This is a genomic window from Streptomyces sp. NPDC058464 (assembly GCF_042721035.1).
Taxonomy (GTDB): domain Bacteria; phylum Actinomycetota; class Actinomycetes; order Streptomycetales; family Streptomycetaceae; genus Streptomyces.
Genome location: NZ_JBHXMA010000035.1, coordinates 1 through 57,156 on the forward strand (window position 1 = coordinate 1; position 57,156 = coordinate 57,156).

At 71.3% G+C, this 57,156-nt stretch carries 46 protein-coding genes and 2 tRNA genes (1 of these 48 only partly in view); 22 read left to right on the forward strand and 26 right to left on the reverse strand.

All coding sequences use genetic code 11. The features are described 5' to 3' along the window. Positions 1–65 precede the first annotated feature (65 nt). Complete coding sequence (locus ACFWPQ_RS36790; RefSeq protein ID WP_384044776.1) at positions 66–2,723, reverse strand: valine--tRNA ligase; 2,658 nt, start codon at positions 2,721–2,723, stop codon at positions 66–68. A gap of 137 nt (positions 2,724–2,860) precedes the next feature. Here ACFWPQ_RS36790 and ACFWPQ_RS36795 point away from each other — a divergent pair, with 137 nt between their 5' ends. Continuing rightward, positions 2,861–3,835: a hypothetical protein gene (locus ACFWPQ_RS36795; protein WP_384044779.1), complete on the forward strand. Its 975-nt coding sequence runs from the start codon at positions 2,861–2,863 to the stop codon at positions 3,833–3,835. Between the two features lie 78 nt (positions 3,836–3,913). On the opposite strand, the gene clpX is transcribed toward ACFWPQ_RS36795, so the two are convergent. The 5 genes from clpX to ACFWPQ_RS36820 form a co-directional block, all read right to left on the reverse strand. Next, positions 3,914–5,200 carry an ATP-dependent Clp protease ATP-binding subunit ClpX gene (clpX, locus tag ACFWPQ_RS36800; RefSeq protein WP_093503035.1) on the reverse strand — a complete coding sequence of 429 codons (1,287 nt, stop codon included), beginning with the start codon at positions 5,198–5,200 and terminating at the stop codon, positions 3,914–3,916. Positions 5,201–5,402: 202 nt separating this feature from the next. Further along, complete coding sequence (locus ACFWPQ_RS36805; protein ID WP_351691078.1) at positions 5,403–6,068, reverse strand: ATP-dependent Clp protease proteolytic subunit; 666 nt, start codon at positions 6,066–6,068, stop codon at positions 5,403–5,405. 67 nt (positions 6,069–6,135) lie between these two features. Then, complete coding sequence (locus ACFWPQ_RS36810) at positions 6,136–6,744, reverse strand: ATP-dependent Clp protease proteolytic subunit (RefSeq protein ID WP_351701107.1); 609 nt, start codon at positions 6,742–6,744, stop codon at positions 6,136–6,138. A gap of 400 nt (positions 6,745–7,144) precedes the next feature. Next, positions 7,145–8,548: a trigger factor gene (gene tig, locus ACFWPQ_RS36815; RefSeq protein ID WP_384044782.1), complete on the reverse strand. Its 1,404-nt coding sequence runs from the start codon at positions 8,546–8,548 to the stop codon at positions 7,145–7,147. 188 nt (positions 8,549–8,736) lie between these two features. Next, positions 8,737–8,813, reverse strand: a tRNA-Pro gene (locus ACFWPQ_RS36820). Positions 8,814–8,987: 174 nt separating this feature from the next. On the opposite strand from ACFWPQ_RS36820, the gene ACFWPQ_RS36825 reads away from it, so the two are divergent. Beyond that, positions 8,988–9,058 (forward strand) — tRNA-Gly (locus tag ACFWPQ_RS36825). Between the two features lie 90 nt (positions 9,059–9,148). Here ACFWPQ_RS36825 and ACFWPQ_RS36830 read toward each other — a convergent pair. Next, the gene (locus ACFWPQ_RS36830) at positions 9,149–9,343 is read right to left on the reverse strand and encodes a hypothetical protein (protein ID WP_089107496.1); all 195 of its coding nucleotides are present in this window, start codon (positions 9,341–9,343) and stop codon (positions 9,149–9,151) included. A 460-nt stretch (positions 9,344–9,803) separates the two neighbouring features. Between ACFWPQ_RS36830 and ACFWPQ_RS36835 the strand changes: the two genes are divergently transcribed. After that, positions 9,804–10,946 carry an acyltransferase family protein gene (locus ACFWPQ_RS36835; protein ID WP_384044785.1) on the forward strand — a complete coding sequence of 381 codons (1,143 nt, stop codon included), beginning with the start codon at positions 9,804–9,806 and terminating at the stop codon, positions 10,944–10,946. Between the two features lie 15 nt (positions 10,947–10,961). Here the strand turns inward: ACFWPQ_RS36835 and ACFWPQ_RS36840 are convergent, their stop codons facing one another. Together ACFWPQ_RS36840 and ACFWPQ_RS36845 are read right to left on the reverse strand one after the other, a co-directional pair. Next, positions 10,962–11,411, reverse strand: coding sequence for an HD domain-containing protein (locus ACFWPQ_RS36840; protein ID WP_384044786.1), 450 nt, complete (start codon positions 11,409–11,411; stop codon positions 10,962–10,964). A gap of 250 nt (positions 11,412–11,661) precedes the next feature. After that, on the reverse strand, positions 11,662–12,825 hold the full coding sequence (locus ACFWPQ_RS36845) for a PP2C family protein-serine/threonine phosphatase (protein ID WP_384044788.1): 1,164 nt from the start codon (positions 12,823–12,825) through the stop codon (positions 11,662–11,664). Positions 12,826–12,999: 174 nt separating this feature from the next. Between ACFWPQ_RS36845 and ACFWPQ_RS36850 the strand changes: the two genes are divergently transcribed. Further along, entirely contained in the window at positions 13,000–14,241 is a 1,242-nt protein-coding gene (locus ACFWPQ_RS36850) for a GNAT family N-acetyltransferase (protein WP_384044791.1), read from the forward strand. A 22-nt stretch (positions 14,242–14,263) separates the two neighbouring features. Here ACFWPQ_RS36850 and ACFWPQ_RS36855 read toward each other — a convergent pair whose 3' ends face one another. Further along, complete coding sequence (locus ACFWPQ_RS36855) at positions 14,264–15,070, reverse strand: Fpg/Nei family DNA glycosylase (RefSeq protein ID WP_384044793.1); 807 nt, start codon at positions 15,068–15,070, stop codon at positions 14,264–14,266. 422 nt (positions 15,071–15,492) lie between these two features. After that, the gene (locus ACFWPQ_RS36860) at positions 15,493–15,978 is read right to left on the reverse strand and encodes a ribose-5-phosphate isomerase (protein ID WP_361294379.1); all 486 of its coding nucleotides are present in this window, start codon (positions 15,976–15,978) and stop codon (positions 15,493–15,495) included. A 205-nt stretch (positions 15,979–16,183) separates the two neighbouring features. Here ACFWPQ_RS36860 and ACFWPQ_RS36865 point away from each other — a divergent pair, with 205 nt between their 5' ends. After that, entirely contained in the window at positions 16,184–17,629 is a 1,446-nt protein-coding gene (locus tag ACFWPQ_RS36865; RefSeq protein WP_384044796.1) for an amino acid permease, read from the forward strand. 3 nt (positions 17,630–17,632) lie between these two features. Here ACFWPQ_RS36865 and ACFWPQ_RS36870 read toward each other — a convergent pair whose 3' ends face one another. Next, the gene (locus ACFWPQ_RS36870; RefSeq protein WP_384044799.1) at positions 17,633–19,378 is read right to left on the reverse strand and encodes a protein kinase; all 1,746 of its coding nucleotides are present in this window, start codon (positions 19,376–19,378) and stop codon (positions 17,633–17,635) included. A gap of 270 nt (positions 19,379–19,648) precedes the next feature. On the opposite strand from ACFWPQ_RS36870, the gene ACFWPQ_RS36875 reads away from it, so the two are divergent. Further along, the gene (locus ACFWPQ_RS36875; RefSeq protein ID WP_384044802.1) at positions 19,649–20,380 is read left to right on the forward strand and encodes an LPXTG cell wall anchor domain-containing protein; all 732 of its coding nucleotides are present in this window, start codon (positions 19,649–19,651) and stop codon (positions 20,378–20,380) included. Between the two features lie 65 nt (positions 20,381–20,445). On the opposite strand, the gene ACFWPQ_RS36880 is transcribed toward ACFWPQ_RS36875, so the two are convergent. After that, positions 20,446–21,030: a biotin transporter BioY gene (locus ACFWPQ_RS36880; RefSeq protein ID WP_384044805.1), complete on the reverse strand. Its 585-nt coding sequence runs from the start codon at positions 21,028–21,030 to the stop codon at positions 20,446–20,448. Between the two features lie 441 nt (positions 21,031–21,471). On the opposite strand from ACFWPQ_RS36880, the gene ACFWPQ_RS36885 reads away from it, so the two are divergent. The 7 genes from ACFWPQ_RS36885 to ACFWPQ_RS36915 all read left to right on the forward strand — a co-directional run bounded on the left by ACFWPQ_RS36885 (position 21,472) and on the right by ACFWPQ_RS36915 (position 29,407). Further along, a complete protein-coding gene (locus tag ACFWPQ_RS36885) occupies positions 21,472–22,692 on the forward strand; it encodes an ROK family protein (RefSeq protein WP_384044808.1) in 1,221 nt (406 codons plus the stop codon). Between the two features lie 195 nt (positions 22,693–22,887). Then, positions 22,888–23,955: an ABC transporter substrate-binding protein gene (locus ACFWPQ_RS36890; RefSeq protein WP_384044811.1), complete on the forward strand. Its 1,068-nt coding sequence runs from the start codon at positions 22,888–22,890 to the stop codon at positions 23,953–23,955. Further along, on the forward strand, positions 23,952–24,788 hold the full coding sequence (locus tag ACFWPQ_RS36895) for an ABC transporter permease (RefSeq protein ID WP_384044814.1): 837 nt from the start codon (positions 23,952–23,954) through the stop codon (positions 24,786–24,788). Before ACFWPQ_RS36890 ends, ACFWPQ_RS36895 begins: the two co-directional genes overlap by 4 nt. Next, positions 24,764–25,477, forward strand: a complete 714-nt coding sequence (locus tag ACFWPQ_RS36900) for an ABC transporter ATP-binding protein (protein ID WP_384044817.1) — start codon at positions 24,764–24,766, stop codon at positions 25,475–25,477. The genes ACFWPQ_RS36895 and ACFWPQ_RS36900 overlap by 25 nt, the downstream gene beginning before the upstream one ends. A gap of 84 nt (positions 25,478–25,561) precedes the next feature. After that, complete coding sequence (locus tag ACFWPQ_RS36905) at positions 25,562–26,902, forward strand: LLM class flavin-dependent oxidoreductase (RefSeq protein WP_384044820.1); 1,341 nt, start codon at positions 25,562–25,564, stop codon at positions 26,900–26,902. A 94-nt stretch (positions 26,903–26,996) separates the two neighbouring features. Next, entirely contained in the window at positions 26,997–27,887 is an 891-nt protein-coding gene (locus ACFWPQ_RS36910; RefSeq protein WP_384044823.1) for a TauD/TfdA dioxygenase family protein, read from the forward strand. 113 nt (positions 27,888–28,000) lie between these two features. Beyond that, positions 28,001–29,407, forward strand: a complete 1,407-nt coding sequence (locus ACFWPQ_RS36915; protein ID WP_384044826.1) for an amino acid permease — start codon at positions 28,001–28,003, stop codon at positions 29,405–29,407. Between the two features lie 4 nt (positions 29,408–29,411). On the opposite strand, the gene ACFWPQ_RS36920 is transcribed toward ACFWPQ_RS36915, so the two are convergent. Both ACFWPQ_RS36920 and ACFWPQ_RS36925 read right to left on the reverse strand, forming a co-directional pair. Then, entirely contained in the window at positions 29,412–30,188 is a 777-nt protein-coding gene (locus ACFWPQ_RS36920) for an SAM-dependent methyltransferase (protein ID WP_384044828.1), read from the reverse strand. Positions 30,189–30,277: 89 nt separating this feature from the next. Further along, positions 30,278–30,940, reverse strand: coding sequence for a DsbA family protein (locus ACFWPQ_RS36925; RefSeq protein WP_384044831.1), 663 nt, complete (start codon positions 30,938–30,940; stop codon positions 30,278–30,280). A gap of 136 nt (positions 30,941–31,076) precedes the next feature. Between ACFWPQ_RS36925 and pepN (ACFWPQ_RS36930) the strand changes: the two genes are divergently transcribed. The 3 genes from pepN (ACFWPQ_RS36930) to ACFWPQ_RS36940 all read left to right on the forward strand — a co-directional run bounded on the left by pepN (ACFWPQ_RS36930) (position 31,077) and on the right by ACFWPQ_RS36940 (position 35,555). After that, the gene (gene pepN / locus ACFWPQ_RS36930) at positions 31,077–33,662 is read left to right on the forward strand and encodes an aminopeptidase N (RefSeq protein ID WP_384044833.1); all 2,586 of its coding nucleotides are present in this window, start codon (positions 31,077–31,079) and stop codon (positions 33,660–33,662) included. 207 nt (positions 33,663–33,869) lie between these two features. Beyond that, on the forward strand, positions 33,870–34,907 hold the full coding sequence (locus ACFWPQ_RS36935; RefSeq protein WP_384044836.1) for a hypothetical protein: 1,038 nt from the start codon (positions 33,870–33,872) through the stop codon (positions 34,905–34,907). Between the two features lie 105 nt (positions 34,908–35,012). Then, positions 35,013–35,555, forward strand: coding sequence for a GNAT family N-acetyltransferase (locus ACFWPQ_RS36940; protein WP_384044839.1), 543 nt, complete (start codon positions 35,013–35,015; stop codon positions 35,553–35,555). Positions 35,556–35,618: 63 nt separating this feature from the next. Here ACFWPQ_RS36940 and ACFWPQ_RS36945 read toward each other — a convergent pair whose 3' ends face one another. The 6 genes from ACFWPQ_RS36945 to ACFWPQ_RS36970 form a co-directional block, all read right to left on the reverse strand. Further along, entirely contained in the window at positions 35,619–36,833 is a 1,215-nt protein-coding gene (locus ACFWPQ_RS36945) for a glycosyltransferase (RefSeq protein ID WP_384045031.1), read from the reverse strand. A 310-nt stretch (positions 36,834–37,143) separates the two neighbouring features. Beyond that, positions 37,144–38,301: an RNA polymerase sigma factor gene (locus ACFWPQ_RS36950; protein ID WP_384044842.1), complete on the reverse strand. Its 1,158-nt coding sequence runs from the start codon at positions 38,299–38,301 to the stop codon at positions 37,144–37,146. Continuing rightward, positions 38,301–38,717 carry a YciI family protein gene (locus ACFWPQ_RS36955; protein ID WP_384044845.1) on the reverse strand — a complete coding sequence of 139 codons (417 nt, stop codon included), beginning with the start codon at positions 38,715–38,717 and terminating at the stop codon, positions 38,301–38,303. Before ACFWPQ_RS36955 ends, ACFWPQ_RS36950 begins: the two co-directional genes overlap by 1 nt. Before the next feature lie 114 nt (positions 38,718–38,831). Beyond that, complete coding sequence (locus tag ACFWPQ_RS36960) at positions 38,832–40,004, reverse strand: serine hydrolase domain-containing protein (protein WP_384044848.1); 1,173 nt, start codon at positions 40,002–40,004, stop codon at positions 38,832–38,834. Positions 40,005–40,097: 93 nt separating this feature from the next. Beyond that, entirely contained in the window at positions 40,098–41,894 is a 1,797-nt protein-coding gene (locus ACFWPQ_RS36965; protein WP_384044851.1) for a TIGR03767 family metallophosphoesterase, read from the reverse strand. Positions 41,895–42,138: 244 nt separating this feature from the next. Continuing rightward, positions 42,139–42,603, reverse strand: a complete 465-nt coding sequence (locus tag ACFWPQ_RS36970; protein WP_384044854.1) for an NUDIX hydrolase — start codon at positions 42,601–42,603, stop codon at positions 42,139–42,141. Positions 42,604–42,811: 208 nt separating this feature from the next. Between ACFWPQ_RS36970 and ACFWPQ_RS36975 the strand changes: the two genes are divergently transcribed. Next, on the forward strand, positions 42,812–46,129 hold the full coding sequence (locus tag ACFWPQ_RS36975) for a S8 family serine peptidase (RefSeq protein WP_384044857.1): 3,318 nt from the start codon (positions 42,812–42,814) through the stop codon (positions 46,127–46,129). A gap of 99 nt (positions 46,130–46,228) precedes the next feature. Here the strand turns inward: ACFWPQ_RS36975 and ACFWPQ_RS36980 are convergent, their stop codons facing one another. Together ACFWPQ_RS36980 and ACFWPQ_RS36985 are read right to left on the reverse strand one after the other, a co-directional pair. Next, positions 46,229–47,020, reverse strand: coding sequence for a hypothetical protein (locus ACFWPQ_RS36980; RefSeq protein ID WP_384044860.1), 792 nt, complete (start codon positions 47,018–47,020; stop codon positions 46,229–46,231). Positions 47,021–47,022: 2 nt separating this feature from the next. After that, positions 47,023–47,550: a sigma-70 family RNA polymerase sigma factor gene (locus tag ACFWPQ_RS36985; protein WP_384045034.1), complete on the reverse strand. Its 528-nt coding sequence runs from the start codon at positions 47,548–47,550 to the stop codon at positions 47,023–47,025. Positions 47,551–47,848: 298 nt separating this feature from the next. Between ACFWPQ_RS36985 and ACFWPQ_RS36990 the strand changes: the two genes are divergently transcribed. From ACFWPQ_RS36990 to ACFWPQ_RS37005, 4 genes are all read left to right on the forward strand, one after another. Continuing rightward, the gene (locus ACFWPQ_RS36990) at positions 47,849–48,868 is read left to right on the forward strand and encodes an aspartate-semialdehyde dehydrogenase (RefSeq protein ID WP_384044862.1); all 1,020 of its coding nucleotides are present in this window, start codon (positions 47,849–47,851) and stop codon (positions 48,866–48,868) included. Between the two features lie 135 nt (positions 48,869–49,003). Next, positions 49,004–49,792 (forward strand): SDR family NAD(P)-dependent oxidoreductase, encoded by a 789-nt coding sequence (locus tag ACFWPQ_RS36995; protein ID WP_384044864.1) that lies wholly within the window; start codon positions 49,004–49,006, stop codon positions 49,790–49,792. Positions 49,793–49,901: 109 nt separating this feature from the next. Then, positions 49,902–52,475: an aminopeptidase N gene (pepN, locus tag ACFWPQ_RS37000; RefSeq protein WP_384044867.1), complete on the forward strand. Its 2,574-nt coding sequence runs from the start codon at positions 49,902–49,904 to the stop codon at positions 52,473–52,475. 220 nt (positions 52,476–52,695) lie between these two features. Next, the gene (locus tag ACFWPQ_RS37005) at positions 52,696–53,154 is read left to right on the forward strand and encodes a DUF5707 domain-containing protein (RefSeq protein WP_384044870.1); all 459 of its coding nucleotides are present in this window, start codon (positions 52,696–52,698) and stop codon (positions 53,152–53,154) included. A 5-nt stretch (positions 53,155–53,159) separates the two neighbouring features. Here the strand turns inward: ACFWPQ_RS37005 and ACFWPQ_RS37010 are convergent, their stop codons facing one another. Further along, positions 53,160–54,647, reverse strand: a complete 1,488-nt coding sequence (locus ACFWPQ_RS37010) for an FAD-dependent monooxygenase (protein ID WP_384044873.1) — start codon at positions 54,645–54,647, stop codon at positions 53,160–53,162. A gap of 142 nt (positions 54,648–54,789) precedes the next feature. Between ACFWPQ_RS37010 and ACFWPQ_RS37015 the strand changes: the two genes are divergently transcribed. Beyond that, positions 54,790–55,389 (forward strand): TetR family transcriptional regulator, encoded by a 600-nt coding sequence (locus ACFWPQ_RS37015; protein ID WP_384044876.1) that lies wholly within the window; start codon positions 54,790–54,792, stop codon positions 55,387–55,389. Between the two features lie 106 nt (positions 55,390–55,495). On the opposite strand, the gene ACFWPQ_RS37020 is transcribed toward ACFWPQ_RS37015, so the two are convergent. Then, positions 55,496–55,759 carry a hypothetical protein gene (locus tag ACFWPQ_RS37020; protein WP_361294291.1) on the reverse strand — a complete coding sequence of 88 codons (264 nt, stop codon included), beginning with the start codon at positions 55,757–55,759 and terminating at the stop codon, positions 55,496–55,498. A 93-nt stretch (positions 55,760–55,852) separates the two neighbouring features. Beyond that, a protein-coding gene (gene malQ / locus ACFWPQ_RS37025) for a 4-alpha-glucanotransferase (protein ID WP_384044880.1) crosses the window boundary here: on the reverse strand, positions 55,853–57,156 show its 3' portion. The gene runs 832 nt beyond the window's last position; only the last 1,304 of its 2,136 coding nucleotides appear in the window; its start codon lies off the right edge, out of view; it ends in the stop codon at positions 55,853–55,855.

A 57,156-nucleotide genomic window follows, 5' to 3' on the forward strand; every position in this document is an offset into this window, starting at 1 on the left:
CCCCTGGGAAGGGGCTGCCGGACGCCTGCGGGGACGCTTCGGCTACGCCTGCAGAGACCGCTCGGCTACGCCTGCGGAAGGCGGTCCAGCTGGGCCTGGATACGGGCGATGTCCTCGTCGGCCTTGGCGAGCCGGGTCCGGATCTTCTCCACCACGTTGTCCGGGGCCTTCGCCAAAAACGCCTCGTTGCCCAGCTTGCCCGTCGCCTGGGCCTTCTCCTTCTCCGCGGCGGCGAGGTCCTTCGCGAGGCGCTTGCGCTCGGCCGCCACGTCGATGGTGCCGGAGAGGTCGAGCGCGACCGCGGCGCCGGCGACCGGAAGGGTGGCCGTCGCCGCGAAGGCGTCGCCCTCCGGCTGGAGGCGCAGCAGCTGGCGGATGGCCGCCTCGTGCGGGGCGAGGGCCGTGCCGTCCAGGGTGAGGCGGGCCGGGACCCGCTGGCCGGGCTGCAGGCCCTGGTCGGCGCGGAAGCGGCGGACCTCGGTGATGACGGACTGAAGGCTCTCGATCTCCCGCTCGGCCGCGTCGTCCCGGAAGCCGCCCGGTGCGTCAGCACCAGGAACCTGCACAGTGGACGGCCAGTCGGCGATCACGACCGACTCGCCGCCGGTCAGCGTCGTCCACAGGGTGTCCGTGACGAACGGGACGACCGGGTGGAGCAGCTTCAGGGTGACGTCGAGGACCTCGCCGAGGACGCGCCGGGAGACCTCGGCGCCCCGGCCGCCCGCCTGGAAGGTGGTCTTGGACAGCTCGACGTACCAGTCGAAGACCTCGTCCCACGCGAAGTGGTAGAGGGAGTCCGACAGCTTGGCGAACTGGAAGTCGTCGTAGAACGCGTCGACTTCGGCGACCGTCTTGTTGAGGCGGGAGAGGATCCAGCGGTCCGTCGCCGACATCTCGGCAGGGTCCGGGAGCGGGCCCTCGACGGTCGCGCCGTTCATCAGGGCGAAGCGGGTCGCGTTCCAGATCTTGTTGGCGAAGTTCCGGGACGCCTGGACCCAGTCCTCGCCGATCGGCACGTCGGTGCCGGGGTTGGCGCCGCGGGCCAGGGTGAAGCGGACGGCGTCGGAGCCGTACTGGTTCATCCAGTCGAGCGGGTCGACGGCCGTGCCCGAGGACTTCGACATCTTCTTGCCGAACTGGTCGCGGACCAGGCCGGTCAGGGCGATGGTCCTGAAGGGGACCTCGCCGTCCATCGCGTAGAGGCCGAACATCATCATCCGGGCGACCCAGAAGAAGATGATGTCGTGGCCCGTGAGCAGGACGTCGGTCGGGTAGAACTTCTCGAGATCCGGGGTGCGTTCGGGCCAGCCGAGGGTCGAGAAGGGCCACAGGCCGGAGGAGAACCAGGTGTCCAGGACGTCGGGGTCCTGGGTCCAGCCCTCCGCCTCGGTGCCGGGCGGCTCCTCGTCGGGGCCGACGCAGACGACCTCGCCCTCGGGGCCGTACCAGACCGGGATCCGGTGGCCCCACCACAACTGGCGCGAGATGCACCAGTCGTGCATGTTGTCGACCCAGTCGAAGTAGCGCTTCGACATGTCGGCGGGGTGGATCTCGACCCGGCCGTCGCGGACCGCGTCGCCCGCCGCCTGCGCCAGCGGGCCGACCTTGACCCACCACTGCATGGACAGGCGCGGCTCGATGGTGGTCTGGCAGCGCGAGCAGTGGCCGACGCTGTGGACGTACGGGCGCTTCTCGGCGACGATCCGGCCCTGCGAGCGCAGCGCCGCGACGATCGCGGAACGCGCCTCGAAGCGGTCGAGTCCCTCGAAGGGGCCGTGGACCGTGATGATCGCGCGCTCGTCCATCACCGTGATGGACTCCAGGCCGTGGCGCTGGCCGATCGCGAAGTCGTTCGGGTCGTGGGCCGGGGTGACCTTGACGGCACCCGTGCCGAACTCCGGGTCGACGTGCGTGTCCGCGACGACGGGGATCGAGCGGTCGGTCAGCGGGAGCTTGATGCGCTTGCCGATGAGGTGCCGGTACCGCTCGTCGTCCGGGTGGACGGCGACCGCGGTGTCACCGAGCATCGTCTCCGCACGCGTGGTGGCGACGACCAGTGTGTCGTCCCCCTCGCCGTACTTGATGGAGACCAGCTCGCCGTCGTCCTCCTGGTACTCCACCTCGATGTCCGAGATGGCCGTCAGACAGCGCGGGCACCAGTTGATGATGCGCTCGGCGCGGTAGATCAGCTCGTCGTCGAAGAGCTTCTTGAAGATGGTCTGGACGGCCTTGGAGAGGCCCTCGTCCATGGTGAAGCGCTCGCGGTCCCAGTCGACGCCGTCGCCGAGCCGGCGCATCTGGCCGAGGATCCTGCCGCCGTACTCTTCCTTCCACTGCCAGACGCGCTCGACGAACGCCTCCCGGCCGAGGTCGTGACGGGACTTGCCCTCCTCGGCGAGCTGCTGCTCGACCTTGTTCTGGGTGGCGATGCCGGCGTGGTCCATGCCGGGCAGCCACAGCGACTCGAAGCCCTGCATGCGCTTGCGGCGGGTCAGCGCGTCCATCAGCGTGTGCTGGAAGGCGTGGCCCAGGTGCAGGGAACCGGTGACGTTGGGCGGGGGGATGACGATGGTGTACGCGGGCTTGTCGCTCTTGGCGTCGGCCGCGAAGTAACCGCGCTCTACCCAGCTCTCGTACAGCGGCCCCTCTACGTCGGCCGGCGCGTACTGGGTCGGCAGTTCGGTGCTGGGCGCTGTGGGCTGCTGCTGAGCGTTCTCGGTCACGGGCCCCAGTTTAGGGGTGTCCCGGCACTGTCCCGAAACGCGTTTGTTCTGTAACGGTGGGCACCCCCGTGCCGTGAGTTCCCTGTGACTGAGCCAGGATGTCGGGAACACATAAGCATCTGGAGGGGAACCCAGAGATGAGCTACAACCAGCCGGGCCCGTACGGAGGGCCGCCGCCTCAGCAGCCGGGACCGTACGGGCAGCAGCCGGGTCCGTACGGCCAGCCGCCGCAGGCGCCCCAGCCCGGCTACGGCTACCCGCAGCAGACTCCGCCGGCGGCCCCGCCGCAGCCGGGGCCCTACGGGCAGCAGCCGCCGCAGCCGGGTTACGGCTACCCGCAGCAGGGCGTTCCCCCGCAGCCGAACCCGTACGGCCAGCAGCCGCCCTACGGCCAGCCTCCCTACGGCGTTCCGCAGCCGCCGGCTCCCGGGGGCGGGAAGAAGAAGACGGGGCTGGTCATCGGCGCGGTCGCCGTGGTGGCGGCGATCGGCGTCGGGGCGTACTTCGTGCTCGGCGGCAGCGGATCCGGCTCGATCGAGGACGACGGACCGCACAAGCTCACCGCGCCGGCCTCCGTGCTGTCCGGCAAGTACAAGCGGTACGGCGACTCCTCGGAGGAGAAGGCGAGTTCGAGCGACGCGAAGGACCTCGCCAAGGCCGGTGTCACCGACGCCACCTCGGTCGGCGCGTTCTACTCGACCATCGACCTGAGCTCGCTCGACACCACCGACCCGACCAGCGTGGCCAAGGCGCAGACCGCCGAGAACTTCACCTTCTTCGGCGTGTACGGCTCGGTGAAGGACCCGCAGGCGGCGCTGGACACCACCTTCGCCCAGATGAAGGCGAACAGCGGCTCCGACGACGACGTGAAGCTGGTCGGCGACGCGCAGTCCGTCTCGCCCGCCGGTCTGGACGGCGCGGTGATGAAGTGCCAGCAGGCGACGGGCAAGAGCCAGCTCACCGGCAAGGACCAGACGGCGTACATGTGCATCTGGTCGGACTACAGCACGATCGGCATCGTGGAGCCGACGGCGGGTGTGAAGACGTACACCCTGGACGAGTCGGCGAAGATCGCGGCCGATGTGCGGAGTGCGGTCCGCGTCGCCAAGTAGCCGTCGGCACACGCGAGAACGGCACACGTGAAAGCGCCGGGTCCTCCGAGGAGGGCCCGGCGCTTCGGTGTCGAGGGGTTACGCCGACTTCTGCTCCCCCGCGCCCCGGCCTCGCGCGTCGCGCGGGATCAGGGTCGGGTTGACGTTGGAGTGGACGACGTCGGCCGTGATGACGACGCGGGCCACGTCCTTGCGGGACGGGACCTCGTACATCACCGACATGAGGACCTCTTCCATGATGGCGCGCAGGCCTCGCGCGCCGGTCTGGCGGAGGATGGCCTGGTCGGCGATGGCCTCCAGGGCCTCGCGCTCGAAGTCCAGCTCCACGCCGTCGAGTTCGAAGAGGCGCTGGTACTGCTTGACGAGCGCGTTGCGCGGCTCGATGAGGATCTGCAGCAGGGCCTCGCGGTCCAGGTTGTGGACCGAGGTGATGACCGGGAGGCGGCCGATGAACTCCGGGATCATGCCGAACTTGACCAGGTCCTCGGGCATGACGTCCTCGAACTGGTCCTTGGACTGCAGCTCCCGCTTGGAGCGGATCGTCGCGCCGAAGCCGATGCCCTTGGCGCCCGCCCGGGACTCGATGATCTTCTCCAGGCCGGCGAACGCACCGCCCACGATGAACAGCACGTTCGTCGTGTCGATCTGGATGAACTCCTGGTGCGGGTGCTTGCGGCCGCCCTGCGGCGGGACGGAGGCCGTGGTGCCCTCGAGGATCTTGAGAAGGGCCTGCTGCACACCCTCGCCGGAGACGTCTCGCGTGATCGAAGGATTTTCGCTCTTACGGGCTACCTTGTCGATCTCGTCGATGTAGATGATCCCGGTCTCGGCCTTCTTGACGTCGTAGTCCGCGGCCTGGATCAGCTTGAGGAGGATGTTCTCCACGTCCTCGCCCACGTAGCCGGCCTCCGTCAGCGCGGTGGCGTCGGCGATCGCGAACGGGACGTTCAGCATGCGGGCCAGGGTCTGTGCGAGGAGCGTCTTGCCGGAGCCCGTGGGGCCCAGCAGCAGGATGTTGGACTTCGCCAACTCGATGGCGTCGTCGCGGCCCTGGGCGCCGCCGTTCTCGCCGGCCTGGACCCGCTTGTAGTGGTTGTACACCGCGACCGAGAGGGCCTTCTTGGCGGGCTCCTGGCCCACCACGTAGCCCTCCAGGAACTCGTAGATCTCGCGGGGCTTCGGGAGTTCCTCCCAGCGCACCTCGCTCGTCTCGGCGAGCTCCTCCTCGATGATCTCGTTGCAGAGATCGATGCACTCGTCGCAGATGTACACACCGGGCCCTGCGATGAGCTTCTTGACCTGCTTCTGGCTCTTGCCGCAGAACGAGCACTTGAGCAGATCGCCGCCGTCACCGATGCGTGCCACGGTGTGCTTCCCCTTCGCCTGGGAGACGCCTGGACTCTCTCGAATCCAGCGGCTCCTGGTGCTGCCTTATGTCGACGGTACCTTGCCGGGCCCTCCGTACGGGCCCCCCTTGGCACGGTTCACTTTGACGTGCACCCTGTGGTGCGCGCAGTCAAACCGGGCCAAGGGCGGCAGAGAATACATTCTCTGTCAGCGGCCTCTGTCAGCGGACGTCCGCGTTGTTCATCTTCCGGGTGGAGATGATCTGGTCCACGATGCCGTACTCGAGCGCTTCCTCGGCCGTGAGGATCTTGTCGCGCTCGATGTCCTCGCGGACCTGCTCGATCGGCCGGTTGGAGTGCTTGGCCAGCATGTCCTCCAGCTGCTCACGCATCCGCGTGAACTCGTTGGCGATGATCTCCAGGTCGGAGAGCTGGCCGCGGCCGGTGGAACCGGCCGGCTGGTGGATCAGCACACGCGAGTTCGGCAGCGCCATGCGCTTGCCGGGGGTGCCGGCGGCCAGCAGGATGGCCGCGGCGGAGGCCGCCTGGCCCATGCAGACCGTCTGGATGTCGGGCTTCACGAACTGCATCGTGTCGTAGATCGCCGTGAGGGCGGTCATGTCGCCGCCCGGGCTGTTGATGTAGATCGAGATGTCCCGGTCCGGGTCCATCGACTCCAGGCACAGCAGCTGCGCCATGACGTCGTTGGCGGAGGCGTCGTCGATCTGGACGCCGAGGAAGATCACGCGCTCCTCGAAGAGCTTCGCGTACGGGTCGTACTCGCGGATGCCCTGGGAGGTGCGCTCGACGAAGCGCGGGATGACGTAGCGGGCGTCGGGCCGGGGCCCGTCGTAGCGGGCGTCAGCGGCGCCGGGAATGTTGCTCATGAGGGTGTTCACCGTCCTGGTGGCGTTCGGGGGGCTGGAGTCTCGGCGGAGCGTGGCGTGGCCGGGCTCAGGAGGCGCCGGTGCCGCCGCCTCCCGGAACACCGGAGGCATGCGTGATGATCCCGTCGATGAGACCGTACTCCTTGGCCTCTTCCGGGGTGAACCAGCGGTCGCGGTCGCCGTCGCGGACGATCGTCTCGACGGTCTGGCCGGAGTGCAGGGCGGTCAGCTCGGACATGGTCTTCTTGGTGCGCAGCAGGTACTGGGCCTGGATCTTGATGTCCGAGACCGTACCGCCCAGGCCCGCGGAGCCCTGGTGCATCATGATGTCCGTGTGCGGCAGGGCGAAGCGCTTGCCCGCGGTGCCGCCGGTGAGCAGGAACTGGCCCATCGAGGCCGCCATGCCCATGGCGATGGTGACCACGTCGTTCGGGATGAACTGCATGGTGTCGTAGATCGCCATGCCGGCCGTCACCGAGCCGCCGGGGCTGTTGATGTAGAGGAAGATGTCCTTGTTGGGCTCGGCCGCGAGCAGCAGCAGCTGCGCGGTGATCTTGTTGGCGATGTCGTCGTCCACCTGCTGGCCCAGGAAGATGATCCGCTCGCCGAGCAGCCGGTTGTAGACCTGGTCGCCGAGGCCACCGCCGAAGGAAGGCTCGCCGGCGGCTGAGGGCATCAGATTCGTCACGTATCCACCTGCTCGTCTTACGACGGCGCCGGGCCGTCTCACGTTTCCGTAGCCGGGGGCTTGGCTGCCCTCGTACTCATGGACCCTAACGCGATGGTCCCTTCGGGGAATCCCGGTAACAGGGCTGTTCGCCGGGGGCGTAGTGCGGGTGCCTCCGGTGGCAGGGCCGCTGTCGGCCCGCCGTGACCGTGACGGTGGGTGGGCGAGTGCGGGCGCGTGGGGGCTGGTCGCGCCCACGCGGCGGTAGCCGCATGTCAAACACAGCCCCGCGCCCCCAGCGGCGGCTGCGCCGCCTTCGGGGCGCGCTGCTGCAGCCCAGGGGATGACGAAGGGGCCCCCGGGACAGTGCCCAGGAGCCCCCTGTACGCCGTTACGGGCGCAATAGGGCTCAGCCCTCGGTCTTCTCCTCGGCGGAGGCGTCCGAGGCGTCCGTGGCCTCGGCGGCGGCCTCGGGGGCCTCCGCCTGGGTCTCGTCCTCGTCCTCGTCGTCCAGGTCGACGATCTCGCCGTTGGTGTCCTTCACCGTGGCGGCCTCGACCACGACGGCCAGGGCCTTGCCGCGGGCGACCTCGCCGACCAGGAGCGGGACCTGGCCGCCCTCGACGACGGCCTGGGCGAACTGGTCGGGGGACATGCCGGAGGAGGCCGCGCGCCGCATGAGGTGCTCGGTGAGCTCCTCCTGGTTGACGTTCAGCTTCTCGACCTTGACCAGCTCGTCGAGGACGAACTGGGTCTTGATGCCCTTGACCGCGGCCTCGCGGGTCTCGGTCTCGAACTCCTCCTCGGTCTTGCCCTGGATCTCCAGGTACTTCGCGAGGTCGAGGCCCATCTGGCCGAGCTGGTGGTGCTCCAGGTTGTGCTTGCGGGTGTTGATCTCGTCCTCGAGCAGCTTCTCGGGGACGGGCACCTCGACGAGCTCCAGGAGCTTCTCCAGGACGCGCTCCTGGGCCTGCGTGGCCTGGTCGTACGTCTTCATGTTGGCGAGACGCTTGCGGCTGTCTTCCTTGAGCTCGTCCAGGGTGTCGAACTCAGAAGCGAGCTGCGCGAACTCGTCGTCCAGCTCGGGAAGTTCGCGGGCGGCGACCTGGGTGACCTTGACGGTGACCTCGGCCTCGCGGCCGGCCGCGGAGCCGCCCTTGAGCTCGGAGGTGAAGGTGGCCTCGCCACCGGCCTCCAGGCCCTTCACGGCGTCGTCGATGCCGTCGAGGAGCTCGCCGGAGCCGATGGTGTAGGAGACACCGCTGGCGATGCCGTCCTCCAGGACCTCGCCGTCGACCTTGGCCTCCAGGTCGATGGTGACGACGTCGCCGTCCTCGGCGGCGCGCTCCACCGGGGAGGTGGAGGCGAAGCGCTCACGGAGCTGCTCGACCGACTTCTCGACGTCCTCGTCGCTGACCTCGACGGCGTCGACCTCGACCTCGATGCCCGAGTAGTCCGGGATCTCGAGGGCCGGGCGGACGTCGACCTCGGCGGTGAAGTTCAGCGTCTCGCCGTCCTTCAGCTCGGTGATGTCGACGTCGGGCTGGCCCAGCGGGTTCAGCTCGGCCTCGTTGACCGCTTCGGTGTAGAACTTCGGAAGCGCGTCGTTGACCGCCTCCTCCAGGACCGCACCGCGGCCGAACCGCTGGTCGATGACCCGGGCCGGGATCTTGCCCTTGCGGAAGCCCTTCACCGTGACCTGCTGGTTGATCTTCTTGTACGCCGCGTCGAGGCTGTCCTTGAGCTCCTCGAAGGGCACCTCGACAGTGAGCCGAACCCGGGTCGGGTTCAGGGTCTCCACGGCGCTCTTCACGGTTCGGTCTCCTTGTGGCTGACTTCTTGGGTTCTGCCGGCGCCAGAGGGGCCCGGCGGAGTTTCGCCGCCCGGAGGAGTTCGTAGGCCGCCGTACTGGGGAGCCGGGACACACGGGCGCGCAGCTTGCATAGTAACCGCAGCGGCTCAGGGCCCCAAAAGGCGATCAAGACGGACGCCGTCAGGTGGTGGTCGGGGTGGCGGGATTTGAACCCACGGCCTTCCGCTCCCAAAGCGGACGCGCTACCAAGCTGCGCCACACCCCGTATCGGTGCGACACGTAGGGTACATGCCCGGGCCGCCTGCGTCGGCCGCTTTGTTCACCCGCATCGGCGTGACGTCCACGCGACATCCGCGCAGACCAACACGTTGGCCTACCCGGCGGACGACCCGCTACGATGCCTCCAGTGCCGCGGTCACCGACCTGCGGCGCGTGTTGTGCGGGCGTAGCTCAATGGTAGAGCCCTAGTCTTCCAAACTAGCTACGCGGGTTCGATTCCCGTCGCCCGCTCTCGACGGTTCAGGGCCAGGTCGGAGGATGTTTCCTCCCCCTGGCCCTGTTCGTTTTCGCAGGGTGCGCGGCGGGCGTACGCGGCGGTGCTCAGAAGTTGATCGAATTTATGGTCTGGGCCAGTGAGTCGAGGAAGCGCTGGATGGAGGGGGCCATCCCGGTCGACGCGAGGAAGAAGCCGAAGAGGACCGCGACGATGGCGGGTCCGGCCTTGATGTTCCCCCCTCTCATCATCACCACAAGGATGATCGCCAACAGCAACACCACAGACAGTGAAATGGCCACAACTGATCACACCCTCGGTCGGTCCGCTCTCCGGCCCTGGGGTACGGCCCCGCACCCCCGCCAGATCCATCGTGCCACCAACCCGGCCGCACTATGCGGTTCGTGACACAACGTCGACAATGCACCGCGCACCGACAACCGTCCGCACCGCATTTCGAGGGCCCACCCGCCCCTGGATCCAAGGCAATTGACGGACATGGTTTCGGTGTCCACACAACACGCGCGCAGCCAATTCGAATTATTGACACAGACACGGCAAGGGAAGGCCATCAGCGGGCGTTATGCACTAATTAGCAGGGATTAATGCGGACATCACGGGTGTAAGTGCCGCATGGAACTGCATACGGTCAGGCATCGACCTCGGTAAATCACCCACCCGTTCACAGGCCTTCTTCGGTGATTACCGGGATTCACATCGACGGTTTTACGAAATCACACAGGCGACGCTAAGGTGCCTCAGATGTCCGACGCCGCCACGTCCCCCGGCCAGAACCGAACACCCCGTCCCCCGGCCCGGCCGCCGACGGGCGGGGAGCGCGACGCGTTCTTCGACAACGCCAAGTACCTGGCCATCGCGCTCGTCGCGATGGGTCACTCATGGGAGCCGCTGAAGGGCGACAGCCGCGTCCTGGAGGCGGTGTACTGCGTCGTGTACGCCTTCCACATGCCGGCGTTCATCATCGTCTCCGGCTACTTCTCCCGGAACTTCGACATGCGCCCGGACCGGCTGAAGCGGCTGGTCACCGGGGTCGTCGGGCCTTATGTCCTGTTCGAGACGGCCTACTCGCTCTTCCAGCGCTTCGTGGTCGGCGACCCCGGCCAGGACATCAGCCTGCTCGACCCCTGGTACCTGACCTGGTTCCTGTGCGCGCTGTTCGTCTGGCGCCTGACCACGCCCCTGTGGAAGGCGGTCCGCCATCCCCTTGCGGTCGCCTTCGGCATCGCGATGCTGGCGTCCGTGTCCCCGTCCATCGGTGACGACCTCGACCTGCAGCGGGTCCTGCAGTTCCTGCCGTACTTCGTGCTCGGCCTGTGCCTGCGGCCCGAGCACTTCCGGCTGGTGCGCCGGTGGCCGGTGCGGATCGCCGCGGTGCCGGTGTTCGCCCTCGCGCTGGCGTTCTCCTGGTGGTCCGTGCCCCGGATGAACACCGCGTGGTTCTACCACCGGGACGCCGCGCAGGAGCTGGGTGCGCCGTGGTGGTGCGGGCCGGTGATGGTGCTCGCCGTGTTCGGCTGCTCTCTGCTGCTGACGGCCGGGTTCTTCTCCTGGGTACCGGGCCGCCGGACGTGGTTCACGTCACTGGGCGCGGGCACGCTGTACGGCTACCTCCTGCACGGCTTCGTCGTGAAGTACGGCGTCCACGCGGGCTGGTTCGACCCGAGGTGGCTGCACCGGCCGCTCGGCGAGCTCCTCGTCACCGCGCTCGCGGGCGCCTGCGTGACGCTGCTGTGCACCCGGCCCGTGCGGCGGGTGTTCCGGTTCGCCATGGAGCCGAGGCTGGAGTGGGCGTTCCGGCGGGACGCGGCGGAACTGGCCCGGGAACGGGAACGGGAGCGCGAGCGCGAGCGGGGGGCGCGGAGCCGGGAGATGGCCGGCGCGTGACGGCGCGGGTTCCGCCTACGCGGGGAGGCCGAGGAGGGCGCGCATCCGGGCGTACTTCTCGGTCAGCCGTTTCCGGGTGCGCTCGTCCAGTACGGCGAGACGGCCGGGGTCGGCGTTGTGCGCGAGGTCGGCTTCCTTGACGAGCAGGGCGCCGGGCGTGGCGAGGACGCGGTGGGCGTACGACTCCGGGGGCTCGCCGGGGTGCTTGGTGAGGGCGAGCACGATGGCCCGCGTGCGGGGGCTCACGGCGGCGGTCGCCAGCCACTCCTCGGTGAGGGCGTGGTCCTCGACGGAGTCGTGCAGCCAGGCGGCGGCGATCTGGTCCGGGTCGCCACCGCGGGCGGCTACGCCGTGGGCGACGGCGGCGAGGTGCTCGGCGTAGGGGCGGCCGGCCTTGTCGGTCTGCGCGGCGTGGGCGGCTCGGGCGAGCGCCTCCACTTCGGGGAGGGTGAGGGTGGTGGTCACGGTGCGAGTATCTCGTGGCCGGGGGGGGCGGGGGGGTGTCACTTACCGGCGTTGGCAGGGTGCCGCTGTGCCCACCCGTGCCGCCCTGCGGCACGCCTGCCCGCAGCTGAGTAGCTGCTGCGACGCGCCCGCAGCTGGGTGGCTCGATGGGGCGCGGCTGGGCAGCGCCCCGTCAGGGGCGCGGGGAACTGCGCGAGCAACCCCCACCGGCCCGCGGGGGAATCACAGCCCGCAGCCCCCGTCGGCTGCCTCACCTCGCCGCTTCCCGGCAGATCAGCAGCAGCGCCCTGTCGTCGTTGACGTCCTTCGCCACCGCCTCGATCAGGTGCCAGGCCGCGCCGTGGAAGCCGCCGGCCACATAGCGGTCGGCCTCTCCCGTGAGGCGGTCCATGCCTTCCATGATGTCGCGGTCGGACGTCTCCACCAGGCCGTCCGTGAAGATCATCAGGACGTCGCCGGGGCGCAGGGAACCCTTCACCGGGTCGAACTGGGCGCCGTCGTACACGCCGAGGAGGGGGCCTTCGGCGGCCTTCTCCTCCCAGCGGCCGCTGCCCGCGCTGAGCTGGAGGCCGGGCGGGTGGCCCGCGGAGTACAGCTCGTAGTCGCCGGAGTCGAGGTCCAGGACCAGGTGTATCGAGGTCGCGAAGCCCTCGTCCCAGTCCTGGCGGAGCAGGTAGCCGTTGGCGGCGGGGAGGAAGGCGTGCGGCGGGAGGGAGCCGAGGAGGCCGCCGAAGGCTCCGGAGAGGAGCAGGGCGCGGGACGCGGCGTCCATGCCCTTGCCGGAGACGTCGGTGAGGACGACCTCCATCGTGCGGCCGTTGTTCGTGCGGGCCGCGACCACGAAGTCGCCGGAGAAGGACTGCCCGCCGGCCGGCCGCAGGGCCATCTCGCGGTGCCAGCCCGGCGGCAGCTTCGGCAGCTTGCTCTGCACCCGGATGCGTTCGCGCAGGTCGAAGAGCATGGTGCCGCCGCGCCGCCAGGGCACGCCGACCCGGCTGCGGAACTGGGCGGTGAGCAGCCCGAAGAAACCGCAGGCGGCCACGACCAGGACCACGCCCGGGGTGACCCGGGAGGGGCCCTCGGTGTAGGGGCCGAGCCGTACCGACTCCACGATCAGGGCGGTGGCCGCCGCCGCGTACAGGCCGAGCAGGCTCGCCGGGCGCAGCAGCAGGCCGCCCGCGATGATCGGCAGGACCAGCGCGGCCGGGGAGAACCAGACCGAGTTGGCGAGGGTCATGGCGGCGAGGACCGGGACGGTCAGGAGCAGTCCGATCAGCGCGATCCAGTCGGAGCCGTCGCCGCGGAAGTAGTCCACGGCGCTTCTGCGCACGCCGACGCGGGCCCGGTGCCACTGCACTTTCCACCGGGCCGGGAGGGTCTCGGCCTTCGCGCGCCGCTCTCGGTCTACTGCCATTAGTTCGGGACCCTATCCATCGGACCAGCTGCTTGGCACGGGAGGTCCCACTTGTCCCCCGTCCGAGGCTCACCTTCGGGTGCGACTTCACAGTGAACTTCACCGGAAGCCCCCGCGTCGCCGTCCGGGAGAAATTCGCTGGCTCGTCCCGCAATGCGCTGGTAGGCATGGCGTATGGCGAGCGAGCGTGCGACCGAGTTGAAGGTGCTGCGGCCCGAGGAGTTCGACGGGTGGTGGGAGCACCTGGTGCGAGCCTTCGGCGCCGGTCCGACACCTGCCGAGGAGCGCGATCTGGACCGGTCCCTCATCGAGTGCGAGCGGTCGCTGGCCGTCTGGGACGGGTCCGAACCGGTCGGGACGGCGGGGGCGTTCCGGTTCCGGATGACGGTGCCGGGCGGTGCCGTGCTGCCCACCGCGGGGATCACCATGGTGAGCGTGGCCGCGACGCACCGGCGGCGCGGGGTGCTGACGTCGATGATGCGCCGCCAGCTGGACGACATCCGGGAGTGGGGCGAGCCGCTGGCCGCGCTGACCGCCTCCGAGCCGGCGATCTACGGCCGCTTCGGGTACGGCGCCGCGACCTTCCAGCTGCACGCGGAGATCGACACGAGCCGGGTGACGCTGGACGTGCCGGTCGGCACCGGTGACGTACGGCTGCGGTACGCCGACCCGGCCGCGGTGCTCGACGCGTGCGAGGCGGTCTACGCGGAGCTGGTGCCGCTGCGGCCCGGGATGCTGGCCAGGCAGCCGGGCTGGGAGCGGGCGGGGCTGCTGGACCCGGAGAGCGGGCGGGACGGTGCGTCGGCGCTGCAGTGCGTGGTCGCCGAGCGGGACGGGCGGGTCACCGGGTACGCCCGGTTCCGTACGAAGCTGGGCTGGTCGCCGAGCGGGCACGACGGCACGGTGTCGCTGGACGACCTCGCCGCGCTCGACCCGGCGAGCGACGCGGCGCTGTGGCGGTTCCTGTTCGGCATCGACCTGATGTCGAAGCTGACGGTACGGGGGCGGCCGGTCGACGACGCCTGGCAGTACCAGGTCTCCGACATCCGGCGCTGCCTGACGCGGCTGCGGGACATGGGGTACGTGCGGCTCGTGGACGTCGGTGCGGCGCTCGCGGCGCGCACCTATCAGACGCCGGTGGACGTGGTGTTGGAGGTCGACGACGCCTTCTGTCCCTGGAACACGGGCCGTTGGCGGCTCACCGGGGACACCAAGGGGGCGTCCTGCGAGCGTACGACGGACACGGCCGAGCTGGCGCTGTCGGTACGGGAGTTGGGGGCGGCGTACCTCGGTGGCGTGTCCCTGCTGTCGCTGGCGCGGGCCGGGCGGGTGGGCGAACTGCGGCCGGGGGCGCTGGCGGAGGCGTCGGTGGCGTTCGGCTCACCGGTGCCGCCGTGGCTGCCGCACGGCTTCTAGCGCGCGCTCGGCGTTTCCGCTCTCAGCGTTTCTGGCAGGTGGGGCACCAGAAGAGGTTGCGGGCGGCGAGGTCGGCGGTGCGGATGCCGGTGCCGCAGAGGTGGCAGGGCAGGGTGGCCCGGCGGTAGACGTACACCTCGCCGCCGTGGTCGTCCACGCGCGGCGGCCGGCCCATCGCCTCCGGGGTGTGCTCGGGCCGGACGGTGTCGATGCGGTTGTTCCGGACGCCCTCGTGCATGAGTCCGACGAGGTCGGCCCAGACGCCGTCCCACTCGGCGGGGGTGATGTCCCTGCCCGCGCGGTACGGGTCGATCCCGTGCCGGAAGAGGACCTCGGCGCGGTAGACGTTCCCGACACCGGCGATGACCTTCTGGTCCATCAGCAGGGCGGCGATCGTCGTACGGCTGCGGGAGATCCTGCGGTACGCCGCGTCCGGGTCGGCGTCGGCGCGGAGCGGGTCCGGGCCGAGGCGGGCGTGTACGGCGTTCTTCTCGGCGTCGGTGATCAGGGCGCAGGTGGTGGGGCCGCGCAGGTCGACGTAGGCCGCGGGGTTCGCCAGGCGGAGGCGGACGGTGTCGGTGGCCGGGGGCGCGGGGGCGTCTCCGAAGGCGACCTTGCCGAAGAGGCCGAGGTGGATGTGCACCCAGTCGCTGTCGCGGAAGCCGAGGAAGAGGTGCTTGCCGTGGGCCTCGGTACGGGTGAGGGGGGCGCCGTCGATCAGCTCCGCGGCGTCGGAGAACTTGCCCTGCGGGCTGGTGACGCGTACGGGTCCGCCGCAGAACCGACGGTAGTCCAGCGCGAGCCGGTGGATCGTGTGCCCCTCTGGCACTGAGGTGATTCCTTTCCCACCCACCCACCCGACTCGGTCAGTGGAGGAGTGAACGTCGAAGGGCCGGAAAACCCCGACCCGGACCGCAGCACCCCGCAAGCGGCACAGGACTGCGTCGCCCCGGCCGCCGTCAGCGCCCCCGAAGCGGCACAGGGCCGCGTCGCCATCGTCAGCGGCAGCGCCCCCGAAGCAGCACAGGACTGCGTCGCCATCGTCAGCGGCAGCGCCCCCGAAGCGGCACAGGGCTGCGCCGCCATCGTCAGCGGCAGCGCCCCCGAAGCAGCACAGGACTGCGTCGCCATCGGCAGCGCCCCGAAGGGGCGCGGGGAACTGCGCGGTCAGGTGCCACCGGCCCGGGGGCGAAGGTCTGCCGGCTGCCTCGCCTCTCAGGCAACCGAGTCGGGTGGGTGGGTGGGCAAACGCTACGGCTGGGGGTGGTGCGCCGGGATCGGCGGGAGGTCGCCCGTCGTCTCGTACGCCGTGAGCATGTCGATGCGGCGGATGTGCCGCTCGCCCTCGGAGAACGGCGTGTTCAGGAAGGTCTCGACGAACTTCGTCGCCTCGTCCTCCGTGTGCATGCGCGAGCCCACCGCGACGACGTTCGCGTTGTTGTGCTGTCGGCCGAGCGACGCGGTCTCCTCGCTCCAGGCGAGCGCCGCCCGCACGCCCTTCACCTTGTTCGCGGCGATCTGCTCACCGTTGCCGGAGCCGCCGATCACGATGCCGAGGGCCTCGGGGTCGGCCGCCGTCCGCTCGGCCGCGCGGAGGCAGAAGGGCGGGTAGTCGTCGTCGGCGTCGTAGATGTGGGGGCCGCAGTCCACGGGGTCGTGGCCCGCCGCCTTCAGCCACTCGACGAGGTGGTTCTTGAGTTCGAAGCCCGCATGGTCGGAGCCGAGATACACGCGCATGGGATGAGTGTGACATGGCGGCGGGCGCAGGGCAGGGGCGGGGCCGCGCCCCGGAAATTGTGAGTAACACTACAGAACCTCAGGAAAACCTCAAGTAACGATCTGGATTCAAAGGTTCAGGAATCAGTCCACCTCCGTTTCACTGGACCGACTCGTACGCCGCTCGTGCGAGAGCCCGCTCACCCGGCACAAAGGAATTCCCCCCATGACTGCCAACGGTCCCCACGACGGTCCCCGGGACGGTCTCCACGCAGGACTCAAGAACCGGCATCTGTCGATGATCGCCATCGGCGGTGTCATCGGCGCCGGCCTCTTCGTCGGCTCCAGTACCGGCATCGCCACCGCAGGCCCCGGCATCCTGCTGTCGTACGCACTCGTCGGCACGCTCGTGGTGCTGGTGATGCGGATGCTCGGCGAGATGTCCGCCGCGAACCCCACCTCCGGATCGTTCTCCGCGCACGCGGACCGCGCGCTCGGCCGCTGGGCCGGGTTCTCCATCGGCTGGCTGTACTGGTTCTTCTGGGTGGTGGTGCTGGCGGTCGAGGCGACCGCCGGTGCCACGATCCTCGAAGGCTGGATCCCGGCCGTACCGCAGTGGGGCTGGGCGCTCATCGTGATGACGGTGCTCACCGCCACCAACCTGGTCTCCGTCGGCTCCTACGGCGAGTTCGAGTTCTGGTTCGCCGGCATCAAGGTCGTCGCGATCGGCGCGTTCATCGTCGTCGGCCTGCTGGCGGTGCTGGGCGTGCTGCCCGGCGCGGACACCGACCAGGCGAGCTTCTCCAACCTCACCGGCCACGGCGGTTTCCTGCCGCACGGCCCCGGCACCATCCTCACCGGCGTGCTGCTCGTCGTCTTCTCCTTCATGGGCAGCGAGATCGCCACCCTGGCCGCGGGCGAGTCGGAGGATCCGCAGCGCGCGGTCACCAAGTCCACCAACAGCATCATCTGGCGGATCGGCGTCTTCTACCTCGGCTCGATCCTGATCGTGGTCTCGCTGGTGCCGTGGAACGACCCGTCCATCAAGGAGAAGGGCTCGTACGTCGCCGCCCTCGACTCCCTCGGCATCGCGCACGCCGGTCAGATCATGAACGTCATCGTGCTGACGTCCGTGCTGTCCTGCCTCAACTCCGGCCTGTACACGGCCTCCCGGATGGCCTTCTCGCTCGGGCAGCGGGGCGACGCGCCGAAGGCGTTCGCGCGGACCACCGCCCGCGGTGTGCCGCTGGCCGCGATCGTCGCGTCCGTCGTCTTCGGGTTCGTCGCCGTGTTCTTCAACTACCGGTTCCCGGACTCCGTCTTCCTCTTCCTCGTCAACTCCAGCGGTGCGGTGGCCCTGTTCGTCTGGCTCGTCATCTGCTTCTCGCAGCTGCGGATGCGGAAGATCATCCAGGCCGAGGCGCCGGAGAAGCTCGTCGTGAAGATGTGGCTGTACCCGTACCTGACCTGGGCGACGGCCGGTCTCATCGTGTTCGTGCTGGGCTACATGCTGACCGACACGGAGGGCGAGAGCAGCGGTCGTACGACCGTGCTGCTCTCGCTGCTGGTCGCGGCGGCGGTGGTCGCGGTCGCCGTGGTGAAGCAGAAGGTGACGGACGGCCGTACCGCCCCGGTGGCCGCCGAGCCCGCCGACAAGGTGTCCGTCGGCTGACCCTCACAGCAGGGTGAAGCTCTCCTTCACCTGCTCGTAGGTCCGCACGGCCTGGGCTTCGACCGCCGGCTGGTACCAGGTGTTGATCTGGTACGACTTGCCGTCGGCGTCGAAGCCCAGCAGCCGTGCGTGCCACGGGGTGCCCCTGAGGGTGAAGGTGTACTCCCAGACCACCGCCGGGTGGCCGCGGAAGGTCGTCTCGACCAGCCGGATCTTGGTGTAGTCCTGGCCCTGGTGGGCGCTGCGTTCGGAGGCGCTCCAGGTGTCCATGAGGTTGCCGCGGGCGAGTGAGGACTTGGCGACGAGTTCCTGGCTGCCGTCGGGGGAGGTGTAGTGGACCTCCGCGCCCGTCTTCACGTCCCTGCGCCAGCCGGTGGGCGGCGCCCAGGCGAAGCCGCCGGCCTCCTCGTGGGCGCCGGGCGGGAGGGAGCGGGGGCGGGCGGTGCCCTCGACTGTGGGCGCCGATGAAGTGGGCGTCGAGGTCGAGGGGGTTGAGGAGTTGCCGGTCGCTTTGTTGCTTTCGCCGCCGCCTGTTGTGGTGGTGAGGAGGATGGCGAGGGCGGTGGCTACCGCTGCGGTTCCCAGTACGGCGAGGAGAGTTGTGCGTTTGGGGGCCTTGCGGTGGTGGGGCGGTGCGGGTGCGTTGTGGCTGGTCGCGCCGTTCCCCGCGCCCCTTTCGGGGCGTTGACTGTCGGGGCGCTGTAAGGCAGGGCTCGCCTGAGGGCGGGTCGGGAGTGTCGGGGCCGTCGGACGGCTCGACGGGGTTTCCGAGCGGACCTCCGCGCGGGGTTCCGAGGGGGCCTCTGTGGATGCGCTGACCGGCGGGGACGGCTGTATCTCCGTCGGCGGTGGCTGGGGGCGTTCGTCCTCGGGGGCCGGGAGGTGCACCACGTACGCCGGGGTCGGGCGTTCCGCCGGGCGTGGGGCCGGATGGCGCTCCGTCGGGGTCCGGGTCGGGTACGCGACCGGGCGCAGTTCCTGTTCCACCTCCTCCAGGCCTGGTCGCGTCGTCGGTTCCTTCTCCAGGAGTGCTGCCAGCAGGTCGTGCAACGGGCCTGCCGTGGGCGGGAGTTCGGGCTCCTCGTAGAGGACCGCGTGCAGGGTCGCCAGGGTGGTGTCGCGGGAGAAGGGGGAGCGGCCGCCGAGGGCCGCGCACAGGGTCGCGCCGAGCGACCAGAGGTCGGACGGCGGGCCCTGCGGGCGGCCGGAGATCCGCTCGGGTGCCATGTAGTCGGGGGAGCCGACGAGCATGCCGACCATGGTGAGCGCCTTGGCGTCCTGGATCGCGGCGATGCCGAAGTCGGTGAGGACGACCCTGCCTGCGGTGTTCTCGACGAGGACGTTCCCGGGTTTGATGTCGCGGTGCAACACTCCCCCGGCGTGCACCTGGCGCAGCGCCGCCACCAGGCCGAGGCCGATGCGGGCCGCCGCGCGCGGGCTCAGCGCCCCCTCCTCGGCCATGATCCACTCCAGTGAGCGGCCGTTGACCAGCTCCATGACGATCCACAGGCGGTCGCCCTCGTCGACGACGTCGTAGACCCGCACGACGTTGGGGTGGTCGATCCGGGCGGTGGCCCTGGCCTCGCGCAGGGTGCGTTCGCGGCGGGTGCGGGTGTCCTCGGCGTCGAGGCCGTCGATCCGCATCTCCTTGACGGCGACCTGCCGGTCGAGCGTCTCGTCGGCGGCCCGCCACACCCGCCCCATCCCGCCCTGCCCGATACTCTCGGCCAGCCGGTAGCGGCCGGTCACCAGCAGCCCGGGAACCCCACCCTGCCCCGCGCTCTCCGGACTCCCCGCACCAACTGAATTCCCTGAATTCCCTGGCCCCTCCGAACTCCCTGAGTTCCCCGAATTCCCTGAATTACCCGGCAATTCGCTGCACCCCCTCAACGACCGCCCCTGCTGACACACAATGGTCACACTTACGGCCGTACCAGCATAGTGCGGAGAAATCTTGTGGTACCTCTTCAAGTGGCCGCGAATTCAGGCGCGGTCCAGGGGGTTGCAAGGGGGACGAACATGAGTTCTCGTCGTACGGCCCGGCGGCTGGCTGTGGTCACGGGATCACTGGTGACGGCATCTTTTTCGGCCGTGATGATCCTGCCGTCCACGGCCGTCGCCGACGACCAGGGGCCCGGAAGCAGCAAGGGGGGAAAGGCGGTTGACCAGGCAGCCGACGGTGTGAGGCTGACGACCACGCTGCCCGAGAAGATCTCGGTCGACAACAGTTCGCAGAAGACGGCGATCACCGCCACCGTGAAGAACGAAGGGACCAAGGAGAGCGGCGACATCAGGCTTTTGGTGGTCGGTTTCGACGGCCTGAAGGTCACCGGCGTGCAGGGCTGCGACGCTCTCGCGGCAAAGGATTTGCCGGCCGGTTCGAACAGTGCGTTCAGCTGTTCCGTCGGGGCGCTCGGCGCGGGCAAGTCGAAGTCGTACGCCGTGGACGCCACGTTCGATCTCGGGAAGACCGGGAAGATCTGCCTGCCCGTGCAGAGCACGGACGGGAAGAAGACGTTCTGGCAGCAGGGCCCGGTGCCGTTCGGTACGACGAACCCGTCGCCGAACGCCCCGGCCACCCCGCTGCTGCTCGGCACCGACAACAAGCCGGTGGGACCGAGCGGCGACCAGCTGCCGAAGACCGGCGCGGGACGGGACGTGCTGCCGCTCGGCGCGGCCGGCGCGGCGCTGATCGCGGCCGGGGCGGCGGGGGTGTGGTGGTCGCAGCGGCGGCCGCGGCAACGGTCGTAACACCCGGTACGACAGCGGGGCCCGGGGTGCCGAAGCATCCCGGGCCCCGCTGCGGTGGTGCGGGGTCAGCGCTTGTCGACGAGCTTCCACGCCGTGGGGACCGCGCCCATCGCGAGGGCCGCCTTCACCGCGTCGCCGATCAGGAACGGGGTGAGGCCGGCGGCGATCGCCGCGGACGCGGACATGTCGGCGGCGTACGCCAGGTAGGGCACGCCGATCGCGTAGATGATCGCCTCGCCGAGCAGCATCGTGCCCGCCATCCGCAGCACACCGCGGTCGGCGCCGCGCCGGGCCAGGGCGCCGACGACGGCGGAGGCGAGCATCATGCCGAGGATGTAGCCGAAGGAGACGGAGACTCCGGAGGTGCCGCTCGCGAACCAGGGCACGCCCGCGAGGCCCGCCAGCGCGTACAGGGCGAGGGAGAGCAGGCCGCGGCGGGCGCCGAGGGCGGTGCCGACGAGCAGGGCCGCGAAGGTCTGGCCGGTCACCGGGACCGGGGAGCCGGGCACCGGGACGGCGATCTGGGCGGCGAGGCCGGTGAGCGCGGCGCCGCCGGCCACGAGGGCCACGTCGCGCACCCGGGACGCGGGCAGGAGGTCGGCGAGGACGGTGCCGGTGCGGGTCGACGCGGCGGCGGTGGCGGTGCTCATGGGGTCTCCGCGAGGTGGGGTGGGCGGACGGACAGGGACACCGTGACGCTATCCCGGCAGGTCTGAGCCGGACACGTCAGCGGTCGACAAAGGCCGGAAGCGGCACTTGGTGGGCTCCCCACAAAGGATGTGGGTTACACGCGGTACGGGGTGACGCCGATCACTGAGGCAGGGATGTTTCAGTCACGTCAACGGCGTTGAACAGGCCTGTGGAGTTCCACCAATCGAATCCCAGTGGTCTGGTGGGATTCAAGGTTTCTGGCCTACGCTTTCGGACATGGTCGCCCAGTCCCGGAACTTCACGTCGCGTCGCTATGTCGACCTGCGACGTCAGGGGGCTGCCACCTGTCGCCGTACGCCCTGAGGCCGCGCGGCGGGAGACCGGTCCGGCGCGCCTCGACGTCCGAGACGTGTCGGCCCCGTTCCCGAGGACGGTTTCCCATGCCCCGTACCGCGGCACCCCCGCCCACCTTCGCGCCCCGTGACCGGCGGCGGACCAGCGCCAGTGTGGTCCTGCGCTCGGTCCTCGAGCACGGGCCGGTCGCCCGCTCCACCATCGCCCGGCTGACCGGGCTGTCCCCGGCCTCCGTCACCGACTACTGCGCCCGGTTCACCGAACTCGGTCTGATCCGGGAGACCGAGGCGCCGCAGCGCGTCAAGGGTGTGGGCCGCCCGCATGTCCCGGTCGACCTGGACGACTCGCGGTTCGTGGTCGGCGGGGTGCACGTGGCCGTGCCGTACACCACGGTCGCCCTGCTCGACCTGCGCGGGCGGGTCCTCGTACGGCGGGAGTTGAAGCACCGCTCCACCGACCCGCGCGGGGTGCTGGCGCGCGCCGCCGCCGGGCTCGCCGCGCTGCTCGACGAGGTGCCCGGCAGCCGGCCGCTGGGCGTCGGGGTCGCCGTCGGCGGCTGGGTCGACCGGGACTCCGGGACCGTCGTGGAGCACCCCCTGCTGGGCTGGCGCGAGGTGCCGGTGCGCGAGCTGCTCGGCGCGCACACCGGGCTGCCGGTCCATGTGGACGGCCACGCGCGGGCGTTGGTCAACGGGGAGCGGCTCTTCGGGCGGGCCCGGGGCAGCCGGAGCGTGCTGCACCTGTTCGTCGGGAACGTGGTCGACGCGGCCTTCGCCACCGGCGACGAGGTGCACCACGGCCCGCGCTCCCAGGCCGGCATGATCGGCCATCTCCCGGTGCCGGGCGGCACGGAGCCCTGCGACTGCGGACGCACCGGCTGCCTCCAGGTGGAGCTCAGCGAGCGCACGCTGGTGCGGCGGGCCCGGGCGGCCGGGGTGACGGACAGCGGCAACCCGATGGACGTCCTCGCGGCGGCCGGGGCCGGCGATCCGGCGGCCGCGGGGCTGCTGGTGGAGCGGGCGCGGCTGACCGGGCGGGCGGCGGCGCTGCTGCTCGACGTCCTCAACCCGGAGAGCGTGGTCGTCACCGAGGTCGGCGTGCTGTACCGCGAGGACTGTCTGCGCGCGCTGCGCGAGGCGGTCGGGACGGAGCGGGCGGCCGTGGTCGCGCCGACCAGTTTCGGGGCCTCGGTGCTGGCGGTGGCGGGCGGTTCGGTGGTCCTGGACGTGCTGTACCGGGACCCGCTGAGCGCCTCCTGCACGGCGGCCCGGACGGCGGCTCCGGCCCTGTCACCAGAGCTTATTTAATTCAGAAACTCGGAATATTGACAGCCGTCGCACACGGCAAGGAACATCCATCTCATGACCTGTCGCACCCTCTGTTGCTGACGTCTTGACGCGCCCCGGGCGCGCATTTCCCTCTGCGTGAGATCTCTCTTTCCGGCCTTCCGTCGCCGGGAATTCGCCCTGCCTTTCTGCTGCTTTTCTCCCCGGAGCACTCCCATGCCTTCTGCGTCCCCTTCCGGCATCGACCGCCGGCTCTTCCTGACCTCACTGCTCGGCGCCTCGGCGGCCGTGGCCGGGCTGAGCGGCTGCGCGGGCGGCAGTGCCGCCGCCGACACCGCGGGCGCCTCGACCGCTCCGCTGGCCGCCAAGGTGCCGTCCGGCACCAGCCTGAAGATCGCCTCCTATCTGAACACCCAGCAGCTGCAGTTCAAGCTGGCGAAACTGCCGGCGCTGCCGTTCACGGTGTCGAGCTGGGTGAACATCGGGGCCGGTCCCGATGTCATCAACGCGTTCCGCGCGAAGTCCCTGGACCTCGCGAACAATGCGGGTATCCCGCCGATCCAGGCGCAGTACCAGGGGTTCGCGACGAAGATCGTGGCGATCAACATCACCCGCAAGCCGAACTACCTGTTCGCCACCAAGCCCGGCAGCGACATCCGCACGGTCGCCGAGTTCAAGGGAAAGAAGCTCGCCTTCTCCCAGGGGCAGGCGCAGGGTGTCGTCCTGCTGCGGGCCCTCAAGGAGGCCGGGCTCGCCTACGACGACGTGAAGCTGGTCCCGCTGACCAGCAACCAGTTCCTCACCGCCCTGCAGTCCGGCCAGGTGGACGTCGCCCCGCTGGCCAACACCCAGGTGCCGGCCTACCTCCAGCAGTACGGCCCGAAGGGCGCCCACACCATCGCCACCGACGTCGTCGACCTGCTCAACCTGCTGTGGGCACCGCAGTCGGTGCTGAACGACAAGGCCAAGGCGGCCGCGGTCGCCGCGTACATCCCCCAGTGGGCCAAGGGCCTGGTCTGGCAGTGGGAGAACCCGGACACCTGGAACGAGGAGTTCTACGTCAAGACCCAGAACCTCACCCTCGCCCAGGCCCAGGGCATCACCAAGCTCGCCAACAAGCCGCTGTTCCCGCCCAGTTGGGACGAGGCGATCAAGTGGGAGCAGGAGACCGCGGACCTGCTGGCAGAGGGCGGGTTCGTGAAGAAGACCGACGTCTCCTCGCTCTTCGACCACCGCTTCGAGTCCATCGCCGCGAAGGCCGTACCGGCGGAGTACCGGAAATGACCGCCGTCACCAGCGCTCCCGCTCCCGTGGTGGAGGAGGCGCACCGGGTCCGGCCGCGGCGCCGGCTCTCCCCCGGCCGCCGGCTGCCCGCCGCCCGGCTGGCCGGTCCGCTCGTCGTCCTCGCCGCCTGGGCGATCGCCTCCGCCGCCGGACAGCTCGACCCCGGTGCGATCCCGGCGCCCTGGACCGTCCTGGACACCGCCGTCCACCTGTGGACGGCAGGGACCCTGCGCACCGACATCCTGACCTCCGTGGAGCGGGCCGGGTACGGGTTCGCGATCGGGCTGACCGCCGGGGTGCTGCTGGCCCTGGCCTCCGGGCTCAGCCGCACCGGCGAGGCGCTGATCGACGGGACCGTGCAGATCAACCGGGCGATCCCCACCCTCGGCCTGATCCCGCTGTTCATCCTCTGGCTGGGCATCGGCGAGACCTTCAAGATCGCCATCATCGCGATCGTCGTCTACATACCGATCTACCTGAACACGCATGCCGCGCTGTCCGCCATCGACAGCCGGTACGTGGAACTCGCCGAGGTGCTGGACCTGTCGAGGGTCCGGTTCATCCGGGAGATCGTGATCCCCGGCGCGCTGCCCGGATTCTTCGTGGGGCTCCGGCTCGGCGTCACCGGTTCCTGGCTCGGCCTGGTCGTCCTGGAGCAGATCAACGCCACCAGCGGCCTCGGCTACATGATGTTCCAGGCCCAGAACTACGGGCGCAGCGACATCATCCTCGTCGGTCTGCTGATCTACGGCGTCTTCGGCCTCCTCTCCGACACCGTGGTCCGGATCATCGAACGGAGGGTGCTGTCATGGCGCCGCACACTGAGCAGCTGACCCGCCCCGCCGTCCGACTCCGGGGCCTGACACGGTCGTTCGGGGACCGTACGGTCCTCGACGGCATCGATCTCGACCTGCCGGCCGGGCAGTTCACCGCTCTGCTCGGGCACAGCGGCTCCGGCAAGAGCACCCTGCTGCGGGCCGTCGCCGGACTCGACCACGGGGTCACCGGCAGCGGGGAACTCACCGCCCCGGAACGGGTGTCGGTGGTCTTCCAGGACTCCCGGCTGCTGCCCTGGCGCCGGGTGCTGGACAACGTGGTGCTGGGGCTGGACGGCAAGGACGCCCACGAGAAGGGGCGTGCGGCGCTGACCGAGGTCGGGCTCGCGGGCCGCGAACGGGCCTGGCCGGGCGAGCTGTCCGGCGGCGAGGCGCAGCGGGCCGCGCTCGCCCGGTCCCTGGTCCGCGAACCCGAACTGCTCCTCGCCGACGAGCCGTTCGGCGCGCTGGACGCGCTCACCCGGATCAGGATGCACCACCTGCTGCGCGAGCTGTGGAAACGGCACCGGCCGTCGGTACTGCTCGTCACCCACGACGTCGACGAGGCGATCGTCCTCGCCGACCGGGTGCTGGTCCTGGAGCACGGCCGGATCGGCCTCGACCTGACCGTCGACCATGACCGGCCGCGCGGTGAGTACCGAAGCCGGCTGCTGGCGGCACTGGGCGTCACGGAGGACGTCGCGTGACCGGCCGCCGGACCCCCGCTTCGGCCTGAACGGCCTCGTCCTCAAACGCCGGACAGGCTCAAAGAGACACGCAAAGGACCCCGCATGACCCGCCAGCTCCACCTCAACGCCTTCCTCATGACCACCGGCCACCACGAAGCCTCCTGGCGCCTGCCGGAGAGCGACCCCTACGCGCACGTCGACCTCGCGCACTACGTGCGGCTGGCCCGGACCGCCGAGCGCGGCACCTTCGACTCGCTCTTCCTCGCCGACGGACCGCACCTGTGGGGCAGCGTCGCGCAGCGGCCCGCCGGGGCCCTGGAGCCGCTCACCCTGCTCACCGCGCTGGCGACGGCCACCGAGCACATCGGCCTGATCGCCACCGCGTCCACCTCCTACAACTCCCCCTACAACCTGGCCCGCAGGTTCGCCTCGCTGGACATCATCAGCGGCGGCCGGGCCGGCTGGAACATCGTCACCACCGCGGGGGCCGAGGCGGCCCGCAACTTCGGCATCGACGAGGAGCCCGCACACGCCGAACGGTACGCGCGGGCCGCCGAGTTCCTCGACGTGGCGCTGAAGCTCTGGGACAGCTGGGAGGACGACGCGATCGTCGCCGACAAGGCGGCCGGCGTCTGGGGCGACGACGCGAAGATCCACCCGCCCCGGCACCGGGGCACGTACTTCGGTGTCGAGGGCGCCCTCAACGTGCCCCGCTCCCCGCAGGGTTACCCGCTGCTGGTGCAGGCGGGCTCCAGCGAGGACGGCAAGGCGTTCGCGGCCCGGTACGCGGAGGCCGTGTTCACCGCGCAGCAGACCGTCGAGGAGGCGCGGGCGTTCTACGCCGACCTCAAGGCACGGACGGTCGCGGCCGGTCGCGACCCCGACCACATCAAGGTGCTGCCGGGCATCGTCCCCGTGATCGGCTCGACCGAGGCCGAGGCGCGGGCGCACGAGCAGCTCCTGGAGGACCACATCGTGCACCGGCACGGTGTGGCCAACCTGGAACGGCTCCTCCATCTCCCCACCGGATCCCTTGAGTTGGATGCCCGGCTCCCCGCCGAGCTGCCGCCCGAGGACGCCATCGAGGGCGCCAAGAGCCGCTACACGCTGATCGTCGGGCTCGCCCGCCGCGAGCGGCTCACCGTGCGGCAGCTGATCGGGCGGCTCGGCGGCGGCCGCGGTCATCTGACCTTCGCCGGGACCCCGGAGCAGGTCGCCGACGCGATCGAGACCTGGTTCACCGAGGGCGCCGCCGACGGCTTCAACATCATGCCGCCCGTGCTGCCCTCCGGCCTGGAGACCTTCGTGGACCACGTCGTCCCGATCCTGCGCGCCCGCGGCCTGCTGCGCAGCGACTACGGCCCGCGCCGGACCCTGCGGGAGCGCTACGGCCTGCCCCGCCCCGCCAACCAGTACGTCACTCCCGCACTCGCCACCGCCTGAAAGCCCGGAAGCCGGAAAGCCCTGAAGCCCTGAAGCCCTGAAGCCCGAACGTCTGAACGTCTGAACGTCTGAACGTCTGAAAGGACGCCCCCGCATGTCCATCGAGATCCGCAAGGTCACCGCGCACATCGGCGCCCAGGTCCTGGGCGTGGACATCTCCAAGCCGCTGGACGAGGAGCAGGTCGCCGCGATCCGTGAGGCCCTGAACGTCCACAAGGCCCTGGTCTTCGACGACGTCCACCTCGACGACGAGGGCCAGGAGGCCTTCGCCCGGCACTTCGGGGACCTCACCACCGCCCACCCGACGGTGCCCGCCGTCGACGGCGCCCCGAACGTGCTGCCCGTCGACAGCGAACGCGGCCGGGCCAACCACTGGCACACCGACGTGACGTTCGTCCTGAACCCGCCCCAGGCCAGCACCCTGCGCTCGCTCACGGTCCCGCCGTACGGCGGCGAGACCCTGATCGCCAGTTCGGCCGCCGCCTACCGCGACCTGCCCGAGCCGCTGCGCGCGCTGGCGGACACGCTGTGGGCGGAGCACACCAACGACTACGACTACGCCGTGCCGGACGAGGAGATCGACGAGGAGAAGGCCGCCCAGCGCGCCCAGTTCACGTCGATCAAGTTCCGCACGGTCCACCCGGTCGTCCGGGTGCACCCGCTGACCGGTGAACGCGGCCTGTTCATCGGGGGGTTCGCGCAGCGGATCGTCGGCCTGTCGAAGGACGAGTCCCGCAAGGTCCTCGACCTGCTCCAGGCGTACGTCGCCCGCCCCGAGAACATCCTGCGCCACCGCTGGTCCCCGAACCAGCTGGTCCTGTTCGACAACCGCATCACCCAGCACTACGCGGTCGACAACTACGACGGCCGGCCGCGCCGCCTCCACCGGGTCACCGTCGCCGGTGACGTCCCGGCCGGCATCGAGAGCAAGGAGAGCTACTCGATCGAGGGCGACGCCTCGCACTACACTTCCGTAGCCGCGTGAACACGGCGCGTTGACGGCGCGTCCGGATAATGGGCGGCCTCCCCGGGACGGCGGGGAGGCCGCCCACACTATGGGCGCTTTTGCCCATCTCACGCATTGGACGAGCCGCGCCCATGCCGCACCGCAGCACCCCGGTCGAGACCCCGCCGACGCACGACGACGGCGTCTCCCCCGCCCCCTCGCCCGCCCTCTCCCCGAGCCTCTCCCCCGGCCTCAGGCAGCGCCATCTGTCGATGATCGCCCTGGGCGGGGTCATCGGCGCGGGTCTCTTCGTCGGCTCCGGCGCCGCCATCGCCGCCGCCGGGCCGTCCGTCGTCATCGCCTACACCCTCTCCGGGCTCCTCGTGATGCTGGTGATGCGGATGCTGGGCGAGATGTCGGCCGCGTATCCGTCGTCGGGCTCGTTCTCGACGCACGCGGAGCGGGCGATCGGGCCGTGGGCGGGCTTCACGGCCGGCTGGTCGTTCTGGGTGCTCCTCTGCACGGCCGTGGGCCTGGAGGGCATCGGCGCCGCGAAGATCGTCACGGGCTGGCTGCCGGGGACGCCCGAGTGGGCGTGGGTGGCCCTCTTCATGGTCGTCTTCTGCGCGACGAACCTCGCCGCGGTGCGCAACTTCGGCGAGTTCGAGTTCTGGTTCGCGGCGCTGAAGGTCGGCGCGATCGGCCTCTTCCTGGTGCTCGGCGTCCTGGCGATCGCCGGTGTGCTGCCCGGCACCGGCTCCCCTGGCGCCTCGAACCTGACCGACTTCCTGCCGCACGGCAGCGAGGGTTTGATGATCGGCATCCTGGCCTCGATCTTCGCGTACGGCGGCCTGGAGACGGTCACCATCGCGGCGGCCGAGTCCGAGGACCCGGTCCGGGGCGTGGCGAGCGCGGTCCGCACGGCGATGTGGCGCATCGCGCTCTTCTACATCGGCTCGATGGCGGTCATCGTCACCCTGGTCCCCTGGGACTCGAAGGAGCTCGTCGAGAAGGGCCCGTACGTCGCGGCCCTGGACCGCCTGGACATCCCGGGCGCGGGTCAGCTCATGAACGTCGTCGTGCTGGTCGCCCTGCTCTCCGCGATGAACGCGAACATCTACGGCTCCTCGCGCATCGCCCACTCCCTGGTGGAGCGCGGCCAGGGCCCGCGGACGCTCGCCAGGCTCTCCGGCGGCGTCCCGCGCCTCGCGGTCCTCACCTCCTGCGTCTTCGGCTTCGTCTGCGTCGTGCTCAGCTACTGGCGCCCGGACGACGTCTTCCCCTGGCTCCTCAACATGATCGGCGCGGTGATCCTGGTCGTCTGGGTCCTCATCGCCGTCTCCCAGCTGCTGCTGCGCCGCCGCACCCCCGAGGAGCCGGTCGTGCGCATGTGGGCGTTCCCGTACCTGACCTGGCTGGCGCTGGCGGGCATGGCGGCGATCCTCGTCCTGATGGCCCGCGAGGCGGACACGCGCGTGCAGCTGTACTACACGGGCGGCATGACGGCCGTCCTGGCGGCGGTGGGTTATGCGCGGCAGCGGCGGCGCCCCGCGGGCTGACGGCTCAGGGCTTGCGGCCGAGGCCGCCGTGCTGGCCGATCGGACGGGGGGCCGGGTCCGTGTCGGGGCGCCACAGGGGCACCGACACCACTCCCGGGCCGACCAGGTCCAGGCCCTCGAAGTAGCCCTCGATCTGGTCGACGGGGCGCAGGAAGTAGGGGACCGCGCCGGTCTCGTTGTAGGCGTCCTGCGCCTGCTCGTAGGCGGGGTCGGTGCCGCGCGAGCCGTCGTTGACGGAGAGGTGACTGCCGGCGGGCAGGCCGGACAGCAGGGCGCGGACCAGGTCACGGGCGCGGTCGTGACCGTCGACGTGGCCGAGGATGCCGCTGAGGATCAGGGCGGTGGGGCGGGTGAGGTCGAGGGTCCGGCCGGCGGCCTCCAGGATGCGCTCCGGCTCGTAGAGGCTGAGGTCCTCGTATGCGGTGACGCCCTCCTCGGTGGAGGTGAGCAGGGCGCGGGCGTGCGCGAGGACCAGCGGGTCGTTGTCGACGTACACGATCCTCGACTCGGGGGCGATGCTCTGGGCGACCTCGTGGGTGTTGTCGACGGTCGGCAGGCCGGTGCCGACGTCGAGGAACTGGCGGATGCCGGCCTCCCGGACCAGGTACCCGATGCTGCGGCCGAGGAAGGCGCGGCTGCTGCGGGCGATGGTCACGATCCCGGGGAAGACGGCGGTGTAGGCGTCGCCGGCCTCCTGGTCGACGAGGTAGTTGTCCTTGCCGCCGAGCCAGTAGTTCCAGATGCGCGCCGAATGCGGCACCGAGGTGTCGATCTCCGTCATGTGCCCATGGTGCTACGGGAGATGGGGCGTACGGGGCCGTTGCGGGGATCCGCGCCCGGCGGGACGGCCGCCGGGCGCGGAGAGGGGACCTAGAGGTTGCTGAAGTCGGGGCCCTTGGTGCGGGTCCGCTTGATCTCGTAGAAACCGGGCACGGAGGCGACCGCGAGGGTGCCGTCCCACAGGCGGGCCGCCTCCTCGCCCTTGGGGGCGGGGGTGACGACCGGGCCGAAGAAGGCGATCTGCTCGCCGTCGGCGCCGGGGACCGCGATGACCGGGGTGCCGACGTCCTGGCCGACCTTGTCGATGCCCTCCTTGTGGGAGGCGCGCAGCTCGGCGTCGAACTCGAAGTCCTCCTGGTCGGCGTACTCGATCAGCTCGGCCGGCAGGCCGACGTCGGCGAGCGCGCCCGCGACGGCCTCCACGGTCGGGCCCTCGCCGTTGTTGTGTATACGGGTGCCGAGCGCGGTGTACAGCGGGCCGAGGATGTCGGAGCCGTGCTTCTGCCAGGCCGCGGTGACCACGCGGATCGGCTTCCACGCCTTGGTCTCCAGCAGCTCGCGGTACTCCTCGGGCAGCTCGTCGAGCTTGGGCTCGTTGAGGACCGCGAGGCTCATGATGTGCCAGCGGACCTCGATGTCGCGGACCTTCTCCACCTCCAGGACCCAGCGGGAGGTCATCCAGGCCCACGGGCACAGCGGGTCGAACCAGAAGTCGACGGGGGTCTTGCCGGAGCTGGTCACGGTCTCGGACATGCTTCTCCTCGAAATACGGTCCTTTCCAGCGGCAACACCGCCATCGGCCACCCCATTCCCGGATGCCCGCCGTCAGGGGCACGTGGGAGGATCGGTGCTGTTCCGGCGTACCGACAACCATGAGGGAGTGCCGCCCGTGCCCGGTGAGAATCTGTCCCGCGACGAGGCCCGGGAGCGGGCCGCCCTGCTGTCGGTCGACGGATACGACGTGTCGCTGGACGTACGGTCCGCCGTCGGGGAGAGCCAGGACGAGCCGCGCACCTTCCGCTCGGTGACCACGATCCGCTTCCGCTGCAACGAGCCGGGGGCGTCGAGCTTCGCCGACCTGATCGCGCCGAGCGTGACCGCGGTGACCCTGAACGGCAAGGACCTCGACCCCGGGGAGGTCTTCGACGGCACCCGGATCGCCCTGGAGGACCTGGCCGCGGAGAACGAGCTGGTGGTGGACGCCCGGTGCGCCTACTCCCGTACCGGTGAGGGCCTGCACCGCTTCGTCGACCCCGAGGACGGCGAGGTCTACCTCTACACGCAGTACGAGCCGGCCGACTCGCGGCGGGTCTTCGCGGGCTTCGAGCAGCCGGACCTCAAGGCTCCGTTCCGCTTCGAGGTGCGGGCGCCCGAGGAGTGGCGGGTGTGGAGCAACGGGACGGGTGAACTCGCCGACGGCGTCTGGCGGTTCGCGGAGACGAAGCCGATCTCGACGTACATCACGTGTGTGGTGGCGGGGCCGTACCACTACGTGACGGACTCCTACTCCCGGACGTTCCCGGACGGCACGACGCTCGACATCCCCCTGGGCGCCCTGTGCCGCAAGGGCCTCGCCCCCTACTTCGACGCGGACGACGTCTTCCTGATCACCAAGCAGGGCCTGGACTTCTTCCACGACCACTTCGACTACCCGTACCCGTTCGGGAAGTACGACCAGGCGTTCGTGCCCGAGTACAACCTGGGCGCGATGGAGAACCCGGGCCTGGTGACCTTCCGCGAGGAGTACATCTTCCGGGGCAAGGTGACCCAGGCGTCCTACGAGGCGCGCGCCAACGTGATCCTGCACGAGATGGCGCACATGTGGTTCGGCGACCTGGTCACCATGGTGTGGTGGGACGACCTGTGGCTGAAGGAGTCCTTCGCGGACTTCATGGGCACGTTCGCGAACGTCGGCGCGACCCGTTTCGAGAACGCGTGGACCACCTTCGCCAACCGCCGCAAGGCCTGGGCGTACCGCGCCGACCAGCTGCCCTCCACGCACCCGATCACGGCCGACATCCGCGACCTGCAGGACGCCAAGCTCAACTTCGACGGCATCACGTACGCGAAGGGGGCCAGCGTTCTGAAGCAGCTCGTGGCGTACGTCGGGCAGGAGGCGTTCCTGGAGGGCGCCCGCCGCTACTTCAAGCGCAACGCGTACGGCAACACGCGCCTCGGTGACCTGCTGTCGGTCCTGGAGGAGACCAGCGGCCGGGACATGAGCGCCTGGGCCGGGAAGTGGCTGCAGACGGCGGGGGTGAACTCGCTGACCCCGCAGGTGCTCCTCGACGGGGACGGCAGGGTGGCCGAGCTGGCGGTGGTGCAGGAGGCGGCGGAGTCCCATCCGGAGCTGCGTCCGCACCGGGTGGCGATCGGCCTGTACCGGCTGGAGGACGGCGAGCTGGTCCGGTACGCGCGTGCCGAGGCGGACGTCGACGGCCCGCGGACGGTGGTCGCGGACCTGGCGGGCGCCGACGCCCCGGAACTGGTCCTGGTCAACGACGACGACCTCACCTACTGCAAGATCCGCTTCGACGAGACCTCGCTGGCGACCCTGCGCGGCCGGCTCGGCTCGCTCACCGACCCGCTGGCCCGGGCGCTGTGCTGGTCGGCGCTGTGGAACCTGACCCGGGACGCGCTGCTGCCCGCCCGGGACTTCGTCGACCTGGTGCTGCGGTTCGCGAGCCGCGAGTCGGACATCGGCGTGCTGCAGATGCTCCAGGCGTGGGCGGAGTCGGCTCTGGTGCACTACGTGGCGCCGCAGGGCCGGGAGACGACCGGGCGGCTGCTCGCCGAGGGCGCCCTGCGGGAGCTGCGGCAGGCCGCGCCGGGCGGCGAGCACCAGCTGGCCTGGGCGCGGTTCTTCGCGTCGACGGCGGCGGACGGGCCCGACATCGGGCTGCTCCAGGAGCTGCTGGCGGGCACGGCGACGATCGACGGCCTGGACGTCGACCAGGAGCTGCGCTGGGCGTTCCTCGAACCCCTCGCCGCGCACGGCGTGGCCGACGAGTCCGTGCTGGCGGCCGAACTGGCCCGGGACGACACGGCGTCCGGCAAACGCCACCAGGTGCGCTGCCTGGCCGCCCGCCCGTCGGCGGCCGTGAAGGCGCAGGCGTGGGCGCAGGTCGTGGAGTCGCAGGCGCTGTCCAACGCGCTGGTGGAGGCGACGATCGCGGGCTTCGCCCAGCCGTCGCAGCGGGAGCTGCTGGCGCCGTACGCGGAGAAGTACTTCGAGGTCATCGCCCGGATCTGGGAGGACCGCTCGATCCAGATCGGCATGGACGTGGTCCGGGGCCTGTACCCGTCCCTCCAGGACCGCCCGGAGACGCTGGAGGCGACGGACGCGTGGCTGACGGCCCACGCCGACGCGCCCCCGGCGCTGCGCCGCCTGGTCCTGGAGGCCCGGGACGACCTGGCCCGGACGCTGCGCGGACAGGAGTGCGACGCGCAGGCCGCGGGAGTCCCCGCGAGCTGACCTTTGGCCAAAGGTCAGCCTCCGGGTGACCGTTACGCAATTCATTCCATCATGGCCGTAACCCCTGGTCCCCACCCATCCGGACCAGGGGTTTCCGGTCCCTACTCGGCACCCGAACACCCGTCCTTTAGTCCCGTCTTGTCCGCATTCATCGACGAACACGTAACACCGGTTACGGACCCGGCCGGCCCCGGGAATCCCGAGGCCATGACCCACAACACCCCGCTCTCCCCCCGCCCCCTCCGCCACCTCTCCGACGTCCACCGCCGGGTGCTGACGACGGCCCAGCTCCGCTCGCACGGCGTCGCGGCCACCGAGATCGCCGAGCAGTGCCGGCCGGGCGGCCCCTGGCAACAACTGCTGCCAGGCGTGGTGCTGCTCCACCCCGGACCGCCGACCAGCGAGGAACGCCTGCACGGGGCCCTGCTCTTCACGGCCCGCGAATCGGCCCCCGGCGTCCCGGCGCAGCCGACCCCGGACTCCCCGCACCGCCCGGTCTACGCGGACGCGATGATCACGGGCCTGGCGGCGCTGACCCTGCACGGCTTCTCCGCCACCCCGCCGCTGCTCTCCCTGGACCACGTGGACGTCCTGGTCCCGCGGATGCGCCGGCTGCGCTCCACCTCCTACGTCCGCGTGCTCCGCACCCCGGCCCTGCCGACCCCCGAGACGGTGACGGGCCTCCCGGTCGCGCCGGTCCCCCGCGCCCTCGCGGACGCGGTGGCGGACCTCACCGACGCGGAGGCGGTGCGGCGGCTGCTGACCGAGGCGGTGCGCGGCGGCCACTGCGAACCGGCGGCGGTGGTACGGGAGCTGACCCAGGCGAAGCTGCTCGCCCGCCCCCATGTGGTGGACGCCGTCGACTCCCTCGTCGCCGAGGGCCGGGCCATCGCGGAGGACCGCCTCTACCGGATGGTCCACGAGTACGGCCTCCCCGACCCGGTCTGGAACGTGGACCTGAGGCTGCCCGGCGGCCCCCACCTGGGCGGCCTCGACGCCTACTGGCCGGAGCATGCCGTCGCCGTCGAGCTCGACACCCGCGCACCCCGTCACGACGAGGACGCCCTGTGGTCCGAATACGCCCGCAAGCGGGAGCACTTGGAGCGCCTCGGCATCACGGTCGTGTACGTCACCCCGAAGAAGCTCCGGGACTCGGCGGAGCAGCAGGCGGCGGTGATCCGTACCGCCCTGATGGCGTCCGACGACCGCGACCCGGCCGCGTATGTCGTGGTGCTGCCCCGGTAGGCGGGGAACGCGCAGTGGAGGGGCCGCCGGTTCGGAGGGGGACCGACGGCCCCTCCGCCGCGCCCGGCTCAGGTCCGTGTTCGGGCGGCGGCTACTGTGACGGCGATGAGCGACGAAGCCCCCGTGATACTGCGCCCCGCCCGCGAGGACGACCTCCCCCTGCTGGAGCGGTTTCTCTTCGACCCCGAGGCGGCGAGCCACTTCCAGTGGTTCGGCTGGCGGGACCCCGACCGCTTCCGGCGCCGCTTCGCGGAGAACGGTCTGCTCGGGTCGGACGGCGGCCAGTTGATCGTCGACACCGACGGCGGCGCCGCGTCCGGCGGCCCGTTCGGCTTCGTGTCCTGGCACAAGCAGACGACCGGCCCCACGTCGTACTGCTGGAGCGCCGGCATCGCCCTGGCGCCGGATGCCCGTGGCCGGGGCATCGGCACCCGCGCCCAGCTCCTGCTCGTCCGCTACCTGTTCGCCCACACCCCGGTGGAGCGGATCCAGGCCGACACCGATGCGGAGAACATCGCCGAGCAACGCGCCCTGGAGAAGGCCGGCTTCACCCGCGAGGGCGTGATGCGCTCCCTCGTCTTCCGGGACGGCCGCTGGCGGGACTCCGTCCTCTACGGCGTCCTGCGCGACGACCCGCTGCCCGGCTAGCCGGGCCCATGTCCCGCCCCGCCCGCGCCGTGGTCGCGGCGGGCGAGGCGGACCGGCGGGGTGCTACTGCCCGCTGACGCCGGGGCGCAGCTCGTCGCGGACGTCGTCCCCGACGACGTGGGCGAGCAGGTCGGCGTACGCGGCGATCATCCGGGTACGGCTGAACCGCTCGCGGCTCGCCGCCAGCGCCGGGGCGAAGAGCTCCCGGTCGGCCACCGCCGCCGACCAGGCGAAGGCGATCGCGTCGGGGTCGAAGGGCGTCACGAACCCGTGTCCCTCGACGATCGACGCGCTGTCGCCGACGTCCGTCGTGACCGGGACGGCGCCGCACATCATGCCCTCGATGAGGCAGAGCGGTGCCGCCTCGCCGGAGGCGGAGGTGAGGGCGACGACGTCGGAGCCGGCGTAGACGGTCTCCATGTCGTGCCGTACGCCGAGCAGGTGCAGGCGGTCGCCGAGGGCGGCCCGGTCGGCGCCGAAGGCGACCTCGATGTCGGCCCAGAGGGCAGGGTTGTCCTCGGTCATCCCGGCCCCGCACATGACGACGTGGCCGCCGCCCTCGCGGGCCAGCCAGGCCCTGGCCGCCCGCAGGAAGAGCGGCACGTTCTTCATGCCGGCGTACCGGGCGGCGAAGACGACCACGGGGGCGTCGGGGGCGGTGGCGGGGATGCCGAGGGACTCGCGGAAGGCGAGCCGCACCGCCGCGTCCGGCCGGAAGCGGAGCAGGTCGACGCCGTTGGGGATCACGTGCAGCAGCTCGCCGGGGATCCCGGCGGCCTCGTACGCGTCCCGGGTGGACTCGGCGCAGCACACGCACGCGACCACGGTGCCGTCCGCGATGGCGGCCTTGAGCTCGTCCAGCGCCTGGCCCTGGTTCTCCGGGTCGGACCGGTGCAGGCAGACGACGACGGGGCGGCGGGGCAGTCCGGCCTGGTTGAGCAGCGCGAGCGGCTGCTCCTTCAGCGACAGGATGACGTCCGCGCCGGCCATGGCCCGCGCCGTGTCGGCCAGCTCGGGCCCGCTGAAAACCGACGCCGCGACGGTGCCGTCGACGAGACCGGCGGTGCGGCCCAGCGACGTCACCTCGACGCCACCGGCCGTAAGCGCGCGGTAACAGGCGTCGTCCTCCATGCGCTGCGTGGTGGCTTCTCGGTGGACCTCACCGTGCAGACTGAGCACCCGATGCCACTGCTGTCCGCCCTCTACCAGGCCCAGCAGCACATCACTGTGCACGATCCGGGCTCCCCCGGAGAAAAAACCCTCGTAGACCGAGAGCACACGAAGTCCGAGCCGAGCGCCCACACGAACACCTGCCTTGCACCAGATCGAGCCATCCCCGGGATCCGCGGGTTAGCCGATATGAGGCGGTACGGACGTTTCATTCGGATGAACGGAGTGTCTCGTGTCGAAGTCGGCTGCGTTTACACGGCGAGCGCCGGAGCCCCGGTCGGCAACATCATTCCACTTCCCCCGCGGACACCTTTCTGACCTGCGCTTTCACAAGATCATCCGCATCGCCCGCGCCCTCCGGACGAGGGCGGCCGACGGCAAAAAAACGGCAAGCGGGCCACCCGGACGCACGACGATGTCACCTGCCGCGGTCGGCGGCGAGCTGTGCGTTGAGGCGTGCGGCGCGGCGGGTCAGGTGGTCGCGTTCGGCGAGGTTCGGGGCCTTGCCGGCCGCCTCGGCGTACAGGCGTGCCGCGGTCGTCCGGTCGCCGTCGCGTTCGTGCAGGTGGGCGGCGACCGCGGTGTACCGGGGCAGGGCGGCGTCCAGCTCGGCGAGTGCGGCGAGACCGGCGCGGGGGCCGTCCGCCTCGCCGACGGCGACCGCGCGGTTGAGCCGGACGACCGGGCTGTCGGTGAGGCCCGCGAGTTCGTCGTACCACTCGACGATCTGCACCCAGTCGGTCTCCTCGGCGGTGGGCGCGTCCGCGTGCAGGGCGGCGATGGCGGCCTGGGCCTGGAACTCGCCGAGGCGGTCGCGGGCGAGGGCCGCCTGGAGGATCCCGACGCCCTCGGCGATCAGGCGGGTGTCCCATCGGCTCCGGTCCTGCTCGGCGAGGGGCACCAGGCTGCCGTCGGGTGCGGTCCGGGCCGCGCGCCGGGCGTGGTGCAGCAGCATCAGGGCGAGCAGCCCGGCCGCCTCGGGGTGGTCGATCGCGGCCGCGAGCTGCCGGGTGAGCCGGATGGCCTCGGCGGTGAGGTCGACGTCACCGGAGTAGCCCTCGTTGAAGACCAGGTAGAGGACGCGCAGCACGGTCGCGACGTCCCCGGGCCGGTCGAGACGGACGCCGGAGACCGTGCGCTTGGCACGGCTGATCCGCTGGGCCATGGTCGCCTCGGGCACCAGGTAGGCCCGGGCGATCTGGCGGGTGGTGAGGCCGCCGACGGCGCGCAGGGTGAGCGCGACGGCGGCGGAGGGGGTGAGGGAGGGGTGGGCGCAGAGGAAGTAGAGCCGGAGGGTGTCGTCGGCCGCGGGGACCGGGCCGGGCGGCGGCTCCTCGTCCACCCGCTCCTCGCGCCGGCGGCGGGCGGTGTCCGCGCGGGTCGCGTCGAGGAACCGCCGCCAGGCCACGGTGACCAGCCAGCCCTTCGGGTCCCGCGGCGGGTCGGCGGGCCAGACGCGGACCGCCTCGACCAGAGCCTCCTGCACGGCGTCCTCGGCCGCCGCGAAGTCGGCTCCGCGGCGGACGAGGACGGTGAGCACGCTCGGGGTGAGGCTCCTGAGCAGGACCTCGTCCATCAGTGGCACGAGTCCTCGGCGTTGGGCGGCGCGGCCAGGAACGGGCGCACCTCCAGCCACTCGTGGATCGGCCGCCCGCCCGCCCCGGGAGCGGCCGACAGTTCACCGGCCAGCTCCACGGCGCGCTCCTGGCTGTCGACGTCGATCACCATCCAGCCGGCGATGAGGTCCTTGGTCTCGGCGAACGGGCCGTCGGTGACCGGCGGGCGCCCCTCGCCGTCGTACCGGACCCACATCCCCTCGGGGGCGAGGGCCTGGCCGTCGACGAACTCACCGGACTTCTCCAGCCGGGCCGCGAAGTCCTGCATGTACCGCACGTGGGCCGAGATCTCCTCCGGCGTCCACCGGTCCATGGGCACGTCGTTGGCCGGGGCCGGGGCGCCGCGGTAGTGCTTCAGCAGCAGGTACTTGGCCATCGTGGTTCTCCTCGGTGCCGGTACGGCCCATTGTGGCCGCCTTCACCCCGGGGACGGAGCCGGCCACGGGTTCTCGACATCGCCGGCCGGGATTTTTTCAGACCCTTCCGTCGCTCAGCCGCCGCAAAACTCCGCCACGACCACCGCGTCCTTGTCGCCGGTCCAGTCGGCGTTGAAGTTGAGGGCCAGGGCGTGGCGGCCGTCGGGGGTGGTGGCCGCGACGGAGGAGGAGCCGTGGATGCCGCCGTCGTGGCCCCAGACGTGGACGCCGCAGGGGAGGGTGGCGTCGATCAGGCCGAGGCCGTACGCGCTGTTGGGATCGCCCGGGACGGGGGTGGTGGTCTTCATCTCCTTCAGCTGGTGCGCAGGGAGCAGCCTGCCGCTCAGGAGGGCCCCGTAGAAGCGGGTCAGGTCGGCGGAGGTGGAGATCATCTCGCCGGCGGAGGAGGCCATGGAGGGGTTGAGGGCGGTGACGTCGTAGGTGGGGCCCGTCGTGGTCTCGGCGAGTTTCGAGTAGGCGCGGCTGCTCGGGCGCGGCAGGGTGGTGCGGGTGCCGGGGAGGGAGGTGCCGGTCAGGTGGAGGGGCCTGATCACCCGGTCGGTGATCTCCTGGGCGTACGAGTGGCCGGTCACCGCCTTGATCACCATGCCGGCGAGCACGTAGTTGGTGTTCGAGTAGGCCCAGCTGGTGCCCGGGGCGAAGGCGGGCTCGTGTTTCATCGCGATCGCCACCAGCCCGGCGGGCGTCAGCGTGTCGTAGCGGTGCGCGAAGAAGCCGTCCTTCAGGAAGTACGTGCGGCCGAAGTCCTCGTCCGCGGTGTAGTTGAAGAGGCCGCTGGTGTGGTTGAGGAGCTGCCGGACGGTGATGCGGCGGCCGTCGTTGCCGTGGCCGGCGACCACGCCCGGCAGCCACCTGTCCACGGTGTCGTCGAGGGACAGCCGGCCCTCCGCCTCCAGCTGGAGCAGGACCGTGGCCACAAAGGTCTTCGTGATGCTGCCGACCCGGTAACGGTCGGCCGCGGACCGCGGGGCGCCGGTGCGGGTGTCGCCCACGCCGGCCGTCGCCGACCAGGTGGAGCGGCCGTCCCGGGCGGTGGCCGTCGCCCCGGGGACACCGCCCTCGATCGCGGCCTCGATCGCCTTGCGGGTGGCCCGGTGGCCGGCCTCGGCCGCCGTCGGCGCCGGCCCGGCCGGGGCCGGCCCGGCCGGGGCCGCCGGCGCCGGTCCCGCGAGCGCTGCCGACAGGGCCAGGGCGGTGGCGGCCACCAGCGTCGTACGTACGGACATGTCTCTCCCCCAGTGGAGTCGTCGTACTCGGTCGGGGGGAGGGACACCGTCCTGATCGGCGAGGTTGCCCGGCTTGGGCCGGTTGACCGATTTTCAGCCCTTCTTGAGGACCAGTTCCGTGTTCCGGTCCGTCGGGTTGCCGCCCAGGACCTTGCTGGAACCGGGGGCGTTGAAGGCCAGTTCGCGGTAGAGGGCGGCGAGGCCGGTCTGGGAGAGGTCGGAGAAGTCCGTGCGGTGCGGGGCGGCCGACTCGATCAGGGTGGTGAAGAGGGAGATCGTGCCGTCCTTGTTGTTCGCCAGCTCGACGACCCGGGCGAGCTGGGGGTAGTCGACGTGCGAGGCGGTGGTGATCTCCCAGAAGGTGTTGCCGTTCGAGGCCTTGTGCGGGGTGATGAGGTTGCGGTGGATGTGACCGTTCACCCAGGCCAGCACGTTGGCGTGGCGGTTGAGCAGGGTGACCAGCTCGGCGCCCGTGTGGCGGCCGTCGCTCGGGTGGGCCGGGTCGGGGCGGGTGTTGGTCATCGTCTGGCTGGTGTGGTGGCTGAAGACGACCGCGTAGGAGTCCTTGTTCTCCTTCAGGGTCTGCTCCAGCCAGGCCAGTTGGGCCGTTCCGATCGATCCGTCGTAGTGGCCGCCCGCGTCCGTCGTGTCGAGGCTGATGCCGATGACGTCGTCGGAGATACGGAAGGCGTAGTACTGGGTGCCCGCGGCCACGTTGGCGCTGGAGTAGCCGTGGCCGACCGGGCCGAAGCCCTGGTAGGCCGGGTCCAGGTGGGCCTTGAGGTAGTCCGCGGAGGTGTACGGGGCCCGCTTCTCGTCGGCGGTGACCGAGCGCATCGACCGGGCGTGCGCCTTCAGGAAGTCGCGGTAGCCGCTGCCCTTGGGGTCCTTGGCGGCGCGGATGGAGTCCTGGAGCTTCTTGGCCTCGGCGTCGGTCACCGTCATCAGCTTCTTGCCGCCGATCGCGGCCGCGGCGAGCCAGGGGTCGGCGTGCGAGCCGAAGCAGCCGAGCGGCAGGGCGTCGTGGTTGCCGACCGTGGAGTACCAGGGCAGGTTCAGGCCGGGGCTCTTCACCTCGCGGATCGCGGCGGCCAGATAGCCGGCGAGGTGCGGGAAGCCGAGCGCCTTGTCGCCGTCGCGGACGGTGGAGGCGGCCTGCCAGTACAGCTTGAGGCCGCTGTTCTGGACGCCCTCGTAGTGCTTGGGGTCACCGGTGTTGGGGGTGATCCGGCCGCCGCTCATCACCTTCATGAACCACTCCAGTTCGGAGTGGGCGTTGTTGTCGGTGTTGTCGCCGGTCGTCATCACGAAGTGCAGCGGCGAGCCGGTGACCGGGGCGCCGCGCAGCGCGTTGACCCGCTCGACGAGCGAGATGGCGCCGGGCACGGTGAGCGCCTCGTGCGGGCGCCAGGCGTGCGGGTCGTGGGCGCGCAGGAACTCCAGGCGCAGCGGGTGCTGGACGTCCATCAGGTGCAGGTCGGTGAACTGCACGAACGCGGCGAGCGCGGTACGGCGGCCCGCGCGGCCGGACTTGGCGGCGGCCAGGTCGGAGCGCACCACGCGCGACCAGCCGGCGCCGTCGCCGAGCCGCCGGAAGCCGGAGCTGTTCCGGGGCGCGGCGACGGAGGCGAGGGTGGTGCCCTTGGTGTAGGGGGCGAGGGGGGCCGCGGCGGCCTGGCGGCCCTCGGCGACCGGCTGCTGCTCCTCGGCCACGGCGGGGGCGGCGGGAGTGGCGGGGGCGGCCTCGCTGCCGGTGGGGCGCAGGGCCAGTCCGACGCCTGCGGAGAGCGAGACGGCTCCGGCGGCGGCGAGCACGGTACGGCGGTTGATCTCCAGTGCCTCGCGGCCCTTGAGGGCCGCGGAGGTGGCGACAGAGCGTATGCGCGACATGGCGCGATCTCCCCGAGTACGAACGCGTCGGCAGTGGTCACGGGCGATCGCTTCCGCGAACTTCCCGCTCACTTTGGATCGTTGGCACCGGGGATGACCTGCGCGTGAACGCGGCGGCAACGCGCAGCGCCGATCACCGTACGTGGATCAGGCGAGGTGGGGACCGGCCATGGAGCGGATTGCGGGCGTCCGGGGGCCGGTCACTCCGCGTTCATCTGCCGGGGTAGGGGAGGGTCTCCGGCCCTTACGACTGCTCTTCCGCAAACCGCCCGGCCGCCGGCTTCTGCCGCCACAGCCGCAGGGCGACGTCGACCAGCCGGATGTGCCTCAGGTCCGGCACGGCGTCCAGGTCGTGCCAGGCGGCCATGTCGGTGGAGCCGTCGACCTCGTTGCGCAGTTCGCCGCCGACGACCTCGCCGGTGTAGATGATCCGCACGCCGTGGTGGTCGGTCGTGCGGGACAGCAGGGTCCCGCGGGCGAAGCGCTGCCGGAAGGAGTCGATGCCGAGCAGCCCGGTCACCTCGATGCGGTAGCCGGTCTCCTCCATGAGCTCGCGGCGGACCGTGTCGTACGGGTCCTCGCCGTGCTCCATGCCGCCGCCCGGCAGGACCCACTCGGGTGTGCCGTCGTCGGCCGGTGACCGGGCGAGCAGGACCTGACCGTCACGGACACACACGGCGTAGGCCGCCACCCTGAGCTTCTCTCGCACGTCGGAACGGTAGGGCCCCGGGCGGGCGGCGGCCAACGGATTTCCTCCCACAGCAAGGACACAGATAGGGGGTTTTCCCCATACGTTCATATCGATTCGGTCAACGTTCCCAAAAGACCGTTCCCTTGGGTAAAGCTGTGCGCCTACGCGCCGGACATGACCATGTCCAGCCGCTCCACGCTCGTTCCTTTACCTACAAGGGATGCAGATGACCCTCACCCCCCAGCACGACCCGATACCGGGCCACAGACGCCTGGGCCGGTTGGCCCTCGCCGTCGGTGTCGTGGCCGCGCTCTCCGCCGCCGGGCCGCTGCCCCTGGCCGCCGCGGCCCCGGCCACCGCCGCCACCGCCGCCGACCCCGGCGTCAAGTCCGCCCACGACAAGCTCGGTTCGGACGACGCGGCCCTGCTCGCCGAGGCCAAGTCCGACGGCACCAAGAACGTCACGATGATGATCGCGACCGCGCCGGGGCAGACCGAGCAGGTCGCCGAGGAGCTGGACGCGGTCAAGGGCGGCCTGGTGGGCCGTACGTACGACAAGCTCGGTTACGTCCGGGCCACCGTCCCCACCGGGCGGGCGGACTCGGCGATCGCGGCCGCCGCGAAGCTGTCCTCGGTGCACGCGATCGACCTGCGCCAGGAGATCCAGCTCGACGACCCGACGGCGAGCGGGAGCAGTTCCAACGCCAAGACGGCCAAGACCACTTACTCGGCGCCGAACAAGAACACCCCCGCCGCGAACCCCTACAACCCCGCCTTCGAGACGGGCGCCGTCGACTTCGTCAAGGAGCACCCGAAGGCGGACGGCCGGGGCATCACCATCGGCATCCTGGACTCCGGCGTGGACCTCGGCCACCCGGCGCTGCAGAAGACCACCACCGGCGAGCGGAAGATCGTCGACTGGGTGACCTCGACCGACCCGGTCAACGACGGCGACGGCACCTGGCGGCGGATGACCGTCGCGGCCGCCGGCCCGGCGTTCTCCATCACCACGGCGAGCCAGGGCACCGAGACGTTCAAGGCGCCCGCGGGTTCGTACAAGTTCAACTACATGTACGAGTCGGCCACCGCCGGTGGCGACATGAAGGGCGACCTGAACCGCGACGGCGACACGACCGACGCCTGGGGTGTGCTGTACGACCCGGCCTCCGGCACCGTGCGCGTCGACAGCAACGACAACCTGGACTTCACCGACGACGTGCCGATGAAGCCGTACAAGGACGGCTACCAGATCGGCTACTTCGGCACGGACGACCCGGCCACGGACGTCGTCGAGCGCATCCCGTTCGTGGTCGAGATCCGCAAGGACGTCGTCTACAACGCGTCCGGCGCGAAGGCCGACTACGTCAACATCGGCGTCATCGAGTCCGAGCACGGCACCCACGTCGCCGGCATCACCGCCGCCAACGGCCTGTTCGGCGGCAAGATGAACGGCGCGGCCCCGGGAGCGAAGATCGTCTCCTCCCGGGCCTGCACCTGGACCGGCGGCTGCACCAACGTCGCCCTCACCGAGGGCATGATCGACCTGGTCACCAACCGGGGCGTCGACATCGTCAACATGTCGATCGGCGGCCTCCCGGCGCTGAACGACGGCAACAACGCCCGCGCCGAGCTGTACACGCGGCTCATCGACACCTACGGCGTGCAGCTCGTGATCTCGGCCGGGAACTCCGGCCCGGGTGCGAACACCATCGGCGACCCCGGCCTGGCCGACAAGGTGATCTCGGTCGGCGCGGCCATCTCCAGGGAGACCTGGGCGGCCAACTACGGCTCCCAGGTGACCACCAAGTACCAGCTGCTCCCCTTCTCCTCGCGCGGCCCGCGCGAGGACGGCGGCTTCACGCCGACCCTGGTCGCCCCGGGCGCCGCGATCAACACCACCCAGACCTGGCTGCCGGGCGCCCCGGTCGCCGAGGCGGGCTACTCGCTGCCGGCCGGCTACTCCATGCTCCAGGGCACCTCGATGGCCTCCCCGCAGGCGGCGGGCGCGAGCGCGCTGCTGCTGAGCGCGGCCAAGGAGAAGGGCATCGCCCTCTCCCCCGCCGACCTGCGCACCGCGCTGACGTCGACCGCCCACCACATCAAGGGCGTCCAGGCGTACGAGGAGGGCGCGGGCCGGATCGACATCGTCGACGCGTGGGAGTCCATCCGCGACCACGCCACCGCGCACGACGCTGTGCCTTCTGACTACACCGTCAAGGCGCCCGTCGACACCGCGATCGACTCCGCCCTGAAGACCCCGGGCTACGGCACCGGGCTCTACGACCGCGAGGGCGGCCTCAAGGTCCGGCAGAAGAAGACGTACGACGTCACCATCACCCGCACCTCCGGCGCGGACAAGGCGATCCGGCACGAGCTGCGCTTCGAGAACAACGCCGGGCACACCTTCAAGATCCTCGGGTCCGACGAGGTGACGCTGCCGCTGAACCAGCCGGTGACGGTCAAGGTGCAGGCGAAGCCGAGGAGTTCGGGCATCAAGTCCGCGATCCTGGAGGTCGACGACCCGCGTACCGAGGGCGTCGACAAGCAGATCCTGACGACCGTCGTGGTGTCGTCCCCCGTCGACTACACCTACTCGGCGTCGAGTTCGGTGCAGCGCAACAGCTCCACGTCGTACTTCGTGACCGTGCCGGAGGGTGCCAGGACCCTCGAGGTCGCGATGAGCGGGCTCGCCGACAAGAGCCAGACGCGGTTCATCGCCATCCACCCGTACGGCGTCCCGGTCGAGAACACCGGCACCCCGTACTGCTACAACAACTACCTGGACGGCAACGGCTGCAAGCCCGACGTGCGTTCGTACGCCGACCCGCAGGCCGGGGTCTGGGAGATCGAGGTCGAGTCGCGCCGCACCTCGCCGCTGCTCGACAACCCCTACCGGCTGGACGTCACTGTGCTCGGCGCGGCCTTCGACCCGGAGACGGTGACCGTCCCGGAGGCCAAGGTCGGCACCCCGGTCACCGCCTCCTGGAAGGTGACCAACGAGTTCGCCGCCCTCGACGGCAAGCTGACCGGCGGCCCGCTCGGCTCCTCGAAGACCACCCGCCCGGCCATCAAGGAGGGCGAGACCCAGACGACGACGGTGACCGTGCCGGCGGGCGCGACCTCGCTGGACGTGGCGATCGGCAACGTGTCGGACGCCTCGGCCGACCTGGACCTGACCGTGTACGACGCGTCCGGCACGCAGGTCGCGCAGTCCGCCGACGGCGACTCGGAGGAGGCCGTCTCCATCGCCTCGCCGGCCGCCGGGACCTACACGATCGAGGTCGTGGGCTACTCGGTCCCGGCCGGCTCCACCGACTACGACTACCGGGACGTGTTCTTCTCCCCCGCGCTCGGTTCCGTCACCGTCGACGGGGCCACGCCGGTCAAGCTCGGCACGGGTGCCTCGGCCACGGTGACCGGCCAGGTCACGGCGGCCGCGGCGGCCCCCGAGGGACGTGAGTTCTTCGGGCAGGTCCAGCTGGTCAACGCGCACGGCACGGCCGCCGGCACCGGCAGCGTGAAGATCGAGAAGGTCACGCCGTAGGCGACTGCGGTGCTGGGGGGGCGGGCGTCCTGCGGGGCGCCCGCCCCTTCGCTTTCCCTTCCGGCAGGTTCACTTCCCGCAGGTTCCCTTCCCGCAGGTTCACTTCCGGCAGGTCAGGGTGCGCGACTCGGGCAGGTCCCGGACGATCCAGGACCGCTCCCGGGCGATCTCCGACTCCCCGACCGCGTACCGGTCGGGCACCTGCTGCCCGGCCGTGATGCCGACCAGCAGGCGGGCGCCCGTGCGGACCCGGGCGTCCGTGCCGTCCTCGAAGAGGAACTCCACCTCCTCGGCGGTCTTCGCCGGTTTGTAGGCGTGGGTGACGTGCAGGGTGACGCGCTCCGTGCCGGAGTCCGCGACCTGCCGCACCCCGGTGACCGTGCCCTCGACGACGAGCCGGGCGCAGGCGAGGTAGCCGGGGCCGGCGGCCTGCTCCTTGCCGCCCTGGCCGGCCGTGCCCGACGCGCTGCTGTCGGCCTTGTCGGAACTGGCACCGCTCGACATGGCGCTCGAACCGCCGTTGGCCGCGAGCCAGCCGATGCCGAACACGGCCCCGGCGAACGCGGCCGCGAGGGCACCGGCGAACCCGAGGGCCCGGACGCCGGGGTGCTGCCAGGGGCGGCGGCGCCGGGCCGGCCGGGGGTGAGGCCGGGGCGTGGCGGCCGGTGGCTCGGCAAGGGTGTCGCCGATGATCCCGAGCTGTTCGCGCAGCAGCGCCAGGTCGGCGGTGGCGGCGCGGTGCTCGGCCATGAAGGCGGGGTCGGCGCGCCGCTCGTCGGAGAGCGGCTCGTCCATGAGGACGGCGAACAGGGCGTCGGTCTCCTCCTCGCCCCGGCCGTCGTACCGCTCGCGGGCGTCGCGGGCGTCGTGGTCGTCGTGTTCGGCGGTCATGCTCACACCACCTCGTCCTCGTGCAGGCGGGCGCGCAGGGCCCGTACCGCCGTGTGCAGGCGGCTCTTGACCGTGCCCTCGGGGATGCCCAGTTCCTCGGCTATCCCGCGGACCGGCAGGTCGGCGTAGAAACGCAGGACGAGGATCTGGCGCTGGGAGTCCGGAAGTTCGTCCAGACCGCGGGCGACGGCGACGGAGAGCAGCCGGGTGTCCTCGCCCACGGCGTGGTCGGGCTGGCGGAGGGAGGCGAGCCGTTCGCCGAGCCGTTCCTGGCGGCGCTTGGCGCGGTGCCAGTCCATGGCGAGGTGGGAGGCGACGACCGCCGCCCACGCCGACACGTCCCGCGGCGCCTCCTGGCCGCCGGCCGCCCGCTCCAGCAACCGCAGGCGTACCTGCTGTACCCCGTCCAGCAGGTCCGCCTGCGGTACGCCGCCCAGCGCGAGCACCGCACGCACCCGGCGCTCCTGGTCCGCGTCCAGAGGGTCACCGTGCTGGTCCCCCTGGGCGCGGCGGGCCTTTCTGCGCAGCACAACCCACCCCCTCACCGCGTTTCTCCTACGACGCCGCAGCCCCCGGAAACGTTCGGCCGGATTCCCGGAAATCTTCTCCGAGGCGTACGTCACACCGGCGCGCGGCGCAGCACAGCTTGCGGCACGACGGCCAAGTGGAGGTAATTTCTGCAGCTCAGCGTGGGTGCGGGCGGGAGTTCCACGGGGCGGCTGGTCCAGTCGGTGGGCATGGCGGGCAAAGAATTGGACAGGTGGACCCGGGTCGGCCGCATGATGGAAAGGCCGCAGACACAGGTCAACGTATGCAGAGGGAGTCGCCGTGAGGGTCGGAATCGTCGGAGCCACCGGTCAGGTCGGCACGGTCATGCGCAGGATCCTCGCGGAGCGGAACTTCCCCGTCACCCAGCTGCGCCTGTTCGCCTCGGCCCGCTCGGCCGGGACCGTGCTCGACGGTGTACCGGTGGAGGACGCGGCGACCGCCGACTACACCGGCCTGGACATCGTGCTGTTCTCGGCGGGCGGGGCCACCTCGAAGGCGCTCGCGGAGAAGGTCGCCGCGCAGGGTGCCGTCGTGATCGACAACTCCTCCGCCTGGCGCAAGGACCCCGAGGTCCCGCTGGTCGTCTCCGAGGTGAACCCGCACGCGATCGCGAACCGCCCGAAGGGCATCATCGCCAACCCGAACTGCACCACGATGGCCGCGATGCCGGTCCTGAAGGTGCTGGACGCGGAGGCGGGCCTGGAGGCGCTGGTCGCCACCACCTACCAGGCGGTGTCCGGCTCCGGTGTCGCGGGCGTGGCGGAGCTGCACGGGCAGGTGCAGAAGGTCGCCGCCGACGCGGACAAGCTCACCCACGACGGCGCGGCGGTCGACTTCCCGGAGCCGCAGGTCTACAAGCGGCCCATCGCCTTCAACGTCCTGCCCTTCGCCGGCAACCTCGTCGACGACGGTCTGAACGAGACCGACGAGGAGCAGAAGCTGCGCAACGAGTCCCGCAAGATCCTGGAGCTTCCCGACCTCAAGGTCTCCGGCACCTGTGTCCGCGTCCCGGTGTTCTCCGGGCACTCCCTCCAGGTCAACGCCCGGTTCGCCCGCCCGATCTCCCCGGAGCGCGCGACCGAGCTGCTCGCCGGCGCGCCCGGCGTCGAACTGTCCGACATCCCCACCCCGCTGCAGGCGGCCGGCCGGGACCCGTCGTACGTCGGCCGGATCCGCCGCGACGAGACGGTGGAGAACGGCCTCGCGCTCTTCGTCTCCAACGACAACCTCCGCAAGGGGGCCGCGCTGAACGCCGTGCAGATCGCGGAGCTGGTGGCGGCGGAGCTGTCGGCCGAGTAGGGGGCCGTGCGCGCCTCAGGGGGTGCCGCGTTCTGCCGTCGGGCGAGTGCGGCGCCGTCCTGGCCGGTCGCGCAGTTCCCCGCGCCCCTTCGGGCGCGTTGTAGCAGGTTCGTCATCGAAGGGGAGCCCGACACCGTGAGCAACAGTCGGCCGTCGTGTGACAGGTCGCTTGTCCTCGACGGCAAGGTCGCCATGATCACCGGGGCCTCCAGCGGGATCGGGGCCGCCGCTGCCCGGCTCTTCGCCCGTGAGGGGGCCGCGGTCGTGGTCACCGCCCGGCGGGCGGAGCGGCTGGAGTCGCTCGTCGAGGAGATCCGTGGCTCAGGCGGGCGGGCCCTCGCCGTACCGGGGGACGTCGCCTCCGCCGACGACGTCGAGCGGGTCGTGCGCACGGCCGTCGACGCCTTCGGCCGGCTCGACTGCGCCTTCAACAACGCCGGGTTCGGCACCGCCGGCACCGACCTGCACGAGACCGGCCAGGACGTCTACGAGCGGACCATGGACGTCAACGTGCGCGGCGTCTGGAACTGCCTGCGCTCCCAGGTCCCCGTGATGCTCCGCGACGGCGGCGGCACGATCGTCAACACCTCCAGCGTCGCGGGGCAGCGGGCCACCGGGGCCTCGGCCGCGTACGTGGCCGCCAAGCACGCCGTCCTCGGGCTCACCCGGGCCGCCGCGGCCGAGTACGGGAAGCGCGGCATCCGCGTCAACGCGCTGGTGGTGGGCAGCACGCTCACCGAGATGATGGACCGGGTCGTCCGTGAGCTGCCCGAGCTGGGCAGGCAGTTCGAGCAGGAGACGCTGCAGAAGCGGATGGCCGACCCCGCCGAGGTGGCCCAGGCGGCGCTCTGGCTGTGCAGCGACCGGTCCTCCTTCGTCACCGGCGCGGCCGTCCCGGTCGACGGGGGCACGACGGCCGTCTGAGGCGGCCCGGGGCCTCCGACCGCGCGATCTCTGGGGTTTTCCCTCGTCGCCCTCGTCCCTGCTCCCGTGGAAGGATGGCGCAACCCACACATAACGAGGAGATGACCGCGTGCCTGGCACAAACCTGACTCGCGAAGAGGCACAGCAGCGGGCGAAGCTGCTCACCGTTGACTCGTACGAGATCGATCTCGACCTCTCCGGCGCGCAGGAGGGCGGTACCTACCGGTCCGTGACCACGGTGCGCTTCGACGTCGCCGAACCCGGCGCCGAATCCTTCGTCGACCTGGTGGCCCCGGCGGTCCACGAGGTCACCCTGAACGGTGATCCGCTGGACCCCGCCGAGGTCTTCGCCGACTCCCGGATCGCGCTGCCCGGCCTGCTGGAGGGCCCTAACGTCCTCCGTGTCGTCGCGGACTGCGCGTACACGAACACGGGTGAGGGCCTGCACCGGTTCGTCGACCCCGTCGACGAGCAGGCCTACCTCTACACCCAGTTCGAGGTGCCGGACGCCCGCCGGGTCTTCGCCTCCTTCGAGCAGCCGGACCTGAAGGCGACCTTCCAGTTCACCGTGAAGGCGCCGACCGGCTGGACGGTGATCTCGAACTCGCCGACGCCCGAGCCCAAGGACGACGTCTGGGTCTTCGAGCCGACGCCCCGCATCTCGTCGTACATCACCGCCCTGATCGTCGGCCCCTACCACTCGGTGCACAGCGTGTACGAGAAGGACGGCCAGAGCGTCCCGCTGGGCATCTACTGCCGTCCCTCGCTCGCCGAGTTCCTCGACTCGGACGCGATCTTCGAGGTGACCCGGCAGGGCTTCGACTGGTTCCAGGAGAAGTTCGACTACGCGTACCCGTTCACCAAGTACGACCAGCTGTTCGTGCCGGAGTTCAACGCGGGCGCGATGGAGAACGCGGGCGCGGTGACCATCCGCGACCAGTACGTCTTCCGGTCCAAGGTGACCGACGCGGCGTACGAGACGCGCGCCGAGACCATCCTGCACGAGCTGGCCCACATGTGGTTCGGCGACCTGGTCACCATGGAGTGGTGGAACGACCTGTGGCTGAACGAGTCGTTCGCCACCTACACCTCCATCGCCTGCCAGGCGTACGCCCCCGGGTCGCGCTGGCCGCACTCGTGGACAACGTTCGCCAACTCCATGAAGACCTGGGCGTACCGGCAGGACCAGCTGCCCTCCACGCACCCGATCATGGCCGAGATCCGCGACCTGGACGACGTGCTCGTCAACTTCGACGGCATCACCTACGCCAAGGGCGCGTCCGTCCTGAAGCAGCTCGTCGCGTACGTCGGCATGGACGAGTTCTTCAAGGGCGTGCAGGCGTACTTCAAGCGGCACGCGTACGGCAACACGCGCCTGTCCGACCTGCTGGGCGCCCTGGAGGAGACCTCCGGGCGCGACCTGAGCACCTGGTCGCAGAAGTGGCTGCAGACGGCCGGTATCAACATCCTGCGCCCGGAGGTGGAGACGGACGCCGACGGTGTCGTCACCTCCTTCGCCATCCGCCAGGAGGCCCCGGCGCTGCCGGCCGGCGCCAAGGGCGAGCCGACGCTGCGCCCGCACCGGATCGCGGTCGGCCTGTACGACCTCGACGAGGCGAGCGGCAAGCTGGTGCGCACCGACCGGATCGAGCTGGACGTGGACGGCGAGCTGACCGCCGTACCGCAGCTGACCGGCCGCACCCGCCCGGCGGTGTTCCTGCTCAACGACGACGACCTGTCGTACGCCAAGGTCCGCCTCGACGAGCAGTCGCTGCGCTTCGTCACCGAGCACCTCGGCGACTTCGAGTCCTCGCTGCCGCGCGCCCTGTGCTGGGCGTCCGCCTGGGACATGACCCGGGACGCGGAACTCCCCACCCGCGAGTACCTGTCCCTCGTGCTGTCCGGCATCGGCAAGGAGTCGGACATCGGTGTCGTCCAGTCCCTGCACCGCCAGGTGAAGCTGGCCGTCGAGCTGTACGCCGACCCGGCCGCCCGTGAGGCCCTGCTCACCCGCTGGACCGACGCGACGCTGGCCCACCTGCGGTCCGCCGCGCCGGCGAGCGACCACCAGCTGGCCTGGGCGCGCGCCTTCGCGGCCACCGCCCGCACACCGGAGCAGCTGGACCTCCTGGAGAGCCTGCTGGACGGCACCCACACCATCGAGGGCCTGGCCGTCGACACCGAACTGCGCTGGGCGTTCGTGGAGCGGCTGGCCGCGGTCGGCCGCTTCGACGAGGCGGAGATCGCGGGCGAGTACCAGCGGGACAGGACGGCCGCGGGTGAACGGCACGCGGCCACCGCCCGCGCGGCCCGCCCGACCGAGGAGGCGAAGGCGGAGGCATGGGCGTCGGTCATCGACTCCGACAAGCTGCCGAACGCCGTGCAGGAGGCGGTGATCGGCGGCTTCGTCCAGACCGACCAGCGTGAGCTGCTGGCGCCCTACACCGACAGGTACTTCGAGATCCTGAAGTCGGTGTGGGACTCCCGCTCGCACGAGATCGCCCAGCAGATCGCGATCGGCCTCTACCCGTCCCTGCAGGTCTCCCAGGAGACCCTGGCCAAGACGGACACCTGGCTGGCCACGGCCCAGCCGAACGCGGCCCTGGCCCGGCTCGTCTCGGAGTCCCGCGCGGGCGTCGAGCGCGCCCTGAAGGCCCAGGCGGCGGACGCGGCCGCCGAGTAGGCGGTACGACGGCGGGGCGGTGGGGCGCCCGGCGCGATCTGCGCCGGGCGCCCCACCTCACTCACGAAGTACCTATCACCCAGGACGAGTTGAGTATCCGTGCTCACGCCCGGGGCGGCTGCGCGTTGCGAGGATCGACGCAACGGCGCGGGAGAGAGCGCCGGGTCCCTTCGGCTCGGACAGTTCCGAGCCGGCCTGAGCCAGTTACGGAGAACTCGCCATGTCCCGTCGTATCGCCCTGTCCGTGGTCGCCGGTGTCGTCGTGCTCGGAGGGGCCGGGGCCTTCGCCCTCGCCTACGCCGGCGACCAGGAGCCGTCGCCCGCCCTCGCGCACAGCACCGTCCACTACACCGCCCCCGACGGCACCCGGGACGGCTCGCTCTCCTTCACCACCGAGGTCACCGCGCCCTCCGGCGTCAAGAACCTGAAGGTGCTGGCCTGGCCGGAGAAGTCCGAGTTCGCGACGAAGCCGCTGACCGCCAAGGACATGGCCTCGGTGGAGTCGGCGACCTGCACCCCGGCCGGCGGCCACACCGTCCGCTGCGTCTACAAGGACGCGGTGTCCGCCGCCGACGTCGCTTCCTCCACGCACGGCACCTGGCACATCGCCGTACTCGCCACGGCCAAGGACGGCCACACCACCCTCGACACCAAGGCCGCCGACTTCTCTCTCTCCTGAACCGGTCACCCGAGATGGGCGGCCAGCGCCTGCTCGATCTCCGGCGCCCGGGCGTCCTCGCCCGCCCAGGCCACGTATCCGTCGGGGCGCACCAGAACGGTCGTACGACGGCCGCTCCGCCACCGCGCCACGGCCAGCCGGTCGTCGCCGTACCGCGGGCCCCGGCCCGGGTCCGGGTCCGGATCCGGGGTGACCAGGACGAACCGGCCGCCGCGCAGGGCCTCGTACAGGCGGCCGCCGCCGGCCAGGGCGAGGTCGGGGGCCCGGGTGCCGGTGAGACGGTGGGCGCCCCGCGGCGCGGGGTAGCGGTAGCCGATGCCGGTGATCTGGCCGACGATCCTGCGGCGGACCGGGCCGGCGTGGCCCAGCGCGCGGATGAGCACGCTCCGCGCCGCCAGCAGGGGGCCCTTGGCCATCGCGAGGCGGACGATGGCGCCGCTGCTGCGCAGGACCGACCTGCCGACCGGGTGGCGTTCGCCCTGGTAGGTGTCGAGCAGACCGGGGTCCGCGTGACCGTGCAGTACGGCGGCGAGCTTCCAGCTCAGGTTGGCCGCGTCCTGCAGGCCGGTGTTCATGCCCTGGCCGCCGGCCGGGGTGTGCACGTGCGCCGCGTCGCCGGCCAGGAAGACCCGGCCGACCCGGTAGCTGGGCACCTGGCGTTCGTCGCTGTGGAAGCGGGACATCCAGCGGGCGTCGTGCATCCCGTAGTCCTTGCCGAGGGCCAGCCGGGTGATCTCCCTGACCTCGTCGAGGCCGACCGGCTCGTGGTCGGGGACGTCGCGGCCGCGGTGCCAGCAGATGACGCGGTAGTAGCCGTCGCCGAAGGGCGCCAGGAACGCGAACGCGTCGCCGACCGCGGCGGCCGTCAGCAGGGTCGCGGGCTTCTCGGCGAGCAGCACGTCGGCGAGGACGACGGACCGGATCGCCGACCGCCCCGGGAACGGCAGCCCGACCGCCTCCCGCACGGCACTGCGCATCCCGTCGGCGCCGACCACGTACGCGGCGCGCAGGTCCGCGCCGCCCCTGACGTGCACGGTGACCCCGTCCGCGTCCTGGGTCAGTCCGGTCACCTCGGACTCGTGGCGGAAGTCGACGCCCGCCTCGGCCGCCCGGCGCTCCAGCACCTTCTCGATCTCGTACTGCGGGAGGACGAGGACATGCCGGAAACGGGAGGGCAGGGTGCCGAGGTCGAGGGTGAGGCCGTCGAAGAGGTTGAGCCGGGCCAGGGGCTCGCCGACGGCTTCGAGTTCGTCGGCGAGGCCCCGCGCGTCGAGCTGCTCCAGGGCGCGGGCGTGCAGGGCGAAGGCGCGGGAGAGGTTGCTGATCTTGTGGGGGCGCTTTTCGAGGAGGGTGACCGGGACGCCGGCGGCGGCGAGGTCACCGGCCAGGAGAAGGCCGGTGGGGCCGGAGCCGACGACGATCACACGGGAGGTTCCGGAGCCCAGGGCGGGAGCCGGGCCGGTGGTTCCCGGGGTGCCAGTCGTGCCGTTCATGGGGGCCTCCTGGATACCTGCGCTCGTTTGCCAACGGATGTTGGCCAACGCTTGTTGACAAGCCTAGGCCGGACCCATTCCGCGGTCAACACTTGTTGGCCCACACTTGTTGGCCCACGTTCGTTGGCCTACGCTCGTTGGCATGACCGGCACCCCCAGTAGAAGCACGGATTCCGCGAGCGGCCCGGCGGCGCGCCGCTCCGACGCCAGCCGCTCCGCCATCCTGGCCGCCGCCCGCGAGCGCTTCGCCGCCGACGGCTACGAGCGCGCCACCATCCGCGCCATCGCCAAGGACGCCCACATCGACCCCTCGATGGTCATGCGCTACTTCGGCAGCAAGGACGGCCTCTTCGCGGCCGCCGTCACGCTCGACCTGCGGATGGCCGACGTGTCCCAGGTGCCGCCCACCGAGGTCGGGCGGGCGCTGGTGGGGCACTTCCTTGACATCTGGGAGGCGAACGAGGAGCTCACCGCGGTGCTGCGGGTCGCCGTCACCAACAAGGCGGGGGCCGAGCGCCTCCAGGGCATCTTCCGGGACCAGGTGGTGCCGGTGGCTCGGCGGGTGTGCCCGGACCCCGAGCAGGTGGCGACGCGGGCCGGGCTGTGCGCCGCGCAGCTGATGGGGCTCGCGCTGACCCGGTACGTGGTGCGGCTGCCGCCGGTCGTGGCGCTGGCCCGGGAGGAGATCGAGGCGTGGCTCGGACCGACCGTGCAGCGGTATCTGACCACGCCGAGCCCCTGAGCGACCCGCCCCGGGAAACGCGCCGAGGGCGCAGGTCGGCTCCCGTACGTGCGGTACGTACGGAAGGCGACCGGCGCCCTCGGTGGAGAAGCGGGGGAAGCGGGTGTCAGGCCTTCGCCTTGGCCTTCGCGCTCGGCTTGGTGACCCGGACCTTGGACTTGTCCAGCACCATCACCAGACCGGCGATGACCGCGAACAGCACCAGCGGGGTCAGGACGTAGAGGCCCAGCGTCTGGACGACGCTCAGGCCCGGGCCGGGGTCGTCACCGTCGTCACGCGTGAGCGCGAGGGCGGGCGACGACATGAGCAGCATCATCAGCGTCGTACCGGCAGCCAGGGCGCCGGCGCGCAGGGCGTTCTTCTTGTCCACGAACCCAAAGTTAGCGGGCCGACTTGGGGGGCGCGCGTCCGGGGGTACCTGTACGGGCCGCCGCGGGCTGCGGCGGGCTGCGGCGGCCCGTACTCACGCCGTGGACGGGCGGTCGGTGTGCAGGGTCCGGAACAGCGCGCGCACCCGCTCCGAGGCCGTCAGTTCCTCCAGGGTCACCGGGCGGCCCTTGGCGTCGGCGATCGGGAGGCGCCAGTTCGGGTACTGGTCCCAGGTGCCGGGGAGGTTCTGGGGGCGGCGGTCGCCGACGGTGTCCGGGAGCCAGACGCCGATCATGCGGGCCGGGGTGCGGAGCAGGAAGCGGTGCACGGCCCGGATCTCGGCCTCCTCGTCGCCGGTGTCGGCGGCGGCGAGCAGACCGAGGCGGGTCAGCAGGGCCAGCCATTCCGCGGTGTCGGCCGCCGCTTCGGCCCGCTCCTCCGCCAGCGGGCGGGTGAGCAGGCCGAGCCGGTCGCGGAGTTCGACGTGTTCGCCGGTGAGGCGGGCCGCGGTGGGCGGCAGGTCGTGGGTGGTGGCGGTGGCGAGGCAGTCGGCGCGCCAGCGGGCCGGGGGCAGCGGGCGGCCGTCGCCGTCCCAGTCCCGTTCGAACCAGAGCACGGACGTGCCGAACACCCCGTGCCGCTCCAGCGTCTCGCGCACCCCGGGCTCCACGGTGCCGAGGTCCTCCCCGATCACCACCGCTCCGGCCCGGGTCGCCTCCAGGGCCAGCAGGGCCAGCATGGCCTCGGCGTCGTAGCGGACGTACGTGCCCTCGGTGGGCGGGCTGCCCTGCGGCACCCACCACAGCCGGAACAGGCCCATCACGTGGTCGATGCGCAGGGCTCCGGCGTACCGGAAGAGGGCGCGCAGGAGTTCGCGGAACGGGGCGTGGCCGGAGGCGGCGAGGCGGTCCGGGCGCCAGGGCGGCAGGCCCCAGTCCTGACCGCGGGCGTTGAAGGCGTCGGGCGGGGCGCCGACGGACATCCCGGCGGCGAAGTGGTCCTGCTGGGCCCAGGCGTCGGCGCCCGCCGGGTGCACGCCCACGGCGAGGTCGTGCACGATCCCGACCGGCATGCCGGCCTCGCGGGCGGCGCGCTGGGCGGCGGTGAGCTGGGTGACGGTGAGCCAGGCGAGGCGGGAGTGGAAGCCGACCCGGTCGGCCAGCTCGGCGCGGGCGCGGGCGGTCTCCGGTGAGCGGGGGTCGCGCAGTTCCGCCGGCCAGCGGTGCCAGTCGGAGCCGTGCCGCTCGGCGAGCGCGTACCAGGTGGCGTGGTCCTCCAGGGCCTGCCCCTCCGCGGCGCGGAAGGCGTCGTAGGCGGCCTGCCGGCCGGGGGCGAGCGGTGCGGCGGCGGCCTTCTCCAGCGCCTCCCGCTTCAGCTCCCACACGGCGTCCCGGTCGA

Bases quoted from the DNA above. Each gene is read 5' to 3' on its own strand.
- ACFWPQ_RS36795 (WP_384044779.1), top strand. From the start codon at position 2,861: ATGAGCTACAACCAGCCGGGCCCGTACGGAGGGCCGCCGCCTCAGCAG.
- ACFWPQ_RS36805 (WP_351691078.1), bottom strand. From the start codon at position 6,068: ATGAGCAACATTCCCGGCGCCGCTGACGCCCGCTACGACGGGCCCCGG.
- ACFWPQ_RS36810 (WP_351701107.1), bottom strand. From the start codon at position 6,744: ATGCCCTCAGCCGCCGGCGAGCCTTCCTTCGGCGGTGGCCTCGGCGAC.
- ACFWPQ_RS36835 (WP_384044785.1), top strand. From the start codon at position 9,804: ATGTCCGACGCCGCCACGTCCCCCGGCCAGAACCGAACACCCCGTCCC.
- ACFWPQ_RS36845 (WP_384044788.1), bottom strand. From the start codon at position 12,825: ATGGCAGTAGACCGAGAGCGGCGCGCGAAGGCCGAGACCCTCCCGGCC.
- ACFWPQ_RS36850 (WP_384044791.1), top strand. From the start codon at position 13,000: ATGGCGAGCGAGCGTGCGACCGAGTTGAAGGTGCTGCGGCCCGAGGAG.
- ACFWPQ_RS36860 (WP_361294379.1), bottom strand. From the start codon at position 15,978: ATGCGCGTGTATCTCGGCTCCGACCATGCGGGCTTCGAACTCAAGAAC.
- ACFWPQ_RS36865 (WP_384044796.1), top strand. From the start codon at position 16,184: ATGACTGCCAACGGTCCCCACGACGGTCCCCGGGACGGTCTCCACGCA.
- ACFWPQ_RS36875 (WP_384044802.1), top strand. From the start codon at position 19,649: ATGAGTTCTCGTCGTACGGCCCGGCGGCTGGCTGTGGTCACGGGATCA.
- ACFWPQ_RS36880 (WP_384044805.1), bottom strand. From the start codon at position 21,030: ATGAGCACCGCCACCGCCGCCGCGTCGACCCGCACCGGCACCGTCCTC.
- ACFWPQ_RS36885 (WP_384044808.1), top strand. From the start codon at position 21,472: ATGCCCCGTACCGCGGCACCCCCGCCCACCTTCGCGCCCCGTGACCGG.
- ACFWPQ_RS36890 (WP_384044811.1), top strand. From the start codon at position 22,888: ATGCCTTCTGCGTCCCCTTCCGGCATCGACCGCCGGCTCTTCCTGACC.
- ACFWPQ_RS36895 (WP_384044814.1), top strand. From the start codon at position 23,952: ATGACCGCCGTCACCAGCGCTCCCGCTCCCGTGGTGGAGGAGGCGCAC.
- ACFWPQ_RS36900 (WP_384044817.1), top strand. From the start codon at position 24,764: ATGGCGCCGCACACTGAGCAGCTGACCCGCCCCGCCGTCCGACTCCGG.
- ACFWPQ_RS36905 (WP_384044820.1), top strand. From the start codon at position 25,562: ATGACCCGCCAGCTCCACCTCAACGCCTTCCTCATGACCACCGGCCAC.
- ACFWPQ_RS36910 (WP_384044823.1), top strand. From the start codon at position 26,997: ATGTCCATCGAGATCCGCAAGGTCACCGCGCACATCGGCGCCCAGGTC.
- ACFWPQ_RS36915 (WP_384044826.1), top strand. From the start codon at position 28,001: ATGCCGCACCGCAGCACCCCGGTCGAGACCCCGCCGACGCACGACGAC.
- ACFWPQ_RS36920 (WP_384044828.1), bottom strand. From the start codon at position 30,188: ATGACGGAGATCGACACCTCGGTGCCGCATTCGGCGCGCATCTGGAAC.
- ACFWPQ_RS36925 (WP_384044831.1), bottom strand. From the start codon at position 30,940: ATGTCCGAGACCGTGACCAGCTCCGGCAAGACCCCCGTCGACTTCTGG.
- ACFWPQ_RS36935 (WP_384044836.1), top strand. From the start codon at position 33,870: ATGACCCACAACACCCCGCTCTCCCCCCGCCCCCTCCGCCACCTCTCC.
- ACFWPQ_RS36940 (WP_384044839.1), top strand. From the start codon at position 35,013: ATGAGCGACGAAGCCCCCGTGATACTGCGCCCCGCCCGCGAGGACGAC.
- ACFWPQ_RS36950 (WP_384044842.1), bottom strand. From the start codon at position 38,301: ATGGACGAGGTCCTGCTCAGGAGCCTCACCCCGAGCGTGCTCACCGTC.
- ACFWPQ_RS36955 (WP_384044845.1), bottom strand. From the start codon at position 38,717: ATGGCCAAGTACCTGCTGCTGAAGCACTACCGCGGCGCCCCGGCCCCG.
- ACFWPQ_RS36960 (WP_384044848.1), bottom strand. From the start codon at position 40,004: ATGTCCGTACGTACGACGCTGGTGGCCGCCACCGCCCTGGCCCTGTCG.
- ACFWPQ_RS36965 (WP_384044851.1), bottom strand. From the start codon at position 41,894: ATGTCGCGCATACGCTCTGTCGCCACCTCCGCGGCCCTCAAGGGCCGC.
- ACFWPQ_RS36975 (WP_384044857.1), top strand. From the start codon at position 42,812: ATGACCCTCACCCCCCAGCACGACCCGATACCGGGCCACAGACGCCTG.
- ACFWPQ_RS36980 (WP_384044860.1), bottom strand. From the start codon at position 47,020: ATGACCGCCGAACACGACGACCACGACGCCCGCGACGCCCGCGAGCGG.
- ACFWPQ_RS37005 (WP_384044870.1), top strand. From the start codon at position 52,696: ATGTCCCGTCGTATCGCCCTGTCCGTGGTCGCCGGTGTCGTCGTGCTC.
- ACFWPQ_RS37010 (WP_384044873.1), bottom strand. From the start codon at position 54,647: ATGAACGGCACGACTGGCACCCCGGGAACCACCGGCCCGGCTCCCGCC.
- ACFWPQ_RS37015 (WP_384044876.1), top strand. From the start codon at position 54,790: ATGACCGGCACCCCCAGTAGAAGCACGGATTCCGCGAGCGGCCCGGCG.